Source organism: Neisseria sp. HMSC061B04, assembly GCF_001836705.1.
GTDB lineage: Bacteria > Pseudomonadota > Gammaproteobacteria > Burkholderiales > Neisseriaceae > Neisseria.
The window spans coordinates 1-55,033 of sequence record NZ_KV830175.1; the positions used below are offsets into that span (position 1 = coordinate 1).

Below are 55,033 nucleotides of genomic sequence, written 5' to 3' on the forward strand. Positions count from 1 at the left end.
GGAATTTAGGGCTAATCTACGTCAGCCCCTTTGTTTTAGCCTAAACCTTTACAGCGGCCATTTCAATGCAGGATTGCTTTCAATGACTGCTTTGAATTGGTTTTGAATACGTTCAATCGCTTCTTGCGTATCCGCTTCAAAACGCAATACCAAAATCGGCGTGGTATTGGAAGCACGCATCAGGCCGAAGCCGTCGGGGAATTCAACGCGCAAGCCGTCGATGGTGATGATTTCGGTCGCACCTTCAAACTTGGCATTGGCAGCCAGCTCTTCAATCACTTTGTGGCCGTTGCTGCCTTCAGGCAGGTCGATGTTGAGTTCCGGAGTGGAAATGCTTTGCGGCAGCTTGTTCAATACTTCGGACGGATTGTCGAAGGCAGACAGGATTTCCAAGAGGCGTGCGCCGGCATACATACCGTCGTCGAAGCCGAACCAGCGTTCTTTAAAGAAGATGTGTCCGCTCATTTCGCCGGCAACCAGTGCGCCGGTTTTTTTCATGGTGGATTTGATGAAGCTGTGGCCGGTTTTTTCCATCACAGGATCACCGCCGTGTTCTTTAATCCAAGGCGCGAGCAGGCGGGTGGATTTGACGTCGAAAATCACTTTGGCTTTAGGATTGCGGCTCAATACGTCTTGTGCAAAAAGCATCAGTTGGCGGTCCGGATAGATGATGTTGCCGTCTTTGGTGACCACGCCCAAGCGGTCGGCATCGCCGTCAAATGCCAAGCCGATTTCGGCATCGCCGTTTTTGAGCTCGACGATGAGGTCTTGCAGGTTTTTCGGTTTGGAAGGGTCGGGGTGGTGATTAGGGAAATTGCCGTCCACTTCGCAGAAAAGTTCGGTTACTTCGTTGCCCAAGCCTTTGTAGAGTTTGCCCGCGAATGCGCCGCCGACACCGTTGCCCGCGTCGATGGCGATTTTCATCGGGCGTTTGAGCTTGATGTGGCCGACGATGTTGTTGTGGTATTCGCCGGAGATGTCTTTTTCGGTTACGCTGCCTTGTTTGTCGGCGGCAACAAAACCGTCTTTTTCAACAATGGCTAAAAGTTCTTGAATGGCTTCGCCTGCGAGCGTGTCGCCGCCGAGCATCATTTTGAAACCGTTGTAATCAGGCGGATTGTGGCTGCCGGTAATCATCACACCGCTGCCGCCGCATTCGTTGATGGCCGCGAAGTAGAGCATAGGGGTGGCAACCATGCCAACATTGAGGACGTCGATGCCGCTGTCTGTGAAACCGCGTTGAATCTGCGCCATCAGGCCGGGGCCGCTCAAGCGGCCGTCGCGGCCGAGTGCGATACGGGTAATGCCTTTTTCGGAGGCTTTGGTGGCAATGGCTTTGCCGATTAAATAGGCAGCTTCGTCGGTCAGGGTTTTGCCGACGATGCCTCGGATGTCGTAGGCTTTGAAAATGTCGCGGGCGATATTTGCCATGTGGATTTCCTTTAAATTTAAGTGGAAATAATGGGGCTTATTCTAACACGGCTAAAAGGCCGTCTGAAAAAATCAGACGGCCTTTTGTTGTTACATCAAAGAACAGTGTTGTTTGGACGAATCAATTGTTGAAAGTGTTGCACTGGTTGATGTCGCCGCTTTCCAAACCGCGCTTGAGCCAAGTCATGCGCGCTTCTGAAGAGCCATGGGTAAAGCTGTCGGGAACGACATAGCCCTGCGCCTGTTTTTGCAAGCGGTCGTCGCCGACGGATTCGGCCGCCAGCATGGCTTTTTGAATGTCTTCGGCTTTGAAGATATTGTTGTTGATAGCGTAGTGTCCCCAAATACCGGCAAAACAGTCGGCCTGCAATTCGAGTTTGACGGAAAGGGCATTGGCCTCTTTTTTGCCGACTTGCTGTTGCATTTTGTGGACTTTAGGCAGAATGCCGAGTAGGTTTTGAACGTGATGGCCGACTTCATGGGCAATAACGTAGGCAAACGCGGCATCGCTGGCCGATTCGAGCTTGGTGCGCATGTCTTCGTAGAAGCTCAAGTCCAAATAAACTTTTTGGTCGCCCGGGCAGTAAAACGGCCCCATGGCAGATTGACCCGTACCGCAGGCGGTGGACGTACCGCCTTCATACAACACCATGGTTGTCGGTGTGTAGCGTTGGCCGTGTTGTTGGAAATATTTGCTCCATGCTTTTTCCGTATCGGCAAGGACGACACGGGACAGTTCGTTCAATTCGGCTTCTTGTTGGCTGTCGAGTCGGGAGGCTTGCTGGGTAGGGATTCCCATCGAAGATGAGCCGCCGACCAAACCGCTCAAATCCACGCCGTAATATGCGCCGACCAAAACCACGATAATGCCGAGTATGCCCGGCGTTTTGCCGCCGCCACCACCACGGCTTCCACGGCGATCTTCGACGTTTTGGCTTTGTTCACGGCCTTTCCAATCCATAATGCGTATCCTGTGTAGTTTTCATGCGGCGGATTATACTATGGAATGTCAAATGTGTTTGATCGAATTGTGAATATTGCTGGAGGCCGTCTGAAAATGCGACATCGGGAAAGTGAAAACGGCAGTATCTTTCAGACGGCCTTGGGGTTTGTTAGAATGAGCCAACCTACTATTGGGAGATATAAGATGAAAGTCAGCAGTAAAGCTATTGTCAACGGCGAATTTGAAGACAAATACGGCAAGCGCGGCAGCCAGTTCAGCCCGAACGGTATGCCTACTTATTCGATTCCTTTTGAGATCGAAGATGCGCCGGAGGGAACAAAATCGTTTGCCGTGGTGTTGGAAGACAAAGATGCCATTTCAGCATCGGGTTTCGTATGGACGCATTGGTTGATTTCGGATTTGAAACGTACTTCCGTGGCAGAAAATGAAAGTATTTCTGCAACGGATTTCACGCAAGGCGCGAACACTTGGGCGAGCGCGTTGGGTAAATTTGAAATCGAAGAGGCTTCGTTTTACGGAGGTATGGCGCCACCGAACAACCGCCATCGTTATGAACTGATTGTGTACGCGCTGGATACCGTTTTGGATTTGCCGCGCGGTTTCCGCTTTAATGAGCTGCATTTTGCCATGCAGGGCCATGTGTTGGATTCGGCATGCGTGGTCGGTACTTATGATGTGTGACGGTATGCGTCATTATTGAAAAACAGCCTGTCCGTTTTTAATTCGGACAGGCTGTTTTTATGGGAAATCAAATCAATTAAACCACTTCGGCTTTAGTGATGATGACAGGTTCGGTCGGTACGTCGTCGTGGTAGCCGTGACGTTTGGTAGAAACGCCTTCGATAGCATCGACAACGTCAAAACCGTCAACGACTTTACCGAATACGGCATAGCCCCAGTCTTGGACTACGGTTTTGCCGTACAGCTCTTTAGAACGGAAGTTCAGGAAAGCGTTGTCGGCAGTGTTGATGAAGAATTGCGCGCTGGCAGAGTGCGGATCGGAAGTACGCGCCATGGCGATGGTGTATTTTTCGTTAGGCAAACCGTTGGACGCTTCGTTTTGAATCGGATCGCGGGTTTCTTTTTCGTTCATGTTTTCATCCATACCGCCGCCTTGAATCATAAAGCCTTTGATGACGCGGTGGAAGATTACGCCGTCGTAGAAGCCATCTTTAACGTATTGCTCGAAGTTTTTAGCAGTAACGGGGGCTTTGTCGAAATCCAGTTCGATTTTGATGTCGCCTTTGTTGGTGTGCAGGATAATCATGGGTTTCCTTTCGTTAGAATCCGGTTTTGAATCATTCGTTAAATTGTGTCTGAACGAGAAACTTCAAGGCCGTCTGAAAAATATTCTTTCAGACGGCCTGGACTATGTTTACGGGTTTACGGCATCAGGACGAAATAAGCCCACAGCGCAACCAATACGATACAGAGGACATTCAGCAATAAGCCGACATTCATCATTTCGCGTTGCTTAATCAAGCCTGTACCGAACACAATCGCGTTAGGCGGTGTGGCAACCGGCAACATGAAGGCACAAGATGCACCAATGCCGATGACGAATACCAAGACTTGTTCCGGCAGGCCCATTTGCGCGGCGATGCTGGCGAAAATAGGCACAAGCAAGGCGGCGGAAGCCGTGTTACTGGTGAACTCGGTCAGGAAGATGATGAAGGCGGCAACCACGAAAATCACCAGCAATGCAGGAGAATGGGAGAACGTGGAAGCAACTTGCTGACCCAGAGCTTCAGATGCGCCGGAAGATTGCAGCAATGCGCTCAAGCTGATACCGCCACCGAAGAGCATCAATACACCCCAGTCGGTATTGCGGGCAACTTCTTTCCATTGCGCCACGCCGAATACGACGACGGCAACGGCGGCAATCAGGGCAATAACGGTATCAGGGTTGGAAATATCGAATGCGGCTTTGATTTTGGAGCTGAATACCCAAGCGATGGCTGCGGCCAAGAAAATCAACAGCGCAATCACGCGGTGCAAAGTCCAAGGGATAGATTCAGCTTTAACTTCCACGCGCTCATTCAAATTAGGTTTGAGGATGACGTACATGGAGAACAGCATCAGCGGCAGAATCAACAGCATCATCGGCAGGCCGAGCTTCATCCAGCCGACGAAGTCCAAGTTCAGCGCTTTGGCGGCAATCATGTTCGGCGGAGAACCGACCACGGTGCCCAAGCCGCCGATACTGGCGCAGTAGGCGATACCGAGCAGGACGAAAACGTAGGTTTTGCGTTCTTTTTCTTGGTCGAGGTGGCTCATCATACCCATTGCCAAAGGCAACATCATCGCGGCAGTCGCAGTGTTACTGATCCACATAGACAGGAAGGCGGTAACGGCAAACAGCATCAGCACGGCAACTTTCATATTGCCGCGGGACAGGCGCAACAGGCTGACGGCGATTTTACGGTCGAGACGTTGCATGTGCAGTGCGGTGGCAAGTGCGAAACCGCCGAAGAAGATGTAAATCGTCGGGTCGGAGAAACCGGCCATCGCTTTTTTGATGTCCATATCCGGGAAGCCGAGTACAACGGCAAGGATAGGGATCATCAGTGCGGTAACGGTAATATGTACGGCTTCGGTAAACCAAAGTGCCGCAACAAAAATCAACAGCGCGATACCTTTGTTGGCATCGGGGCTGTAGGGAAGGATGTAATAAATGCCGAAGCAGACAACAGCAGAGATAATGGTCGTCAGCAGTCCTTTAAAGTCGGTAATCGGCTTCTGTGCACTGAGAAGCTCGACGTTCTCAGGATGCTGAGTCTTATCCTTGGCGTTTAAGTCCATGATGTATTCCTCTGAAACATGATTGGTTTTTCTTTTCAGCCGTACGTTCAGACGGCCTAATAGGCGACAGTATATTTGTAATTTGATGTAGTGTAAACAAATTGTAAATTATTTTTTAAAAATGAAATGAAAACCGGATAAGCAGCAAGAAAACTGCTTATCCGGCGAAATGAAGACCCATCGTGGGTTAATAAGCATCAGGACAAATCGGTAAAACTGCCAAAATTACGGCCGGGTCAGTAATACCATCCTGATTTATATGGATTTAAACGTTTTGCGTCAGATTGTCTTGTTCCTTAAACAACAAGCCGCAAACGGCCAGACCTGCCGCCGCCAGCAAAGCTCCGGCAATGCCGATATTGGAAAGGCCGAACCAGACGGTTACATAATGTCCCAAAAGCGCACCGCCGCCGATACCGACGTTGTACAAACCTGAATAAATCGAGTTGGCCACATCAGTTGCATCCGAGGCAAATGCCAAGACTTTCGACACCATGCCCAAGCTGACAATGACGATGGCCACGCCCCAAATAAACACCAGCGCGTACACCGCATACGGGAAAGAGGCAAACGGCAGAAGCAGCAGGGCAGAGAGCAGGATGACTGCCACTGCGCCGAGCATAAACAAACGTTGCGATTTGGCAAACCATTTGCCAAACAGATAAGAAGCGGCGAAGCCTGCCAAACCGTACAGGCTCAAAACGATGGTGACTTGTTCAGCCTTAAATCCGCCAACTTGCAACACAAAAGGCTCGATATAGCTGTATGCCGTGAAATGTGCCGTAATAATCAACACCGTCATGGCATAAAGCAACATCAGGTTGCGGCGTTTGAACAAACTCGGCAGGCTGCTTAAAGAGCCGGTATTTTGGCTGGGTAAAGCAGGCAGGTTTTTGGCCAACACCAGCATTACGCCGGCAGCGCAAACCCCGATCAGCAGGAAGCTGAGCTGCCAGCCGAAGTATTGCCCGACCACGCGCCCCAGCGGAATGCCCAAAACCATGGCCAAAACCGTACCCGTACTGAGCAGGCCCAAAGCCTGATTGGTTTTGCCGGTGGGCGCAAGCCGTACCGCCAAAGAAGCCGTAATCGACCAAAAGACCGCGTGTGTCAGCGCAATCCCGATACGGCTGACCAAGAGGATGTTGAAGTTCCAAGAAAAGAACGACAGCGCGTGAAACAGCGCAAACAGTGCAAACAGCATCAGCAATAATTTGCGCCGTTCGATGTTTTTCGTCATCAGCATCAGCGGCAGCGATAGGAGCGCAACAATCCACGCATACACCGTAATCATCATGCCCACTTCCGTTGCCGCTTTGCCAAAGCTTTGACCGATGTCGCTCAAAAGCGCAATCGGAATGTATTCGGTAGTATTGAAAATAAACGCACCCACCGCCAGCGCGCATACGCTAACCCATTGTTTGAATGTTGAAGTCATTATTATGTCCGTTTGATGAAGCAAAAGGCGTTATTGTACGCCTATCTGCATTTTTCAGACGGCCTTAATGAAGAATTTGCAAGCTGTTTGCGTAAGGAGTAAAGTATTTGGCAACCATATTTGTTTGAATGAAAGGAAATACAAATGCAAACTGTTACCCTCAATATCGACGGCATGACCTGCGGCGGCTGCGTGAAAAGCGTAACCCGTCTTTTGGAAGGCGTAGAAGGCGTGGAAAAAGCAGAAGTCAGCTTGGAAAACAAAAATGCAGTGATTACTTTTGATGAAAGCAAGACAGATACCGACGCGCTGATTGATGCCGTAGAAGACGGCGGCTACGATGTGGCTTTGTAACCGATAAGCGTATTTTTGAATAAAGGCCGTCTGAAACGCTTCAGACGGCCTCTGTCTCTTGATAACTTACTTTTTGCCATTATTTGGATTACACCGCCACACGGGTAAACAAAAGTTTTCGCGCATATCTGAAGCAAAGCGGCGGCAAGTGGCTGCCGTATTACGACGAGGCCTGTACCAAACCGTTAGCGGCCGACTAAGGCTACCTGAAACTTTTCAGGTAGCCTGTTTCTATTCTGCCCAAGCCGCCTAACGCTCCTCCAGCCCGGCCAAAATCGCACAATCCGGGCAGTCGTCTCCCGCGCAGGCATCGTGCCAACGTTGCAGCTCGGCCACCATGCCCTGCAAGCGTTCGATTTTGGCTTCCAGCTCGGCGATGTGCCGCGCGGTGAGCGTTTTCACTTCGCGGCTGGTACGCTGCGGGTTGTGTTGCAGGCTCAAAAGCTGCCCGATCTGCGGCAGCGAAAAGCCCACTTCCCGCGCATGGCGGATAAAGCGCAGCCGGACAAGGTCAGCCTGTCCGTAGCGGCGGTAGCCCGCTTCGCCGCGCGCGGCCGGGGCGATTAGGCCGTGCTTTTCGTAGTCGCGGATTTGTTTGGCGGAAAGGCCGCTCTCGGCCGCGGCCTGGCTGATGTTCATCATGATGCTTGACCTTTACTTCGGGTAAAGCTTTATAGTGGCGGCACTTAGCGGGAAAGCAAGAGCAGACCCATCATTTCAGGTTACCTGAAAGCTTTGGCTGCAACGGGCTTTAAAACCTCAGCCTCATTCCAACAGAAAGGAAACCCTATGCAAACAATCACATTAAACATCGAAGGCATGACCTGTGGCGGCTGCGTGAAAAGCGTTACCAGCATCCTCGAAGGCGTAAACGGCGTGGACAAGGCCGAAGTGAGCCTGGAAAACAAGAATGCCGTCGTGGAATTCGACCCCGCCCAAACCAGCCCCGCCGCGCTGATAGAAGCGGTGGAAGACGGCGGCTTTGATGCGGCTTTGTAAATCGAATCGCAACAAATCGACTGCAACACCCCAAAGGCTACCTGAAAACCCTGCTCCGCTTTTTTCAGGTAGCCCAACCACATTCAGAAGGAAGAAACCATGCAACAAAAAGTCCGTTTTCAAATCGAAGGCATGACCTGTCAGGCATGCGCTTCGCGTATTGAAAAAGTGTTGAACAAAAAAGATTTTGTCGAATCGGCAGGGGTGAACTTTGCCAGCGAGGAAGCGCAGGTTACGTTTGACGACAGCAAAACCTCCGCCGCAGACATTGCCAAAATCATTGAGAAAACCGGTTACGGCGCGAAGGAAAAAACGGAAGACGCGCTGCCGCAGCCCGAAGAAACAGCGCATGTAAGCTGGAGGCTGTGGCTTTTGCTGGTCATCAATATTCCGTTCTTAATCGGCATGGCAGGCATGATGATCGGGCGGCACGATTGGATGATTCCGCCTGTATGGCAATTTGTGCTGGCAAGCGTGGTGCAGCTTTGGCTGGCGGTGCCGTTTTACAAAAGCGCGTGGGCAAGCATTAAGGGCGGGTTGGCGAACATGGACGTGCTGGTTACCATCGGCACGGTATCGATTTACCTGTATTCCGTTTATATGCTGTTTTTCAGCCCTCACGCGGCGCACGGCATGGCACACGTGTATTTTGAAGTAGGCGTGATGGTGATCGGTTTTGTGTCGCTGGGCAAATTTTTGGAACACCGCACCAAAAAATCCAGCCTGAACAGCTTGGGCTTGCTGCTCAAACTCACACCAACCCAAGTCAACGTGCAACGCGATGGCGAATGGAAACAACTGCCCATCGACCAAGTGCAAATCGGCGACCTTATCCGCGCCAACCACGGCGAACGCATTGCCGCCGACGGCATCATCGAAAGCGGCAGCGGTTGGGCGGACGAGAGCCACCTTACCGGCGAATCTAATCCCGAAGAGAAAAAGGCGGGCGGCAAAGTGTTGGCAGGCGCGCTGATGACCGAAGGCAGCGTGGTTTACCGCGCCACGCAGCTCGGCAGCCAAACCCTGCTCGGCGACATGATGAATGCGCTCTCTGAAGCACAAGGCAGTAAAGCACCGATTGCGCGCGTAGCCGATAAAGCGGCGGCGGTATTCGTGCCTGCCGTCGTGGGCATTGCGCTTTTGACTTTTATCGCCACTTGGCTGGTGAAAGGCGATTGGACGGTTGCTCTGATGCACGCCGTTGCCGTTTTGGTAATTGCCTGCCCGTGCGCGCTCGGTCTGGCAACCCCTGCCGCGATTATGGTCGGCATGGGCAAAGCGGTGAAACACGGTATTTGGTTTAAAGACGCGGCGGCAATGGAAGAAGCCGCCCACGTCGATGCCGTCGTGTTGGACAAAACCGGCACGCTGACCGAAGGCAAGCCGCAGGTTGCCGCCGTCTATTGCGTTCCCGACAGCGGCTTTGACGAAGACGCTTTGTACCGCATCGCCGCCGCCGTTGAACAAAACGCCGCCCACCCGCTCGCCCGCGCCATCGTCTCCACCGCCCAAGCGCGCGGTTTGGAGATTCCCGCCGCACAAAATGCGCAAACTGTCGTCGGCGCAGGCATTGCCGCCGAAGTTGAAGGCGTGGGATTGGTGAAAGCGGGCAAAGCCGAATTTGCCGAACTGATCTTGCCGAAGTTTTCAGACGGCGTTTGGGATATTGCAAGCATTGTTGCAGTCTCAGTCGATAACAAACCTATCGGCGCATTCGCACTTGCAGACGCGTTGAAAGCCGATACCGCCGAAGCCATAGGCCGTCTGAAAAAACACAATATCGATGTCTATATTATGAGCGGCGACAACCAAGGCACGGTCGAATACGTTGCCAAACAACTGGGTATAGCGCACGCCTTCGGTAATATGAGTCCGCGCGACAAAGCCGCCGAAGTGCAGAAACTCAAAGCCGCCGGCAAAACCGTAGCGATGGTCGGTGACGGCATCAACGACGCGCCTGCACTCGCCGCCGCCAACGTCAGCTTCGCCATGAAAGGCGGTGCAGACGTTGCTGAACACACCGCATCTGCGACGTTGATGCAGCATTCGGTCAACCAACTCGCCGATGCCCTGTTGGTGTCGCAGGCAACTTTGAAAAACATCAAGCAAAACCTGTTTTTCGCCTTCTTCTACAATATTTTGGGCATTCCGCTCGCCGCGCTCGGCTTTTTAAACCCCGTCATCGCAGGCGCGGCAATGGCGGCAAGCTCGGTTTCGGTATTGGGTAATGCCTTGCGCCTGAAACGGGTGAATATTGAGTGATAATATAAAGGCCGTCTGAAGACTGTTTTTTCAGACGGCCTGTCATCAAATATTTTTGGAGAAATAATCAGATGAAAACACTTCGTTTATTGTTTGGTTTAGCATTGGTTGCCACTGCATTTAGCGTGCAGGCTGAGGATTACAGCGAGAAGCAGCACGATAAGCTGATACGAGAATGCAATCGGAACAATCTGGAGAGTTGTGTCACTGCGGCCATTTGGACGCGCGATTATCTTGAAGCGCCTGCTCATGCTTATCCGTTTCTGAAAAAAGCCTGCGATGGCGGCAATATGCGCGGCTGCAATGTTTTGGGTAATCTGTATCTCAATCCGTCCAGCGGTTTGGGCATGGATTATGTCGCCGCGGTCAAGCTCTACGAACGGGCCTGTAAAGGCGGTTATGAAAATGCCTGTACCAATCTTGAAGAAACTAAAGCAGAGATGGCGCAAGGCACTACATCAGACCGCGACAGCCGTTTAAACCAACTGAGCGAATCTTGTACTTTAGAAAACGAATCCGCTTGTCAGGCATTAATGCTGGAAATGCAACGTTGAGCGTCATACTGGGGCCGTCTGAAACATTGTTTTTTCAGACGGCCTTTAATCCATATTTTCTGATTTCGAGACTCAAGCAGGAGTATGTTGTATGGACATGATGTTGTTTACCAATATTGTATTGATTGTTTTATGTATTTTTACCATGTTGCTGGTGTGGTCGCGCAACTGGAAACGCAAGCAGGCTTATTTTGAGAAAATCAAAAGCAATCCGGAAAACCTCAAATGGGTCGGGCGGAATCTGACCGGTCAGGAATGGAAGGATTGGAAAGCCGTGAGCGACCGTTTTGGGCTGCCCATGTTGCAGGCCAAGCAATTAATTGATTTTTATAAAAACAGTCAGCGTTAATTGATGATTTAACGATAGAACTTGACTGAAGTTAAGGCCGTCTGAAATAGCACTCTTATAATAATATAAGTGATATTTCAGACGGCCTTGGTGTTGGTTCAAATAAAGGGAGGAGAACAAAAATGACTGTTTACTTAATCGGCGATTCCGTTCGGCTTGCATCGGAGCCTTACACGCGCGCCGCTTTGCCTGAGGCGGAAATTGTTTCTCCATCGGAAAACTGCCGTTCGTCGCATGATGTGTTAGAGCATATCGGGCAATGGACAGAGGGCGTGACTGCGGGAGACATTATCCACATCAACTGCGGTTTGCACGACATCCGCCACAATCAAGGCTGTAATGAGCCGGTGGCCGATATAGAAATCTACCGCAACAACCTGACCCAAATTTTCGATTATCTGAAACAGACAGGGGCAAAAATTATTTGGGCGAGCAGTACGCCCTTTTTGGAAAGCGTACACAATATCGTCAAACCCTCGCGCCGCTATCTGGCTGATTTGAAGGCCTATAACCGTGTGGCGGAGGATTTGGCAAGGCAATATGGTTTTGCCGTCAATGATTTATACAGCCTGATGTTTGAGCAGGATTTGACCGATGTGATGCTGTGTGACGGGCTTCATTTCAATGAGTTCGGCAGTAAGATGATAGGCGAGGCAGTAGCCGAAGCGATATTGAAACAGTTGTGCTAACTTGACGTAATCCATTTTTATTATGTTTTTAATATTGAGACAGACTTTAAGTTGCAACCCAATATCTATTGGGATATAGTGATTACTCTTATCAACATGAAACTAAGAAGGAATAAATGATGACTGGCAAATTAGATCAAATCAGCGGTGAAGTAAAAGAGAAAGCCGGCGAAGTTCTTGACGATTCCAAACTCAAAGCTGAAGGCGTAGTTCAACAAGGCGTCGGTAAGACAAAAGAAGTTGCTGCGGATGCTAAAGAAAAAGCAGAAAACTTTGCAGGTGAAGCCAAAGAAAAAGCGGCGCACTTCGCAGGCGAGGCTAAAGAAAAAGCAGAAAATTTTGCAAGTGAAGCCAAAGAAAAAGCGGCGCACTTTGCAGGCGAGGCTAAAGAAAAAGTAGAAAACTTTGCAGGTGAAGCTAAAGAAAAAGCAGCTCATTTAGCCGGTGAAGCCAAAGAGAAAGTAGCACACTTGGCTGAAGAAGCCAAAGAAAAAGCTGAAGGCTTGATTAATGATATTAAAAGCAAATTTTAATATTTAAAGAATAAAAGGCCGTCTGAAAGATTTTCAGACGGCCTTTGTTTCATGGATTTAAAGTTTAGGCAAACTGTTTGCCAAATTCGATAAACTCGTCTTTTTTGGCTTTGGCTTTGCCGGAGTCGATGGCTTCTTGCGCGGCTTTGACACCGTCTGCCAGCGAAGCAACCACATTTCCTGCGTAGAGCGCGGCGGCGGCATTGAGGACGACGATGTCGCGTGCGGCACCGGCTTTGCCGTCCAGCACTTCGTTCATTTTTTGCAGGGATTCTTGCGCGTTTTCGACTTTGATTTCGTCCAAATTGCGGCGGATTTCCATGCCGAAATCGGCCGGGCTGATGTCGTATTCGGTGATTTTGCCGTCTTTCAGTTCGGCAACGCGGGTTTTGCCGGTCAGCGTGATTTCATCCAAACCGCCTTCGCCGCACACAACCAAAACATGCTTGGAACCAAGCTGTTGCAATACGCGGGAAAGAATGCCACACAAGTCGATGTGGAACACGCCCAAGAGTTGGTTTGCCGCGCCGGCCGGATTGGTCAGCGGGCCCAAGATATTGAAGATGCTGCGGAAGCCGAGCGAACGGCGGACAGGGGCGACATAGCGCATGGCGCTGTGATGGTTGGGCGCGAACATAAAGCCGATGCCGGTTTGCTGGATGCTTTGGGCGACCTGTTCGGGGTTGAGGTTGAGGTTGGCGCCCATTTGTTCCATGACATCGGCGGCGCCGCTGGATGAAGAAACGGAGCGGCCGCCGTGTTTGGCGACTTTTGCGCCAGCCGCAGCCGCGACAAACATGGAAGTCGTGGAAATATTGAAGGTTTTGGCACCGTCGCCGCCTGTGCCGACAATATCGACCAAGTCATCGGCGTTTTCCAGCGGCACTTTTGTGGCAAATTCGCGCATCACGCTGGCTGCGGCGGTAATCTCGGAAACGGTTTCAACTTTAATCCGCAGGCCGGTCAGGATGGCGGCGATTTGCTCGGGCGGAACTTGGCCGCTCATGATTTGGCGCATGAGGTCGGTCATTTCATCGTAGAAAAGTTCGTTGTTGCTGATGAGGCGTTCAATCGCTTGTTGAGGGGTAATCATGATTGTTCCTTTGTTCGTGTCCGATGTGATTCAGGCCGTCTGAAAATGCGGTTTGAACACTGTCAAACCCATTTCAGACGGCCTTTCATTAAGATTTTTGCGGGCTGTAGTCTTTGAATTCTTCCAAGAAGTTTTTCAGCATGTCGTGGCCGTGTTCGGTCAGCAGGGCTTCGGGGTGGAACTGTACGCCTTCGACGGCATATTCTTTGTGGCGTACACCCATGATTTCGCCGTCTTCCGTCCATGCGGTAATTTCGAGGCAGTCGGGCAGGGTGGCGCGGTCGATGGCCAGGCTGTGGTAGCGCGTGCAGTTGACCGGATTGGGCAGGTCTTTAAACATGCCTGTGCCGTGATGGAAAACGGGGGAGACTTTGCCGTGCATCATCGTTTGCGCGCGCACGATATTGCCGCCGAACGCTTCGCCCATGGTTTGATGGCCGAGGCACACGCCCATGACGGGCAGCCTGCCGGCAAAGTGCTGCATGGCCGCAACAGAAATGCCTGCTTCTTTCGGTGAGCAAGGGCCCGGGCCGATGACCAGATATTGCGGTTTCAGGGCTTCGATTTCTTCGAGGGTGATTTCATCGTTGCAGCGTACCAAAACTTCCTGCCCCAATTCGGCAAAGTATTGAACGATGTTGTAGGTGAAGCTGTCGTAATTGTCGATAAATAAAAGCATTTGCAAACCTTTAATGACATTTCGGCAGACAGGGTAAGGCCTGCCAAAAGTGTAAAAACCGTTTATATTTGCATAATATCACAATCTTCCCCTAAAGGCCGTCTGAAACGGCGGATAAGACAAAACAGCTAAAAAATGCTATGCTTTACGCTTTGAACCTAATCTGTTTGAAGTGATGAAAAAGTATCTTATCCCGACTGCCGCCGTCGTTATCGCCGCTGCGCTCGGCACGCCTTACTATCTCGGTGTCAAAGCGGAAGAAAGCCTGACCGAGCAACAAAAGCTGTTGCAGGAATCCGGTTTCCTGACCGTTGAATCCCACCAATACGATCGCGGCTGGTTCAGTTCAACCGAGACGACCGTCATCCGCCTCAAGCCGACCCTGCTTCAAAATACGCAAAAATACCTGCCGGACAATTTGAAAACTGTCCTGCAAGAGCCGATTACGGTTATCAACCACGTAACACACGGCCCGTTTGCCGGCGGCTTCGGTACGCGCGCCCACGTGGAAACCGAGTTCCAATACCATCCGGAAACCAAAAAGGTTTTGGACCGCTTCTTCGGCCAGCAAACGCCGTTGACCATGACCAATACGGTTTACCTTTCCGGCGACGGCAAACTCAGCCTCAATATCCCCGCCTTCGACTACGAAGAGCTTTCCGGCATCAAGCTCAACTGGAAAGGCTTTAGCGGCAATACCGATTACAGCCAAGGCTTCAAAAGCTATCGCCACGATTACCTTGCGCCGTCTTTGCAAGTCAAATTGGCCGACAAAGGCGATGTGTCTTTGGAAAACCTGCGCTTCCAATCCGAAACGGAAGACGGCCTGACCAAACTTTCTTTGGGCAAGAGCAGCATTACGCTGGATAAATTCCTGCTGCAATGGAAAGAAAACATCGATTACAACGTTAAGTTGAACGAGTTGGTCAACCTCGTAACCAATCTGCAAATTGGTGCATTCATCAATCCGACCGGCACGATTGCTCCGTCTAAAATCGAAGTCAACAAACTGCGTTTCGATACCCAGACCGGCGCAGTCGATAAATTCATCAACAGCGAAGGCCGCTTCCAATTTGAAAGTCTGACCTATGGCGAAGACAAATACGGCCCTCTGGACATCAATGTTGCCGCCGAGCATTTGGACGCCGCATCACTTTTGGCGTTGAAAAACAAAATTGCCGAAGTGTCCGTGAAAAAAATGAGCGAAGAAGAAATTCAGGCTTCTTTGCTTCAGACGGCCAAAAACGAGGCTTCGGGCCTGTTTACCAACAATCCGGTTTTAAACATCAAAACCTTCAAATTTACCATGCCTAATGGTGATGTCGATGTCAGCGGCAAGCTTGCCTTTAAAGGTTTGACAGCCAAAGACCTCAACAGCCTGGGCGATATGCTGAAGAAAACCGAAGCCGACTTCAACATGAGCGTACCGCAAAAATTGTTGGAGCAGCTCGCCGTCAACCAAGCAAGCAGCCTGTTTAGCGTCAATGCCGAAGATGAAGCCGCAGGCCGCGCCAGCATCGACGATATCAACGAGACCTTGCGCCTGATGGTGGACAGCACCATTAAAAGCATGGCAAGCGAGAAATATCTGACCTTAGAAGACAATAATGTCAAAACCCATCTGACTCTGCAAAACAGCGAGTTGAAATTAAACGGAAAAGTCCTTCAAAGCGACCCGGAACCCGAGTTTGACGAAGCAGACTTTCCCAATAACTAATCCTCAATCACACAAACAGCGGTTTTAACTTCTCTGAAGTTAAAACCGTAAATCAACCCACAATCAAAAAGGAAACCCATGTTCCGTACCATGCTCGGCGGCAAAATCCACCGTGCCACCGTTACCGAAGCCGACCTCAACTACGTCGGCAGCATTACCGTTGACCAAGACCTGCTGGATGCGGCAGGTATTTGTGTTAACGAAAAAGTCGCCATCGTCAACAATAACAACGGCGAACGTCTTGAAACCTACACCATCCCCGGTGAACGCGGCAGCGGTGTCGTTTGCCTTAATGGCGCAGCCGCGCGTTTGGTTCAAAAAGGCGACATCGTAATTATCATGTCTTACGTTATGTTGTCCGAACCCGAAATTGCAGCGCATGAGCCGAAAGTCGTCCTCGTCGATGAGAACAATAAAATCCGCGACGTGATTTCTTATGAGCCGCCGCACACCGTGTTGTAATATTCAAACAAAGGCCGTCTGAAACGTTTCAGACGGCCTGTTTCCCAAATTCAACTTATCTGAAAGGCTTTGCCGTGAATATCCAAATCAACAACATCACCGTCAGCAACGATGCGCCCTTTACCCTTTTCGGCGGCATCAATGTCCTTGAAGACCTCGACTCTACGCTGAAAGCCTGTGAGCAATACGTTAAAGTCACCGATAAACTCGGCATTCCTTATGTGTTCAAAGCCTCTTTCGACAAGGCAAACCGCTCTTCCATCCACTCTTTCCGCGGTGTGGGTTTGGACGAAGGCATGAAGATTTTTCAAGCGGTGAAACGCGAGTTTAACGTTCCCGTAATTACTGACGTTCACGAGCCTTACCAATGCCAGCCGGTCGCCGAAGTCTGCGATGTCATTCAGTTGCCAGCATTCTTGGCGCGCCAAACCGATTTGGTGGTGGCAATGGCGAAAACCGGCAATGTCATCAACATCAAAAAGCCGCAATTCCTCAGCCCGTCTCAAATGAAAAACATTGTGGAGAAATTCCAAGAAGCAGGCAACGAGCAAATCATTTTGTGCGAACGCGGCGCAAACTTCGGCTACGATAACTTGGTGGTCGATATGCTCGGCTTTGGCGTGATGAAAAAAACGTGTCACAACCTGCCCGTTATTTTTGACGTTACCCATTCCCTGCAAACGCGTGAATCCGGCGCTGCTGCGTCAGGCGGCCGTCGCGCCCAAGTATTGGACTTGGCGCTTGCCGGTATGGCAACCCGATTGGCCGGTTTGTTTCTCGAATCCCATGCCAATCCCGACCAAGCCAAATGCGATGGCCCAAGCGCATTGCCGCTTGCCCAATTGGAAGATTTCCTGACCCGTGTTAAAGCAATCGATGAAACCGTGAAATCGTTTGCGCCTATGGATATTCGTTAAGGGCAAATAAGTTAAAAGGCCGTCTGAAAGCATTTTCAGACGGCCTTTTTATCGGCGTTACTGTCCGCGTAAAAACAACGCATCCAATTCTTTTAAAGTCAGTTTGACCCAAGTCGGACGGCCGTGGTTGCACTGGTTGCTGCGCGGTGTGTTTTCCATATCGCGCAGGAGTGCGTTCATTTCGGGCAAAGTCAGTTGGCGGCCGGCGCGGACTGAGCCGTGGCAGGACATGGTGGCGAGGATGTGGTTTTCGTGTTCTTCGATGGTTTGGCTGCTGCCGACTTGGGCGAGTTCGCCCAAAACGTCTTTGGCGAGCGAAACGACGTCGGCTTTGCCGAGCATGGCGGGAACTGCGCGGACGGCAAGGGTATTGCCGCCCATGTCGGACAGTTCCAGCCCGAAGCCTGCCAGCGTTTCGGCATGATCGGCAAGGGCGGCGCATTCTTCGTGGGACGCGGCAAAGGTTACGGGAATAAGCAGGCGTTGGCTTTGCAGGTTGCCGTTTTCCTGACGTTGGCGTTTCATTTTTTCGTAGTTGACACGTTCGGCAGCGGCGTGCATATCGATGAGCAACAGGCTGTCTTCGGCTTGGGCAAGGATATAGATGCCTAATAATTGGGCAATGGCGAAGCCGAGCGGCGGCAGTTCGGATTGTGATGGAAGGCCGTCTGAAAGCGGCGTATCTGTTTTTTGGGTAGGGATTTCAGACGGCATATTGCCGAAACGTGCCTGCTCGAATTGGCTCAACTCAAGGTCGATATCGTCGGTTTTTTTGTAGAGTTCGGCGTAAGTATTCATGGCTGCGCGGCTTTCGCACAGGGACAGGCTGCGTTGTTGTGGCGCACGCGCGGCTTGGTAAGGCATGGGCGCGGTTTTGCCTGATGAACCAAAGGCATTGCGTGTATCGGGTTTGTTGCCTGTCGGGTAGTTGGATGCGCCATCAAACAGATTTTTGCTGTCGTTTTCAGACGGCATTGGGGTGGAAAAAACGCCGGTAATGTCATGCAACACTTCGCCTACATTGCTGACGCTTTCGGTCAAGTTGGCACGCGTGTCGGCAAGGGCTTTGTTGAGCGTGTGGAACACGAGTTGGTGTACTTGCTGACTGTCGCGGAAGCGGATTTCGGTTTTGGTCGGATGGACGTTGACATCCACGGCTTCGGGCGGCAGGTCGAGAAAGAGGACGAAAGCAGGCGTCAGCGCGTTGTGTAATACGTCGCGGTATGCCTGTTTGACGGCGTGGAGCATGACTTTGTCGCGGACAAAACGATGGTTGACGAAGCAGTATTGTTTGTCGGTTTTGCCTTTGGCGAAAGTCGGCTTGGCAATCGCGCCATAAAGCCGCAGCGCGCCATTGCCGCTGTCAATTTCCAATGAGGCCGTCTGAAAATCATCGCCGACAATGGCGGCTATGCGTTCATGCAGGCTTTGTGCAGGAAGTTTGAATACTGGTTTGCCGTCGCGTTTGAGTGAGAAGGCGATGTGCGGATGCGCCAGCGCGAGGCGCTCGAGCATGGTGGCGCAGTGGGCGTATTCGGTGTTTTCGGATTTGAGGAACTTGCGCCGCGCGGGGGTGTTGAAGAAGAGTTCGGCGGCTTCGATGGTGGTGCCGATGGGGTGGGCGGCGGCGGTTGGGCTGCTGAGTTTGCCGTCTTCTGCTTTGACTTGGGTCGCGTGCGTGCTGCCGTCTTGACGGCTGGTCAGGGTCAGGCGGCTGACGGAGGCGATACTGGCCAAGCCTTCGCCGCGAAAGCCCATGCTGGCAACGTGTTCCAAATCGTTTAAGGTTTTGATTTTGCTGGTGGCGTGGCGGTGGAGCGCAAGCTCGATGTCGTCGGGGTGGATACCGCTGCCGTTGTCGCTGACGCGGATCAGGCGGATGCCGCCGCCGGCCAGCTCGACATCAATCGCTGTCGCGCCTGCATCGATACTGTTTTCAACAATTTCTTTCAAGGCGTTGGCAGGGCGTTCGACCACTTCGCCGGCGGCGATTTGGTTGACGAGATGGTCGGGCAGGGCGGCAATTCGGGACATCGGTTTCTTTCAAAAAAGCAACGGCGGAAGGGGAAATTACAGGTATTTGCGCATCAATTCGCATTCGACGCGGACGGTTTTGTTCAGCTGCAATACGGCAGTACCGAGCGATTCATAACGGTTGAGCCGATAGAAAGGCACGGAATTGAGCGAGGCATACAGTTTGAGAAAGCTGAGGCCTGCATTTCGGGCCATTTCTTCGGCGCGGCTGAGCAGGGCCGTGCCCAAGCCGAGATTGTGGAAGAGCGGATGGACGTATAAGGCGTCCAGTTGCGCTTCTTTGAAATCGACTTGGAAGAAGCCTTGAATCAGCCCTTTGTATTCGACCACCCACAAGGCTTTGTTTTTATCGGAGATGGTTTCCAAATAGCTGTTGATGTCGAGCAGACTTTCCCATGCGTGCATAATGGTTTCGTCGTAACTGCGGATGCAGGCGTATTGAACGGCATGCAGATGGGCATTGTGTATGGCTTGGCAGTCTTTTTCGGTTGCCGGACGGAGGATGGTCAGAAGGCTCATGGCGGATGGTCGGAAAAATTGATTTCAGACGGCCTTTGGCAATCAAAGGCCGTCTGAAAAAAGTGGGTAAGGTTACAGGCTTTGATGTAAGGTTTGTGCAGTTTGGAACGCGTTGTCCGCATCATTGGCCAAAACGGTAAAGTGGCCCATTTTTCGGCCTTTGCGCGCGGCTTTTTTACCGTAAAGATGCAGATGCGCATTCGGGTTGCTTTGCAATGGCAGCCAGTCGGGTTCGCCACCGTCTTCCTTCCAAACGTCTCCCAAAATATTCGCCATACAGCAAGAGCTCAGCAATTTGGTGTCAGCCGGAGGCAGGTTGCACATCAGGCGGACCTGTTGCTGGAATTGGTCTGCCGCGCAGGCGTCGATGGTGTGGTGGCCGGAATTGTGCGGACGCGGCGCGATTTCGTTGACGACCAATTCATGTGTATCGCCGACAACAAACATTTCTACCGCCAATACGCCGACGTAGTTCAATTCATCGGCCAAACGCTGCGCCATCTGCCGCGCCTGTTGCTGAATGTCGGCACTCAGTCGTGCTGGGACGATGGAATAGGCGAGGATGCCGTTTTCGTGAATGTTTTCGGCAGGATCGAAGGTTTGCACGTTGTCATTGTTCAGACGGCATACGATAACGGAAATTTCACCGCGCAAGTCCACCATTTTTTCCAAAACGCAATCCACGCCGCCGTGTTCGGCAAATGCGGCTTTGAGTTCATCCAATGTTTTTACGCGGATTTGGCCTTTGCCGTCGTAGCCCAAAGTGGCAGTTTTCAAGATGCCGGGCAGAAATTGTACGCTTTCTTCAGTAATGTCTTCGGCCTTGCAAACTGCTTGATACGGTGCGGTTTGCAGGCCTGCTTTTCGTATCCATGCCTTTTCCTGAATGCGGTTTTGCGCGATGGCAACGCAGTCGCCGCTGGGGGAAACATTGGTATGTTTGGCGAGAAAACGCATCGCGTCGGCATTGACGTTTTCAAACTCGGTCGTAACCGCCGCGCATTTTGCCAATTCTTCCAAAGCGGCCGGATCATCAAACGGCGCGCACAAATGGCGGTCGGCAAATTCCGCTGCCGGCGCATTCGGGTCGGGATCGAGTACGGTTACTTTGTAGCCCATGGTTTTGGCAGCAACAGTAAACATTCTGCCTAATTGTCCGCCGCCGAGGATGCCGAGCATGGCAGGAGGGAGGATGGGGGATGTGTTCATGGATAATCGCTTTATGAATAAATTGGGTAGGGTGTTTGCAGGCCGTCTGAACATGGTTTACGGCTTCAGACGGCCTGATGTTTTAAAGCTTGCCGATAAATTGCGGCGGAACGTTTTCAGTTAACCATACGCCGTTGTCCGCTAAATAAAATTGATGTCCTGCCGCAAGCATGGCGACAGTGTCGATGGTCAATACAACCGGCTTGCCGTGTCGGGAACCGACTTTGACGGCTGTTTCGGCATCGGCAGACAGATGGACAAAATGGCGCGAGGCAGAATGCAGGCCTTGCTCCAAAATAGACGGAACAGAGTGCTCAGCCGTACCGTGATACAAAATCTGAGGAGGCGTCGCTACTTTGTGTTCGACCTGAACTTGTGCCGTCGAATGACCTTGCGCTGCGCGGATGCGTTTGCCGTCTTCTGATACGGTAAACCGTTTTTTATCGTTGTTTTCGACCACTTCCAGCAATACTTCGTAGGTCAGCGGATTACCCGTAAAGCCGCGCTCGGGATGATTTACCTGCGTCAGCAGGGTATCAATATCCACCCAGCCGTCTTTATCCAAAGTAATGCCGATTTGCTCGGGATGATGACGTAAGATAAAGCTGAGGAATTTGCTGATGGATTTTAGTTGTTTTTCTTTTAGTATCATAATCTTGTTGTTTAGTCATTTCAGAGCGCAGGCCGTCTGAAAATTATTTATCCAATCCTTCTTGCACCATTTGCGCTGCACGGATTACTGCCCGGGCTTTGTTTTGGGTTTCCTGCCATTCGGATGTTGGGTCGGAATCGGCAACTACGCCTGCGCCGCTTTGGACGAAGAGGGTATTGTTTTTAATCACGGCAGTGCGGATGGCAATGGCCAGGTCCATGTCGTTGTTGAAACTCCATACGCCGACTGCGCCGCCGTAGATGCCGCGTTTGCTCGGTTCGACTTCTTCGATGATTTCCATGGCGCGGACTTTAGGCGCGCCGGAAAGTGTGCCTGCCGGGAAGGTAGCGGCGAGGATGTCCATGTTGGTCATGCCGTCTTTCAGACGGCCTTCGACGTTAGAGACGATGTGCATCACATGGGAATATTTTTCAATCACCATTTTGTCGGTAACTTTGACTTCGCCGGTTTTACTGATGCGGCCGACATCGTTGCGTCCTAAGTCAATCAACATGACGTGTTCGGCAATTTCTTTGGCATCGCTCAGCAGGTCTTGTTCGTTGGCAAGGTCTTCGGCTGGTGTTTTGCCGCGCAGGCGTGTACCGGCGATAGGACGGACGATAACATCGTCGCGTTCGCGGCGGACGAGGATTTCGGGCGAAGAGCCGACAATATGGAAATCGCCGAAATCGTAGTAGAACATATACGGCGATGGGTTCAGCGTACGCAGGGCGCGGTAGAGGGCAAGCGGATTGTCGGTAAATTCCATGCTCATGCGTTGGCTGGGGACAACCTGCATACAGTCGCCTGCAAAGATGTAGTCTTTGATTTTGTTGACGCAGGCTTTGAAAGGTTCTTCTCCAAATTCGCTGACTGCTTGCGTCTGCTTGCTGCCAAGGGAAAGCGGGATGGCACAACTTTGGCGTAACTGGGTACGGATGTCTTCAAGACGTTCGCGCGCGCGTTCATAGCCGTTGGCTTGAGACGGATCGGCATAAACAATCAGGTAGATTTTGCCGCTTAGGTTATCCACTACCGCAAGCTCTTGCGAGAGCATCAGGAGGATGTCGGGCGTACCGAGCGGATCGGCTTTGGCCGTATGTTTCAGGCGGTGGGCAAAATGTTCGAAATTGTAGATGGTTTCATAACCGAAGTAGCCGACCAGGCCGCCGGTAAAGCGCGGCAGGCTTGGGATTTCGGGCGTTTTGAAGCGGTTGTGGAAGGCTTCGATAAAGGGCAGGGGATTGCCGTCGTGTTGTTCGACGATTTCGCCGTTTTGATACACGTCGACATGTTTGCCGCTGGTTTTGAGATAGTGGCTGCAAGGCAGGCCGATAAAGGAATAGCGGCCGAAGCGTTCGCCACCGACAACGGATTCGAGCAGGTAGGTGAAAGGCTTGTTGGCTAGTTTGAGGTAGATTGAGAGCGGTGTGTCCAAGTCGGCAAGCAGCTCTTGAACGAGTGGAATGCGGTTGTAACCTTGTGCGGCTTGGGCTTGGTATTCTTGTTTGCTGATCATCTTGATAAGTCTTTCAGACGGCCTGTTTCAGGGTGTTAAATCGTGTGAAGAGTATAGCATTTTATTGGAATTGTTGACAGTCTGAGCGCTATGTCAGATATGGAAAACGCCGTCTGAAAAGACGGCGCGAGGTATCAGGCAAGGGTATCGGAAATTTTGTTTTTCCGGCTTCGTTTCCACTTGAAGACATAAGCGGCTACAACGGGAATCAGAGCGATAATGGATTTGAATGTCCAGCCCGAATACCATGTGCCTTCGGGAACGTCGCTTGCAAGCCAAGTGAAGTACGGCCACCAGCAGGCAACCAGGCTGCCGAGAAATAGCGGCCAAATATGACGGCTTAAGTTGCGTTGCCACAAGAGGAAGCATGCAATCGCCCAAATAAAGGTCAATACGGTAATCAGGAGGATGGTGTAGGCATCTGAAATCAGGATGGCGGCGAAGTAGTAGCTGAGTGCGACCCATAATAGGGCAAGTACCAAAACAATAATTTCTTCCGGGCGTTTAAACATGATTTTTCTCTTTGTAAGACTGACAAGGCGACAATACTATACCCTAAACAAGGTGCGATGATAAGAGTCTTTCAGACGGCCTTGTAATCGGGTTTGCTATAATGTGTGCAATCAATTTTTTGGAAAGGACAAACCATGACGGCAAACTTTCAAGAAACGCTGAAGGCTTTGGGCAAACAGGCGAAAAAGGAAGCTGCGGAGCGGGAGGCGGAAGCGAAGGCTAAAAAGCAGGCGGAAGATGTGGATTTCAGCAAGGCGGTTGGCAAGGTTACACCTTTGAAAAATGCCGGCAACTATTATGAACAGCCCCGCGATAAATCGCCTATCAAACCGCGACCTAAAGAAATGGCGACTTTGGAGCAGGAAGATTATTTTTATGTGGGCAGCGGCGGCTGGGAAGAACCGCCGGCTTCGTTCAGTAAAAACGGACAGGGTAAAAATGATTTGATGCGTTTGCGAAACGGCCATTATCCTGTTGTGGCTGATGTAGATTTGCACGGCTATACGCAGGAAGAGGCGCAGCAGGTATTGAACGAATTTATTGAATTTACGAAAAAACGCGGTGTTTGCGGCGAGATTGTCCACGGCAGTGGCTTGGGTTCTGCAGGTTATAAACCGGTTTTGAAAAATATGACGCGCCGCTGGTTGATGCAGCATCCTGACGTGTTGGCTTATGTCGAGCCTCGACAAGGCAATGATGGCGCAGTCAGGATTTTGTTGAAACGCCAACGCCGAGACGATGATTGGAAGCAGTAAAATATAAAAAGCAGTGTCGATACATGACACTGCTTTTTATGTTTGTCAGACTAAGAAGATTTCTTTTTGGAAACCGATTCGCAACCTTTGCCATTGGTCATTGTAGTTTTGGAATCTTTGGCAGAATCAATATCAGTACATTTGTAAGCATTGCCCAAACTATCCATCCAAACAGAAAGGGTATAGCCTGTTTTTGTGGGAATGGCTTTCAAACGATAGGCCCGGCTTTTACTGGCATCAATCATTTTGGCAGAGTATTGGTATTTGTCTGCCAAATCTTTATGGCCTTTATATGAGGAAATAAAGCCATTCAATTCCTTTTCAATCCTATTAGTTTCCCACTTTGGATTTTTAACCATCTGGTTTTTAAAAGCAGAATTGATGGCGACTAACTCGGCATGCGCTTGTGATTGGTAGCCGCGTTCAATGTAGCGGTTGTAAGAGGGAATGGCAATGACGCTCAGGATGGCTAAGATGGCGACGGCAATCATCATCTCAACCAGCGTAAAGCCTAGTTGTTGGGTAGAGGTGGTATTCATTTTATTATTCGCTGGCAACGTAAGACTGAAGAACGACTTGGGTATTGGCATTCTTACCCCATGCTTTGGCAGTAACGCGGTAGGTAATTCGACCCTCAGTGGTTTTACCTAAATATTCAATGATGTAGCGAGGATTTTTTGCAATGCCGCTATTTTTACCTAGAGAGTATTCTTTACCGTTGGCATCGATGCAAAGATTTTGATTTTTATCACATTTTCTTTTCCAGGCATCTTCCGTAGCGGTTTCTTCAATGGCTTCGCTGTCAGATTTTACGTTAGGTGTGGCGCAAAAACCATCTTTACACTCTTTGGTAAAATTAGTCTTTTTTCCTTCAATATCAAAAATTTGATTTTCACCTTCACGCAATGCGGCTTCGGCCAAGGTGGTTGCCAGTTTGCGGTCAGCATCGTTGGTGCTGATACGCTGTTCAGTATTGTAGGACTGGGTGGCTGTGACCACGAGCAGGGCGATGACGATCATCATCATTAAGACGATAAACAAAGCATAGCCTTGTTGCCGGTCAGGTTTTATTAGAGTGATCGGTCGGCGCATACGTTTCCTCCGCGGATGGTGGCATTAATATTGTAGATATCGACTTTATTGTCTTGTTCTTTCGATGAGTCGATACTGCCGTTATTCAGTACGATTTGGATTGAGGCAGGAGACTTGGCTTCAGCTGAGTTATCCAATGCGGTTTTGTAATCAAAGGATTCTGTATTTACTCCGCTGGCAGAGGCATTTTCAGAATGAGGACATTCTGCATAGATATAGTGGATATCCATAGCAGTGATGCCTTTAATCAGTAGCTGCGGATTACCCCATGAGCCATCATCTGATAATTGGAAACGGAATAAGCCACTCTCTTCACCAAGTTTACCGACGGCATAGGCAATCATTTCATGCTTCATAATGGCGATACTGCCGTTTTGATCAGAGTCGTTAATTTTCAAAGCCGTTTTTGCCGCATCCAAATCTTTAATTTCTGTTTGAGGTTTGGCAATACCGAAACAGCTGCTGACAATGGCAGTTTTTGCAGCAGGGTTTGCTTTGTCGATTCCATATTGAAACAGCAGGGCTTTGCCGGTTTGAGCAAAGCCTGCATAGCCTAATTTATTGATTTCTTTAATCGGTAACAGATTATTCACACCTGTTGTTTTCAATGTATATTCATCCGAGCTTTTGTCTTCTGTTACTGCAGAGGCAGGAAAATTCGACATATTGAAGCAGCCGAAATTGCCTGCCATACGCGCATCACGGACGATCATATTGGCGGCGTTGCGCAAATCTTGTTGGATACCGATACGGGTGTTGGCAGATTTGTTCAATCCGCGTGCAGTAAAGTAGGTGGAGCTGACAGCCATTAAGACGATCATGCTGAGCAGGCTGGCAACCAGAAATTCAAGGATGCTGAAACCGCGCATAGCGGTTTTATTGGGAATATGGTTGAGTAAGCGTTTATTGTTCATTGTTAGTCTCTTACGCGTGATTGGTAGGTATAGACAACGTGATGTCCCGATGTGTTGAGGTTTTTTGAAGTATTTTCTTCTTCGACATCTTGCAACCATAAAACTTTCACGATGGTCGTGTCGCCTTTGCCATCGCATTTTGCGTTAAACCCATTTTCGTAAGTCGGCTCTGTACCGGAAGAATCTTTGCAGATAGCGAAACAGACGTCTTTAGATTCAGGAAGGGCTTTGGCTAAATCGTGTTGAAACTGGTCAATTTGGGCTTGTGCAAGTTTCTCTTTTGATATATTCAGTATATCTTTATCTTTAAACTCCGGTTCTTTGCTATTTATGCTATTTAGTTTACAGCTTCTTCGTTTGGTGTAATAAGCATCATAGGATTTTTTATAACGCGAGGTTTTTTCACCTGCAGTATCGGTTTCTGGAGAGAGCTTCGGATTAATGAGCATACCTTCAATCAGATTTTGCGTAATTTGGGCGACTGTAGTCTGATTTTCAGACTCACGAACGTTGGATACGGTACGTAGTTGGACAGCCAGAAGGGCGAGCACACCGATGGCAAGAACAAACATGGCAATCAAAACTTCAATCAGGGTCATGCCTGATTGAAGTTTTGGAGTAAAGCTTGTTGGGCTCGTTTTCAGACGGCCTTTAAATGATCTGAGATGAGTAGGATTAGTAATGTTCATAAGATACCGTTGTTATTATTTGGAAGTGTATTCGCATATTTTGCGCTCATCGTTTTTAGCACAGATTTCGACATGCCCATTGCCATTGACTAAAAGTACGGTAGCACGGGCTTTCTTGGTTTCAGCATCGGCGGCGGATTTATCCGTCAGGCTGATTTTGATGTAGCCGTCTGAAAATTGATAATTCTTGCCATCGGTTGAATGGCCAAATGTACCATTGGGCAGGAATCTCCACCAGACTTCGTTTGAAGCTGAGGTCGAGAGGGTGGAACGGTCATTGCCGATAGGGATATAGTTGAAGCTATATTCCACTTTGTCGGTATCCCCATTAAGGATAATGGAGCGGACGGATAAATCGACTGTATCGTTTTTATAGTTGGAATCTCCGTTTTTATCGGCGTAGGCCAACATACCATTACCGGCATATTTGGAATCGCAACCATTATTGGGCGAGCCATCGGATTTGATTTTGACCGGGCAGATGTAAACGGGAAGATTGAGACGGACGGCCTCATTTCGCGCGAAACGCAACAGGTTGGCAATTTGCTCTGCTTGCGATGCCGCACGTCTGGAGGCAATCCATTGATTCATATTAGGAAGTGCGATGACGGCCATTACTGCTGCAATAGTAATGACGATCAGCAACTCAATTAGGGTGAAGCCTTTTTGTGTCTGATACATGAGTGATTTTTGGGTAGTAATGTGTTGGGTAACTGACGTTTTCTCTTTTTGCATTTGCTTGTGGCAATGCTTTTGCTTTTATTGGATTTATTCTAAACGATTTTGGAATGCGTGACTAATAAAATATGAAATTCGGTTAGTTTTTCGGACAATCTGTCTCAATCTTCCATCAACATGGATTCTGGAACATAGGCAGCATTATCAAATTTGGTAAATTGGCCCATCCAAGTGAGGAATACTTTCCCGACGGGACCGTTACGGTGTTTGCCGATAATACATTCCGCCAAGCCTTTTGCGGGTGATTCTGAGTTGTAGTATTCATCACGATACATGAACATAATCAAGTCGGCATCCTGTTCGATGGCACCGGATTCACGCAAGTCGGACATCATCGGGCGTTTGTCGGTACGCTGTTCAACGGTACGGCTCAACTGCGACAGGGCAATGACGGGAACTTGCAACTCTTTAGCCAATGCTTTGAGGGAGCGGGAAATTTCACCAAGCTCGGAAGCGCGGTTGTCAGAACGGCCGGAGCCTGACATTAATTGCAAGTAGTCGATGACGATTAAGCCCAATTTGCCGTTGAACTGGCGCGCAAGACGACGGGCGCGGGCACGCAGTTCGAGCGCGGTCAAACCCGGAGTTTCATCGATATACATGGGCGCATCGGAAAGTTTAACGACCGCTTCGTTCAGACGGCCCCAGTGTTCGTCTTGCAATCTGCCGGTTTTTAAAACGCTTTGATCCAAACGTCCGACTGAACCCAGCATACGCATAACCAGCTGCGCACCGCCCATCTCCATCGAGAATACGGCGACAGGCAGCTTGCCCTCTACGGCAACGTGTTCGGCAATATTGATCGAAAAGGCGGTTTTACCCATAGACGGACGGCCTGCGACGATGATCAAATCGCCCGGTTGAAGGCCTGATGTTTTTTTGTCGAGGTCGATAAAACCAGTTGATATGCCGGTTACTTCGTCAGGATTGTCGCGCGAATAAAGCATATCGATGCGCTCGACCACTTCTTTCAGCAGGTCGGGCATCTCAAGAAAGCCTTGTTTGGATTTGGCGGTACTTTCGGCAATTTGGAATACTTTGTTTTCTGCCTCGTCCAAAAGCTGGCCTGCATCGCGCCCTTGCGGATTGTAGGCGCTGCGTGCAATTTCCGTGCCGACTTCGGCAAGCTGGCGCATGATGGAGCGTTCGCGCACGATTTCGGCGTAGCGACGGATATTGGCAGCGGATGGCGTGTTTTGCGCCAGCGTAATCAGATAGTTGAATCCGCCTGCCGCTTCCAATTCTTCATTGCGTTCCAAACTTTCTTGAACGGTAATGACGTCGGCAGGGCGGCTTTCGTTAATCAGATTGGCAATGGCACGAAAAATCAGGCGGTGTTCGTGGCGGTAGAAATCTTCGCCGGAAACGACATCGGCAATACGGTCCCAAGCAGAATTTTCCAGCATCAGGCCGCCCAAAACGGATTGCTCCGCTTCTGTGGAATGCGGCGGCAAGGATAATGCGCTGATTTCACGGTCTTCAGACGGCATGTCGGAATAATTGCTCATGACGGGCATCTCTGGCTGGAAAATTGTAATCCGCTATTATAACGCAGTGTAAGTTCAATTGGTTTGTTTAGGCTAAAGCAGGTAAAATAGCTATGTTGTCAATATGACGACGCACACTACCAAAATATAAATATCAACAATCAGGAGCACAAAAATGGAACATAAGCTGCCACAACTGCCTTATGAACTGGACGCATTGTCCCCACATCTGACCAAAGAAACTTTGGAGTTCCACTACGGCAAACACCATCAAACCTACATCACCAACTTGAACAATCAAATCAAAGGCACTGAGTTTGAAGAAATGCCTTTGGAAGAAATCGTGAAAAAATCTTCCGGCGGTATGTTCAACAATGCTGCCCAAACTTGGAACCATACTTTCTACTGGCTGGGCTTTACCCCTAAAGGCCAAGGCAAACCTGCCGGTGAATTGGCTGCGGCCATCGACGCCAAATGGGGCAGCTTCGAGAAATTCCAAGAAGCGTTCAATGCCTGCGCGGCCGGTACTTTCGGTTCCGGTTGGGCATGGTTGGTAAAAACGCCTGCCGGTGAATTGGATCTGGTTTCTACTTCCAATGCAGGTACTCCGCTGACTACTGAAAACACTCCGCTGTTGACTTGCGACGTATGGGAACACGCCTACTATATCGACTACCGCAACAGCCGTCCTAACTACCTGAAAGGTTTTTGGGAAATCGTTAACTGGGATGAAGTTGCCAAACGCTTTGCCGCATAAAACGATATGAATGAAAAGGCCGTCTGAAGAATTTTCAGACGGCCTTTTTGTCGATATTGGCGTGATGAAATAGTTTAGATGAATGTTTTTTCTGTTTGATGCGCAAAATTATCATGGAGCAGAAAAAAGGATAAACGGGAGATTATGCTAAAATATTGTCAACAATTTTTCGATTCCACATGATATGGAATCAGCGTTTGACACATATCACACAAGAGGATTTTATGAAATTTCTAGACCGTGAGGCGACCATTGCCAAACCCGGCTTTAATCGTTGGCTGGTACCGCCTGCCGCTTTGGCCGTGCATCTTGCCATCGGGCAGATATACGCTTATTCCGTGTTCAATGCGCCGCTGACCAAGCTTATCGGTATTACTGAGTCGGCTGCAGGAGATTGGAAGCTGACCACGGTTGGCTGGATTTTCAGTATTGCCTTGGCGATGTTGGGCGCGTCAGCAGCCATGTTCGGTACATGGATGGAGCGCGTTGGGCCGCGTAAAGCAATGTTTGTTGCTGCCTGCTGCTTTAGCTTGGGCTTTTTTGTGTCGGCGATCGGCGTCCATACGCACAATCTGTTTTTGCTTTATTTGGGTAACGGCGTGATTGGCGGGATTGGTTTGGGCTTGGGCTATATCGGGCCTGTATCGACACTGATGAAATGGTTTCCAGATAAACCGGGCATGGCGACAGGCTTGGCGATTATGGGTTTTGGCGGCGGCGCGATGTTGGCTTCGCCTTTGTCGGTATCGCTGATGAGTTTTTTCTCCAGTGAAACTTCGGTTGGCGTTGCGCAGACTTTTGTGGTTTTAGGGTTGTTTTATTTGGTGTTGATGATGTTCGGCGCGTTTACGATCCGTGTACCTGCCGATGGCTGGAAACCTAAAGGTTATGTTGCGCCGAAAAACAAAAGCAAATTGGTCAGCAGCAATCATGTCAATGTCTCACAAGCCATGAAAACGCCGCAATTCTGGCTCTTGTTTTGGGTGTTGTGCTTGAATGTGACGGCCGGTATTGGTGTGTTGGGACAGGCTTCCGTCATGATTCAGGAGCTGTTTTCCGAGGCATCTGTAGGAAAACAAGCGGCCATTGGTGCGGGCGCGGCGGCAGGTTTTGTGAGCCTGTTGAGCCTGTTTAATATGGGCGGCCGCTTTTTGTGGTCCAGCGTGTCCGATAAAATCGGCCGTAAAAACACTTATACCATTTTCTTCGTGCTCGGCTCGCTGTTGTATTTTGCCATTCCGTCTATTGGCGGGAGCGGTAACAAAGCTTTGTTTGTCATTGGTTTCTGCGTCATTATTTCCATGTATGGCGGCGGTTTCGCAGCGATTCCGGCGTATTTGAAGGATTTGTTCGGCACTTATCAAGTCGGCGCAATCCACGGCAGGATTTTGCTGGCATGGTCAACTGCGGCCGTTATTGGTCCGGTGTTGGTCAACTATATCCGCCAAAGCCAAATTGAAAGCGGCGTTCCGGCTGCCGAGGCTTATAGCATTACCATGTACATCATGGCGGGTTTGTTGATTGTCGGTTTGCTGTGTAACTTGAGTGTCCGCTCGGTTCATGAAAAGCATCACGAGAAAGACATTAAAGTAGCGGCCCATAGCCGTAATCCCGATGATGAAACCGCTGTATCCGATGCCTATCTGATTAGCAAAAAAGTCTCAGCGGGCGGTATCGGCGTATGGTGGCGCTGGGCTTTGGTCTGCATTCCTTTGGGCTACGGCGTCATTATGGTGTTTGTTAAAGCCTTAAGTTTGTTTAATTGATTGTTGAAAATGAAAGGCCGTCTGAAAGTTTCAGACGGCCTTTTTAAATGTTAAACAACTAATCTTTCGATACGCTGATGGTATGTTTAATGTGTTTTAAATTCGCAACGATGGTAAAAGTCATCATCACCAGTAAAGCCCATGAGCTCCATTTGCTGATGTGTACCGATGCCCACGCGCCGATTTGGTTGGGATAGCGCCAAACCCCGAATAAAGTTCCTAAATTTTCCGCCAGCCAAATGAAAAATCTAATCAGGACGAAAGCGAGCAGGAGCGGCATTTTGCGAGTGGTGTCATAGGGCGTGTACAAGACTGTCGTCCGGGCGTATAGGCCGAGAGCAAAAGCAGCAAGATACCAGCGATAGTCGCCGATGTAGTGATGGGTGAAAAAATTGATATAAATCGCCAGCGCGCACAAAGTGCCCAACCAATATGGCGGATGGCTTTTGATTTTGAGATCAAACAGCCTCCATGCTTGGATAATATAGCTACCGACCGCGGCATACATAAAGCCCGCAAACAGCGGTACGCCGCCGATTTTGGTATATGCTTCTTCCGGATAGCTCCAGGATTGGATACCGCCTGATGTCTTGAACCACTCTAAAGCAAAGCCGACCAAGTGAAACAGCGTAATCGATTTTACCTCGTCCCAAGTTTCCAGCTTGAAATACAGCATGGCTGCTTGTACGGAGACGGCAAAAATCAGCAGCAGGTCATAGCGCGAAATTCCCAACCAACCTGTTTTCGGAATAAGAAACATGGCAATGAAAAACAAGCCTGCAAATAAGCAGGCTCGTGCTTCTTTCAAACCGAAAAACCAGAATTCAACGATAAAGCGTCGCCAACCATGCAAATCCTTGTGTTTAGGATGCTCAGTCAGCCAAATATCCAGTTTGCCCAACATATTTTCAGACGGCCTCTTTAGCTTGATAATGTTTTAGGCAGACTGAATCGGAATGACACGGTTTTGCTTACGTTTTGCGCCACCTTCGCAGTAGTTGGTTTTGACATAATCTTCAACGATTTGCAAAAACTCGGCAGCGATATTGTCGCCTTTGAGGGTCACTTTGCGTTCGCCGTCTACATAAACCGGCGCAACCGGTGTTTCTCCAGTGCCTGGCAGACTGATACCGATATCGGCAAGCTTGCTTTCGCCCGGGCCATTGACTACGCAACCCATTACGGCAACGTTCAATGATTCAACGCCTGGATACTCAGTGCGCCAAATAGTCATTTTTTGACGTAAATAGTTTTGTACGTCTTGCGCCAATTCTTGGAATACGGTACTGGTGGTACGGCCACAGCCTGGGCAGGCTGTAACCATTGGTGTGAAGGAACGCAAGCCCATGGTTTGCAGGATTTCCTGACCGACAATGACTTCCTGAGTGCGTGAACTGCCGGGCTCGGGGGTTAGGGAGATTCGAATGGTGTCGCCGATGCCTTCTTGCAGCAATACAGCCAAGGCAGCGGTAGATGCCACAATACCTTTGCTGCCCATGCCGGCCTCGGTCAGACCGAGATGGAGCGGATAGCGGCAACGGCTGCCCAATTCGCGGTAAACCTGAATCAAGTCTTGTACGGCGCTGACCTTGCACGACAAAATGATTTTATCTTCAGGCAAGCCCAAAGCCACGGCTTTTTCTGCCGACTCCAGCGCCGAAACAATCAAAGCTTCTTTCATGATTTCTTCAGGCGGTTTTGGTGTGGCAGAGGCCAAGTTGGCATCCATCATGCGCTTGGCAAGGCTTTGATCAAGCGAACCCCAGTTCACACCGATGCGTACGGCTTTATTGTTTTCTGCCGCCGTACGAATCATAAAGGCAAATTTCTCATCACCTTTTGCGCCTTTGCCGACATTGCCCGGGTTGATGCGGTATTTAGACAGGGCTTTGCCGCACTCGGGAAATTCAGCCAATAAGCGTTCGCCATTGAAATGGAAGTCGCCGATCAGGGGCGTGGTGTAACCCATATCGTCTAAGCGGCTGCGGATTTCGGCGACTTTGGAAGCCGCTTCCGGAGTATTGACCGTGATGCGTACCATTTCCGAGCCGGCATCGCTCAACTCTTTGACCTGTCGGGCGGTTGCTTCTGCATCTGCGGTGTCGGTATTGGTCATAGATTGCACAACGACGGGCGCATCCGAACCGACAATGAGATGATCGATTTGTACTTGATGTGTCAGACGGCGTTTAGGTGTGGTCATTTTAGTTTTTTCCTGCAACAAAAGAGGCGGATTTTTCACCGGCAACACGGTGTTTTAAAGGTTCGATTGGTGTGCCGCCGTAATTGGCTTCCGAACCGGCTGCAATACCGATCCAAACATTATAAGGCGCGCCACCTCTCAGACGATGTTCGCTTCCGGCCGGAACAATGCGGCTGAATACTACTTTTCCATCTTTGTCTGTAATAATCAGATTGCTTCGGTATTGGACTTTAATCCACAGTTCGTCTTTCTCGACTTTGACGGCAGGTTTTTCTTCTACAACGGCAGAAGCTGCTGAAGCTGCTTGTTCATTGACGGCTTCAGGCTTATTGGTAATTTCTTTTTTACCGTCTTCGGTCATTTCGCTAACGGCAACATTATCCGTTTTCAAAGCAGGCGTTTTCATCGTATCGGCAACATCTTTGCTGTTTTGAATATTTGCCTGTTCGTTTTCATAGCTGGATTTACTTTGCCAAAAGTAAACACCGCCTATTGCTAAAGCCAATGCGGCTGCCCCCAATATCCATTTAGGGAAACCCTGTTTTTCAGCATCTTCATAGCTCAAGCCGCTGTTGGTGCTGCGTGTTACTGCATATACATGGTCTTCAAGTTGCGGAGTAATCGAGTGCAAATGTTTGGTGATGGTTTGTTCATCGATTTTGAGGAATCGTGCATATGAACGAAGATAGCCTGAGACGAAGACCAGACCCGGAAAATTTGAATATTCCCCTTTTTCCAAGGCATCAATTTGTTCGGCAGACAGTTTTAAACGTGAAGCAACATCTTCAATATCGATTTTGGCATCAGTTCTGTGCTTGCGTAATTCATCCCCCAGTGTTTTGGCGGCTTGTGTGTCGTAGTTGATTTTATCGTTATTTTCCATTTAGTGGCCTGTTGTAACAGTTTGTAGTTCGTCAGAATAAGGGAAGTTTGCCCTAAGTTGGGCTTCATATTCGTATGCAGCGTGTTTATTGCCCAAGGCAGTGGCCAAGCGCCAGCCTAAAAGCAAATCGTCAGCCTGCAGGACATCGACTTTGCTTTGGTATTGACGGAAATAATAGTCGGCATCGTTCAGATTGCCTGCCATCATTTTGGTTCGGGCAAGCTCTTTGAAAGCAGGGAAGAATTGTGGATTGGCTGCCAAAGACCTTTCCAAATAGGCTTGAGCCAAAGAGTATTGGCCTAACCTTGCGCTGCAAATGCCTTTATTCATATTGGCAATAAAGGGGCTTGGGTAGGTCGGGTCGGCCAGTGCTTTATCAAAATAAGCCATAGATTCGGCAGGTGCATTCATTTGATTGCATAAGAACCAACCGTAATTGTTGTTAACTTCCGCACTATCCGGTTTTAAAGACAATGCTTTAAGAAAGCTTTCCTGAGCTTTATCGCGGACTTTCAGATATTGATAAATTTCAGCGCGTACCAGCCAAGCAATATCGTTTTTTGAATTGAATTTAAGCGCCTCTTCGATACTTTCGGTAGCTTGGCGGTAGTTTTGGCCGCGCATATATTCCACGGCAAGCTGGGTTTTGATATTGGAAACCTGAATGGCACGTTCTTTGGGGCTTGGTCCGGAAGAGGAAGCGCAGGCAGAAAGAGTCAGTGCGGTAAGTAAAGCGAATCCGAACTTGATTTTCATAATTAACCTTATTGTTCGACCAAAATCTGTTGCCATTTTTGTTGGCGGCGTGTTTTATCTTGTACTTGTCCGGCCAATTGTCCGCAAGCGGCATCGATATCGTCGCCGCGGGTTTTGCGGACAGTAACGACAAAGCCGGCTTGTTGCAGAATATCGCGGAAGACACGGATATTTTCATTGGTAGAACGTTCGTAGCCGGAATTTGGGAAAGGATTGAACGGAATCAGATTGAATTTACATGGTACGTCTTTAACCAATTCAATCAATTCACGCGCATGTTGTGCTTTATCATTGATACCGTCGAGCATAACGTATTCAAAGGTAATAAAGTCGCGGGGGGCTTTGACCAGATAACGTTGACAAGCCGCCATCAATTCTTTGAGTGGGTATTTTTTGTTGAGTGGAACAATTTGATCGCGCACTTCATCGTTGGATGCGTGTAAAGATACGGCCAAAGCAACAGGCATTGCATCACGCAGTCTGTCCATTTGTGGAACCATGCCCGAAGTGGAAACAGTTACACGACGGCGGCTCAAGCCGTAGCCGTGATCATCCAACATAATGCTCAAAGCGGTAACAACATTGTCAAAGTTTGCCATGGGTTCGCCCATGCCCATCATCACCACGTTGGAGATAACGCGTTCATTTTTAGGGGTAACGCCCATGGCTTTATTGGCCCACCAAAGCTGGCCGATAATTTCTGCGGCAGTCAGATTGCGGTTGAAACCTTGTCGTCCGGTAGAGCAGAAGGTGCATTCCAATGCGCAACCTACCTGGGAAGAGATGCACAAAGTGCCGCGTTCGGCTTCGGGAATGAAGACGGTTTCTACACCATTGCCCGTGCCGACATCCAGCAACCATTTGCGTGTGCCATCCGTAGATTCTTGTGCCATCATTAATTTAGGCACTTCGATTGTGGCTTGTTCATTCAGCTTGGCGCGCAATGATTTGGCCAAGTCAGTCATTTCTTCAAAGTTTTGTGCACCGGCTTGATGCATCCAACGCATTACCTGCTTGGCGCGGAAAGGTTTTTCACCCATTTCGGCAAAGTGTTGCGTCAGTCCGTTTAAATCGTAATTCAGTAGATTGGTTTTCATGTATTTTTATGTTTCTCAATAAAGCTTTTAAAGTAAAGAGGCTTATCGGTCAGCTTTGCTTTAAAAGCCTTTAGGGGTTTCAGACGGCCTGTCATTTGCAGGGCATACAAAGCAGTTTTGCCGTCCGATATGGAATCGGACGGCCGTAAAGCGGCTACAGGCTTTTTGCTTTTATCGTGGGCAGATTTCGCTTTGGCTGAAAAAGTAGGCAATTTCAATCGCAGCGTTTTCCACGCTGTCAGAACCGTGTACAGCATTGACGCTGACAGATTCTGCAAAGTCGGCGCGGATTGTACCTGGAGCGGCATCAGCCGGATTGGTTGCGCCCATCAATTCACGATTTTTAGCAACGGCGTTTTCACCTTCCAATACTTGAATCATGACGGGATTGCGTGTCATGAATTTAACTAAGTCTTCGTAAAAAGGGCGGCCTTTATGTACGGCATAAAACTCTTTTGCTTCGCGCTCAGACAGCTGTTTCATTTTTGCCGCAATAATGCGCAGGCCGTTTTCTTCAAAGCGGCTGTAAATCTTGCCGATGACGTTTTTTTCTACCGCATCGGGTTTGATGATGGAAATCGTACGTTCGATGGCCATATTATGTCCTTGTTTTTATTGAAAGGTAAGTTGTCGTAACCCAAAGGCAAGGGGAGTGTATTTTACCAAATTTCGCCCTTTTTTGGGAAAGGCATTATTTGCTTAAAGTCAGGTGCGGTTGCTCCAAATAGACTTCGGACTGCATTTCGACCATACGGCTGGCTGTACGGGTAAATTCTTCGGCAAAATCGCCTTCAACATAAATATCGTTTACGCCAACGGCACTGGTGGCGCACAATTTCACGCGGAAGTCATATAAAACGTCAATCAACCATGTCAGACGGCGTGCTTCTGCTTTTTCTTGAGGGGTCAGGCGTTCCAATCCTGATAGAAAAACCATCTCGTAATGTTCGGCCAAATAAAGATAGTCGGCTTGTGATCGCGGGCCGAAACACAATGCACGGAAATCAAACCAGATGGCGCGTTCCGACTGGGCTTTATGAGGAATTTCCCGTCCATGAATAATGCTGATTCCCGGATTCAATTCAGAGATTCCGCTCATTTCTTTAAATAAAGCGGCCAGTTTTTGTTCGTTTTCTTCATTATTGGGTACAAAGAAAATTTCGGCAGGGCGTAATGTGCGCAATCGGTAATCTTCGCCGCCATCTACATTTAAAACGGTTAGGTTAGATTCGATAAGGGCGATGGTTGGCAGAAAGCTGCTGCGGTTTTGGCCTTGAGGATAGAGTTCTGATGGAGCGTAGTTGGAAGTGGCCACCAAAACAACACCTTCGCTCAGCAGGTTTTCCAATAGACGGCCTAAAATCATCGCATCGGCAATGTCGCTGACGTGAAATTCATCAAAGCATAATACGCGTGTTTCTTTGGCAATTTCTGCTGCAACGGCTTTTAAAGGATTTGCTTCGCTCTTTAAAGTTTTCAGCCGTTGATGAATTTCGGCCATAAAGGCATGGAAATGCACGCGGCGCTTACGGCGATAAGGGAGGCAGCCAAAAAAAGCGTCCATCAGGAAACTTTTACCGCGTCCTACGCCGCCATAAAAATAGAGTCCTTTAGGCACTTGAGGGGAACGCAGGCTGCGGCCGAGAAAACGGTTGCGTTTGCGTTTGAACATCATCAGCTCGGTCCACAAGCGATCCAAATACTCAATGGCTCGTGCTTGTGCTTCGTCACGGATGAAGTTGGGTTGTTCGGCGGCGGCCTGATACCAAGTCAATGGGCTGTGGTTTTCAAATGGCGGTGGCGTAAATAGTTGGTCTCTATTGCTCATGTATAACCTTTATTATGTTTTGCTGGCGATAGTCGAAACATCATCCGCAATAATATGGACAGTAGTCGGAATGATGTTCTCATTATGGAATAGTCGGTCTATTATAAATGATTTCAGACGGCCTGCGTTTTTTGCAAAGGCTTTGTTGTCAATATAGTTGGAAAAGTGTGCGATTAAAGTGCAAGTAAAAAGGGCTGGCTTTAGTATTTTTTGAAAAAACAAAAAACGCCGCATTTCTGCGGCGTTTTGCTACTAAGTATTAATGAGCACTTTCTTGCAATGCCAAGTCTACACGCTCACGCAACTCTTTACCCGGTTTGAAGTGGGGAACATGTTTTTCAGGTACTTCCACACGTTCGCCGGTTTTAGGGTTGCGCCCGATACGGGCAGGGCGGTGGTTCAAGTCGAAGCTGCCGAAGCCGCGGATTTCGATACGTTGTCCACGAGCCAGTGAGCGGGTCATGGTATCAACCAAGACTTTTACACTGTATTCGACATCTTTAGCCAGCAGTTGGTTGCCATTTTTTTCGGCAAACACTTCTGCGAGGCGAACCATCAATTCAGACTTCGTCATGTCTGCAACCTTATTCTTGGTCGCCGGACAGTTTGGCTTTCAGCAAGTCGCCCAAGCTGGTAGTACCGGCATTGGCAGTTGCAGCGGCGTTAACTGAATTCAGCGCTTCGCGGTTTTCTTTAGCGTCTTTCGCTTTAACAGACAGACGGATGCTGCGGTTTTTGCGGTCAACGGTAACGATAACGGCTTCAACTTCGTCGCCTTCTTTCAGTTTGGTAGTCAGGTCTTCAACGCGATCAGCGGCGAATTCAGAAGCAGGCAGGTAGCCTTCAACTTCTTCAGACAGAGCAACTACGGCACCTTTGGCGTCAACAGATTTCACAGAACCTTTAACCAAAGAACCTTTGTCGTTTACGCTGATGAAGTTGCCGAACGGATCACCTTCCAGTTGTTTGATACCCAAAGAGATGCGTTCTTTTTCAACGTCGATGGCCAATACAACGGCTTCAACTTCTTCGCCTTTTTTGTATTTGCGTACAGCTTCTTCGCCGGCTTCAGTCCAAGACAGGTCAGACAAGTGAACCAGGCCGTCGATGCCGCCAGGCAGACCTACGAATACACCGAAGTCAGTAATAGATTTAACTGCGCCGGAGATTTTGTCGCCTTTGTTGTGGTTGGCGGCAAACTCTTCCCAAGGGTTAGCTTGGCATTGTTTCATGCCCAAAGAGATACGGCGGCGGTCTTCGTCGATTTCCAGGATCATGACTTCAACTTCGTCACCCAGTTGAACAACTTTGCTTGGGTGTACGTTTTTGTTGGTCCAATCCATTTCGGAAACGTGTACCAAACCTTCGATGCCTTGTTCGATTTCAACGAATGCACCGTAGTCAGTCAGGTTGGATACTTTACCGAACAGGCGGGTACCTTGTGGGTAACGACGGGTCAGGCCGCTCCAAGGATCTTGCCCAGTTGTTTCATACCCAGGGAAACGCGTTGTTTGTCTTGGTCGAATTTCAGAACTTTGGCTTCTACTTCTTGACCAACTTCCAAAACTTCGCTTGGGTGTTTCACACGACGCCATGCCAAGTCGGTAATGTGCAACAGACCGTCGATGCCGCCCAAGTCAACGAATGCACCGTAATCGGTGATGTTTTTAACGATACCTTTGATAACTGAACCTTCTTGCAGGTTTTCCAGCAAGGCTTTGCGTTCTTCGCCCAAAGTAGCTTCCAGAACAGCGCGGCGGGACACAACAACGTTGTTGCGTTTTTTGTCCAGTTTGATCACTTTGAATTCAATTTCTTTGCCTTCGAAGTGAGAAGTGTCTTTTACAGGACGTACGTCAACCAAAGAACCCGGCAGGAATGCGCGGATGCTGTTGATCATAACAGTCAGACCACCTTTGACTTTGCCATTGATAACGCCGGACAGGATGTCGCCGTTTTCCATAGCTTCTTCCAAAGCGATCCAGTCGGCAGCGCGTTTGGCTTTTTCGCGGGACAATTTGGTTTCGCCGAAGCCGTTTTCAACAGATTCGATGGTAACGGTAACGAAATCGCCAACTTTAACTTCAATCTCGCCCTGAGCGTTTTTGAATTCAGCAACATCAATCAGAGATTCTGATTTCAGACCTGCGTTAACGGTAACGAAGTTTTGATCGATGCCGACTACTTCGGCAGTAATCACTTCACCTGGGTTCATCTCTTGCAGGGTAAAGCTTTCTTCCAGCAGCTGGGCAAAATTTTCCATAGTCATATATACTCTTTTCGGTACACCGCCAAGGGGTGCGGGTTAGGTTTGAAATGACCTGCCGTCCTTGGCGCGGCAGGTTGGGAAATGTTTTCAGACGGCCTTGTTATAGGGCTAACAGGCCGTCTGAAATGAAAACTTCGCGATTATACTCCAAATTTTAAACTTTATGATACCAATCAAGCACTTTTTTTACAGCTTCTTCGATAGAAAGGTTATCAGTATCTAAAAGCAGGGCGTCGGGAAGCTGTTTCAACGGAGCAACAGGGCGGCGGCGGTCTGCTTCGTCGCGCGCTTCAATGTCCGACAAAATACGCTCGAATGCAACGCCTTCGCATGGGATACCGAGTTGTTTGGCACGACGTTGGGCGCGGACATTGGCACTTGCGGTCAGGAAAATTTTTAATGCGGCATCAGGGAAAATAACCGAGCCGATATCGCGGCCGTCGGCGACCAAGCCTTTTTCGGTTAGGAAGTCGCGTTGGCGTTGCAAAAGGGCGGCACGCACTTTAGGCAACTGCGCGACGGCAGATGCGCCCATGCCAATCGCTTCGGTACGGATTTGCTCGGATACATCTTCGCCGTTTAATAATACGGCGCTGCCTTCAAATTGTGCGGGTAAAGTTTCTGCCAGTGTGCTGACGGCATCTTCATCTGTCCAAGCGACATTTTGTTTTTGTGCGTAAAGCGCGGTCAGGCGGTAAAGCGCACCGGAGTCGAGGTAAAGAAAACCCAAGGCTTCGGCTACGCGTGAGGCAACTGTCCCTTTACCGGATGCGCTGGGGCCGTCGATGGCGATGACTTTTTGCTTGAGGCTCATGTGTTCTCCTGAATGCGATAGGTATTTGAATTAACCGTTTATTATACGTTGCTTTGGCCGTCTGAAAACGAAAATTTTTGTGTGATTTAGATTTGAGAGGAAAGCGGTTCGGCCTTATCAGGTATAATGGCCAAAATCATAATTTAACCGCTTTGTCTGATTGTTCGGGCCGTCTGAAACAACGGGTCGGGAACGGTCTTAGAATTTAGAAACATTATGTTACAAACCGATAATCTTACTTCTGCACAACCTCAGCGCATTATCACTGCTCAAAATATTTCCGCTCAGGAAGAATTGCTTGAACGCGCTTTACGTCCGAAAACTTTAGATGACTATATCGGGCAGGATAAAGCAAAAGAGCAGTTGGCTATTTTTATCCAGGCGGCGAAAAAACGTGGCGAAGCGCTTGACCACACTTTGTTGTTTGGCCCTCCGGGTTTGGGCAAAACTACTTTGGCACACATTATCGCCAAAGAGTTAGGCGTTAATTTGCGCCAAACCAGCGGCCCGGTTTTGGAACGTGCTGGCGACCTTGCAGCCTTGTTGACCAACCTCGAGCCGCATGATGTGCTGTTTATTGATGAAATCCACCGTTTAAGCCCCGTGGTTGAAGAAATCCTTTATCCTGCGCTTGAAGATTATCAGTTGGACATCATGATAGGCGAAGGACCGGCCGCGCGTTCGGTCAAAATCGATTTGCCGCCGTTTACATTGGTAGGCGCGACGACCCGTGCCGGCATGCTGACCAATCCGTTGCGCGACCGTTTCGGTATTGTGTCCCGATTGGAGTTTTATCAAAACAAAGACTTGGCGACTATTGTTGCCCGTTCAGCCCAATTGTTGCAGTTGGAAATGGGTGAAGAGGGTGCGATGGAAGTGGCCAAGCGCAGCCGCGGTACGCCGCGTATTGCCAACCGCCTTTTGCGACGTGTACGCGATTACGCTGATGTGAAAAACAACGGCGTGATTGATGCGGAAATTGCCGATGCGGCCTTGAGTATGCTGGATGTGGACGGGCAAGGTTTGGATGTGATGGATAGGAAATTCCTTGAGGCGATTCTGCACAAATTCAGCGGCGGTCCTGTCGGTTTGGAAAACGTGGCTGCTGCGATTGGCGAATCGACCGATACCATCGAAGATGTGATTGAGCCTTATCTGATTCAGCAGGGCTTTTTGCAGCGTACACCGCGCGGACGCGTAGCAACCGAACGAGCCTATCTGCATTTCGGTTTGAAGGTTCAAGAATAATAATGAAGGCCGTCTGAAAACCGCTTTCAGACGGCCTGATACTTTCAATTTCATATGATTGTCGGCAAATATCTGCCGATAATCGGTTAAAATGTCCCCCTTTTCTTTTTTGAAGTTTCCCCATGAATATCTTATCCGTAGAAAATGCTTCTTTTGCCGTCGGCCACGTCGCCTTGCTCGACAAAACTTCTTTTCAACTCGACAGCGGCGAGAAAATCGGTTTAATCGGCCGCAACGGTGCGGGTAAGTCTTCGTTTTTAAAAATCCTTGCAGGCGTACAAAAGCTCGATGACGGGCAGATTATTGTTCAAAACAACCTTAAAATCGTTTATGTGCCGCAGGAATCCTTTTTTGATAAGGACGCAACCGTATTTGATACCGTCGCCGAAGGTTTGGGCGAAATTCGCGATTTATTGCGCCGTTATCATCATGTCAGCCATGAGTTGGAAAATGGTTCGAGTGAGGCTTTGTTGAAAGAACTCAACGAATTGCAACTTGAAATCGAAGCGAAGGACGGCTGGAAACTGGATGCGGCGGTGAAGCAGACTTTGGGCGAACTCGGTTTGCCGGAAAACGAAAAAATCGGCAACCTTTCCGGCGGACAGAAAAAGCGTGTTGCCTTGGCGCAGGCTTGGGTGCAGAAGCCCGACGTATTGCTGCTGGACGAACCGACCAACCATTTGGACATCGACGCGATTATCTGGCTGGAAAACCTGCTCAAGGCGTTTGAAGGCAGTTTGGTTGTGATTACCCACGACCGCCGTTTTCTGGACAACATCGCCACGCGCATCGTCGAACTCGACCGCGGCATTCTACGATCCTATCCCGGCTCGTTCTCCAAATACAGCGAGAAAAAAGCGCAGGAATTGGCGGTTGAAGCGGAACACAACCGCCTCTTCGATAAATTCCATGCTCAGGAAGAGGCATGGATACGCAAAGGCATAGAAGCGCGCCGCACCCGCAACGAAGGCCGCGTGCGCCGTTTGGAAGAATTGCGCCGCCAACGCGCCGAACGCCGCAACGTACAAGGGCAGGTCAACTTCAAGCTCGACAGCGGCGAAAAAAGCGGCAAAATCATTGCCGAACTGGAACACGCTTCGTTTGCCTATGGCGACAAAGTCATCATGGACAAATTCTTCGCCATCTTGCAGCGCGGCGACAAAATCGGTTTAATCGGCCCCAACGGCATCGGCAAAACCACCTTCCTCAAGCTGATTCTGGGCGAATTGCAGCCGACCTACGGCAGAATCCGTATTGGCAGTAAGCAGGAAGTTGCCTATTTTGACCAGTTCCGCAGCGCGTTGAACGAAAACGACACCGTGTTTTACACGCTCGGACAGGGCAATGATTACGTTGAAGTCGGCGGTAAGAAAAAGCATGTAATGAGCTATTTGGAAGATTTTCTGTTCCACCCCGCCCGTGCGCAAAGTCCTGTTTCATCGCTCTCCGGTGGCGAACGCAACCGCCTTCTGCTGGCAAAACTCTTCACCCGTCCTGCCAATATCCTGGTTTTGGACGAACCGACCAACGACTTGGACATCGATACCCAAGAGCTGCTCGAAGACTTGCTGCGCGATTACCAAGGCACGGTATTCCTTGTTTCGCATGACCGTATGTTCTTGGATAATGTGATTACCCAAAGCATTGTTTTCGAAGGACAAGGCCGTCTGAAAGAATACATCGGCGGCTATCAGGATTATATCGACGCAAAATCGCGCGAAGAGAAAATTCAGACGGCCTCTGCGCCTAAAGCGGTTACCGAGCCTGAGAAAGTCAAACCCAAAGCCAACCGCACAGTCAAACTTTCCTATAAAGAACAGCGCGAACTTGACGCCCTGCCTGATGAAATCGCCGTTTTGGAAACCGAGCAGGCTGAAATCAATACCCAGCTTTCCGATCCAGAAATTTTCAAAGATTACGAAAAAGCAGGCGCATTGCAAAGCAGGGCGGAAGAAATCGAAATGCTGCTTTTGGAAAAGCTCGAACGCTGGGAATGGCTGGAAGCGAAACAAAACGGAGAAGCGGTTTAAATTGGGAATTTTGTCCCAAAGTTGGGCGGATATTTTTCTAAATCATGCCGTCTGAACCCCGAATATTCAAAAACAAGGTCTACAACCACATGAAAAAAGTCGAGAAAAACGTATTGGTACTGCATAGCGCTGAGGAAATGTTTGAGCTGGTGGACAAGGTCGAGGACTATCCAAAATTTTTGCCGTGGTACAGCAAGACCGAAGTCATCGAACGCAAAGGCAATGAGCTCAAAGCGCGCCTGTTTATGGACTATATGCGCGTCAAACAGTCGTTTGCAACGCACAACCACAATATCCCGGGTCAGGAAATCCGCATGGATTTACTCGAAGGGCCGTTTAAAACCCTGCGCGGCACTTGGAAATTTATCGATTTGGGCGATGATATGTGTAAAGTCGAATTCAGATTAGAATACGATTTCTCCAATGCCGTACTCTCTGCCATGATTTCCCCGGTGTTCGGCCACCTCGCCGGCACGCTGGTGGATGCTTTTATTAAAGAGGCCGACCGCCGCTATGCTTGAGATTGAAATTGTTTACGGACTGGCCGATAGGCAAGTGTTGAAGAACATGACCGTTGCCGAAGGGACAACCGTACGCGAAGCTGCTCAGCAAAGCGGTTTGGAGGTAGAGTTCCCAGAGTTGGATTTGCAACAAGCGCCTTTGGGTATTTTCGGCAAGGCGGTGAAAGACGAGACTGTTTTGCGCGATGGCGATCGGATTGAGGTTTATCGTCCATTATTGATTGATCCGAAAGAAGCGCGACGTAAACGCGCCGGGCAAGAATAAATCCAAGGCCGTCTGAAACTTTTTCAGACGGCCTGTCAAACTGAAAGAACAGTAATGAGCTTGAAAATTAAATTAATCGTCGGTTTGGGGAATCCAGGCCAAGAATACGAACAAACGCGCCACAATGTCGGCTTTTGGCTGTTGGACGAACTGGCATGGAAATGGAAAGTCAATTTTAAAGACGAGAAGAAATTTTACGGCGAAGTAGCACGCGCCATTACGCCTGATGGTGATGTTTGGCTGCTCAAACCCATGACTTTTATGAACCGCTCCGGTCAGGCTGTTGCCGCTTTGGCTCAGTTTTACAAAATCAAGCCGGAGGAAATCTTGGTGGTTCATGACGAACTGGATATTCCATGCGGCCGTATCAAATTCAAACTTGGCGGCGGCAACGGCGGACACAACGGCCTCAAAGATATTCAGGCTCGTTTGGGTACGCCTAATTTCTACCGCCTGCGCTTAGGTATTGATCATCCGGGCGACCGTAATCTGGTTGTCGGTTATGTGTTGAATAAACCGTCGGCGGAACACAGACAGCAAATTGATGATTCCATCGCCAAATCCCTGCAAGGATTGTCGGCCGTGTTGAATGGCGAATGGGAAGAGGCAACACGTTTTTTACACAGTAAGTAAGCGTGCCCAAATCAAACGGACAGCCTTGCACATTAGTTCAGACGGCCCGAAAACAGACGGCGCAGTCTGGCTAGCGATAAACCAATTAAAGAAACAGTAAATATGAACGAACTGACCAGCCTGATGCAGACCGAAGCCCCAGGCATTGTTGGCGAAACATTAGACTTCTGCCTTTACGAATGCAGTATTGAAGATGCCCCGGATGCAGAAGAAGTAGCACAATGGCGTGATATTTTGAAGGCGCGGGGTGGGAAATTTGTCCGCTTGGCAGACATCTGCCAAACATGGCTGGATGAAGAGGCCGACAAATGAAAGCCTTGCCGTTAAACAAATTTACTGCCGCTGCCTTTATCTGGTTTGCCGCCGCCATTTATGCCTTACTTTTCAAAGAGGGCGGTAATAGCGCTCCACCATTTCCCCATTTTGATAAAGTCGGCCATTTCGGACTGTTTTTTGGTCAGGCATGGTTGTGTGCAAAAATATTTATTCAAGACAATAGGAATATTCCCTATAAAGGCATTCTGTTTGCCGCTTTATTGTTTGCAGTAGGAAGCGAGCTGGCTCAGGCATTTCTGACTACTACGCGCCAAGGTTCGATCGCGGACGGCATTGCCGATATGGCGGGTACGGCTGTGGCGTTGTGGTTTGCAGCAAAAGTAAAAGCAGCAAAAAGTTAGATATATTTAAAGAAGTTAAAAGGCCGTCTGAAATCCTGAGAAACAGGTTTCAGACGGCCTTTTGTTACTTGATGCATGAAGCAATCGTTGCTTCATGCCAAGTATTTAAAAATTAGAATTTTACGCGTACACCGGCAGAAAGTTCGTGGGATTGTAATTTGGTTTCTTCAAATTTACCCCAGTAGTTGTATCGGTAACCAGCATCCAAGTCAACATTAGGTGTTACTTCGTAGCTTACGCCAGCCATTGCACCAATACCGGTTTTAGTTTTACGATAATTTTCTTCGTAGTAGTAACCTGGAGCTGTATCAGTAAAATCAGCTGATACGCGGTTGATACCTAAACGAGCACCAACATAAGGCTTAACAGGTGTATTTGTATTGAAGTCATAGATTGCTGAAACGCCAACACTTTGGAATTTAGCTTTATTTTTTGAATGGAAAGAGCCTTTTGAGAAGTTTTCTTCTAAAGATTTGTAGTGAGTGTAATCAGCACCAAGACGGAAATCACCAAAGTCATAACCTACAGACAAACGTGGGCTAAAACCTTTAACTTTTTCGTCGAATGTAGCACTACCAGAGTTGTCTTTTAAGTTAACAGAAGCATAACCAGCATCTGCTTGAACATAAAAACCTTTGGTTGCATCAGCCAATGCAAATGTAGGCAGGGAAAGAGCAATCAGTGTTACCAGAACTTTTTTCATGATTTTGTCCTTAATGTAGGATGAGAAGTAGTCGATAATCGCCGGGGTTGGTCGTTCCCAACAATTATTCTGATTGTATTTTCTTGTCGTAAATTAAGCAAATCTAAAAATGTTTCAACTGTTGTAAAACCGCACTTATAAAAAACACTGTAACAAGTCGTTTAAGAACAAACGGCCTTGTTCGGTCGGGCGGAACACGGTCGGGTCTGATTCAAGCAGGCCTTTTTGTCTGGCGGTTTCGATTTGAGCCATGATTTTTGCAGTGGGTACGCCGGTACGTTCCTGCAACATTGCGGCAGGTACGCCGTCGGTCAGGCGTAGGGCGTTCATCATGAATTCGAATGGAAGGTCTTCGGCAGCAACGGTTTTGCGCTCAACTGCTTCATGCGGATTACTCTGCATAGCCGCAAGATAGTCGTTGGGATGACGGCGGCGGACAGTTCGCTCGATACGGTCGGGATAGGAAATTTTGCCGTGTGCGCCTGCTCCTATGCCTAAGTAATCGCCAAACTGCCAGTAGTTCAAATTATGGCGGCACTGCATACCAGATTTTGCAAAAGCCGATGTTTCGTAGTGGATAAAGTCTGCGCTTTCCAATGCGCCATGTACGGCATCTTCAATATCCAATGCTGCTTCATCTTGCGGCAAACCTTTTGGTGGCGTATGACCGAAAGGCGTGTTCGGCTCCATGGTCAGATGATATGCGCTGATATGCGATACGCCTGTTGCGATAGCGGTTTGCACATCGTTTGAGGCCGTCTGAACCGTTTGGTTTGGCAGGGCGTACATCAAATCGATATTGACTTTTTCAAATAATTTCAAGGCAGTATCAATGGCTGTCAGGGCTTCTTTGCCATTGTGAACGCGTCCCAATCGGGCAAGCATATCGTCGTTAAAACTTTGTACGCCGATAGACAGACGCGTAATGCCTGCGTCTTTAAATCCTTGAAACTTCTCAATTTCAAATGTGCCTGGATTGGCTTCCAAAGTAATTTCCGCTTCGGGTTGCAAGCGCAACAGCGAACGTACGCCGCTTAACAAACGGTCAATCGATTTCGCTTGAAACAGGCTGGGTGTACCGCCGCCGAAGAATATGGTTTCCACCGGTCTGCCCCAAATATTCGGCAACTCAAGCTGCAAGTCGGTTAATAGGGCATCAATATAGACTTCTTCCGGCAGGCCGTTTTTCAGGCTGTGGGAATTAAAGTCGCAATACGGGCATTTTTTGATGCACCAAGGAATATGGATGTAGAGTGATAAAGGAGGTAGGGCGGTTAGCTGGCCGGGGCGTTGGAAGGTGATTTGGGTCATGATATGTGTTGAGGCTCGAGGCCGTCTGAAATTTTTAGGGCCGTTATTTTAACTGAAATGTCGGCCGGGAAAGTAATCAGTAGGAAATTTGCGCAGTCTAAGCACTCAAAAAAGCTTCAATTTCTTCTTCTGATAATTTGGAATTGCAGACAAATTTTATTTTGCCTTGTGAGATGTTGAGTAATGCGGGAACAGTTTTGATGCCGTGTTGTTCACGAAAATCTTTCAAAGCCGCTTTGTTGCTGCTGTCTGTAAAGCGGATGGTAAGCTGCTTGTTTAAGGAAACGGTAGACAGTTTTGCAACAAAACGGCGACAGTATGAACAGCTTGGTTTGCCTAAAAAGACGATAGCAGTTTTTTGACTGTCAATGAGTTGCAGAAGTTCGTCAGGTGTGGTTGGGATGAAGGCAGCAACGTGTTTTGCAAAGGCTGCCAATTCTTCAGATGTGGGCTTGGGCATGGGAATGAATGTGAGGTAGGCCGTCTGAAGGTTTCAGACGGCCTGTTGTTTTTATGTAGTTAAAGTCTTTTGCGCATCCAAGATGAGAGTTTGGGTGCACCGAATAGCAGGAAAATGCCGATAAAAAGCTGCGCGATGTTGGCAAGTATACCGGCTTGGTTTTGTGCGCCGAGGTCCGCCCAAACGGATGTATGTGTGTCGATAGCAATAGACTGTACAAAAAGATAGAGAGAGAACTGGTAAATTAGGTCGGGGATAGCTTGGAAAACAGTATATATGCCTATTAATACAATACCGGTCGTCAGCCATGGTGCAGGGTGTTTTGGGGCTTCCTGTACGGTTTGCAGATGTTCGGGCAACAGGCGGTTGGCAATGGCGGCAGGGAAACACCATAGCAGCAGCCATGCGGCCAAATAAAAGCCGTAGATGGATAGCGGCAACAGGAGTTGTGCGCTGTTATATTCGCTTCCAGACTGGGTAAATATGGTAACGATGCTGCTGAGCGTTTGTACGATACCGATTAAAACGATCAAACGGACGGCGACGATCAGGATTTGTTTGGGGGACATGAGTTTCTTTCGTGATGTGGTGGGTTTGGGTCGTCTGAAAAAGCGTTTCGGGGTTTTTAGACGACCTATCATCGATTTATAAGGCTTCGATTTTTTCAACAATTCCCGCAACGCCTGCCCTCTGAGGCTTTTGGGAATAATGGGTTGCGGGTTGTTTTCGTGGCAGGCGGGAACGCAGGCATCATAACAGCTTTTGTCGGAGAGGTCGTCTGAAATTTTCAGACGACCTCTCAAGCATTGCCCCGTCAGAATTTACCTGTAAACCCAACGGTAACCGCCCGTCCCGGTGCGGGGATGGGAACGTTGGACATCGGGTCGAGATAATAGCGGTTGGTCAGGTTGCTGACGCTGAAGCTCATACTCAAGTTTTTGCCGAAGTTGTAGCGTCCGTAGGCATCCAATACCAAGGCGGAACGCCAGTGGTAGGGGCGGCCTGATGCCTGCATAATCCGCGCCAAGCCTTGACGTGCCAGTTCGTTCTGCTGGCCGGTATCGACGGTGCTGTGGTAGATGCCGCGCATGCCCAGTTCCAGCCTGTTATTGAAGCGGCGGGTGCCGATATCGAGGTTGAGCGAGTATTTCGGCTGCATGGTTTGATAGAAACGGGTAGCGCCGAAGCCACCGTCGATACATTCGGGGATACGGTTGTTATAGACGTCGTAATTGAAAGCGGTCGATTTGTCGCAGGTGCGCTGCTTCAGGCGGTAGTTTGCGCCGAATGAGGCAAACCATTTGCCGCTGTCGATACGGCTTTGCAGCTCGATGCCGCTGGTCTGTTTCTTGTCGTATTGGGTCAGGTTTTTGTTTTCGGTAATATCGATGGCGTTTTTGATGGTGTTGTTGTAGTAGGTCAGGCGGATGTTGCCGTGTTTCAGCCGTTGCCAGTAGGGGGCGAAATTGAAGGAATAGCCTGCTTCCCAGTTGGTACTGCGTTCGGGCTTCAGGTTGAATTCGGTATTGTAGGCTTCCAGCAGGTTGACGTTGGTGGTGGTTGCTTCGTAAATGCTGGGGAAGCGGGTCGCCTGCGCGAAGCGGGTGAACAGGCGGCTGTTGTCGGTCAAATCGTAGCTGACGGCGATGACAGGCGACCATGCGCTGGCTTTCAGGTGTTTAGGCATGGGCCATACTTCGTCTTCGTTGGTAGGTTTTTTATAGAGGCGGTGGCCGCCGGTACTGCCCATCGTAGTCGCCCGCTCTTTTTTTTGCAGATAGGGTGTTTTAACATCATCTATTGTCGCATTGCTTAAATATTTGAAATAGCTGCCTTGCAATCCCTGAGGATTGTTTACTTTTTCGTTAAATTGCCCTTGCGCGAAAACCGGCCCTTGATATTTGCCGTCGATATAGGGTGTATAGACTTCTTTCTGCCGGTAAACGGCTTCGTCGTGGTTGAAGGACGGGTTATCTACCTGTGGATTGTCGCCGTTTGCGTTGGCATAGATGACTTCGCCGGTCTGCCTTTCTCCGTTAATCGAATATCCTTTATCGTTATAGTCATAACCGTATTTGTTGCGGAATTCGTTTATCAGACGATTTGACTCGTCAACATCTTCTGTCCTCAGGATTTTCCGCACATCTTCCGCTTCTTCTTTATTTGCAATCAGTTCGTAATAGGGGATATAGCTGCCGAGGATATAGCCGTCCGAGCTTTTCCCTCCTTGCAAATCGACGGAATAAAACGGATCTTTCCTCACCCGCCTTGCTTTTGCCAAGGCATCGTCGTAAGCCCAGAATTTGTCGTAGCGTATGCCTGCCTGAATGTTCAGGCGGTCGGTCGCCTGCCAGTCGAAAGCGACTCCCGCACCCCATTCGTGGCGGCGTCCCGCCCTCGGGCCGGCAACGGCTGTGGCGGCTGTGGCGGCACCGATGATGTCGAAGATATCTTTGTCGTTGCTGGTGATTCGGTTGGATTCGTCCAGTTTTTCATATTGGACGTTGGCGGAGAGGGTCATGGCGATCTTGTCGGTCAGGTGCATGCGGTTGCTGATGTCGGCGCCGGTACGGGTGGCGCGGGTGCGCTGTTCTACGCCTGATTTGACACGGTATGCACCGGGTACAGGAGGCGGATCTTTCGGCTCTTCGGCAGGAACCAAACCTTCGGCAACCAGCTCGCGGCAACCTATACCTTCGCTGATGTGCCTGCCGATAAATTCATTGGGAATTTTATTGTGGACAAAGCAGTTCGCCCACTTGTCGTATTCCTGATCGCCGTAGGTAACGGCCAAATCCGGCCCGCCACTTTGATGGCGGGAACCGGTGGTTTGGGTGCGCCAGATATTGGCCTGCAAATCTATCCAGCGGCTGCCTTCGGGCTTCCATTCGTAGCCGATTTTATGGCTTTTGGTGTCAATGGTGGAATTGAGCGTTTGCGTAGGTATGACCAGCGGCGGCCTACCGGTGAAGTTGAACTCGTTGCTGAAGCCCAGCAGTATAGCGTTGTAAAAGGGGTTGTTTTCACCAAAACGGACGCGGGTGCGCATATGGCCGAGGCTGATTTTCTGGTTGTTAGGCAGATACCAGTTGTTTTTCAGCAGCAGGCTTTTGCTCGCCACGTTACTGTTGAACACTTCTTCGCCGGGGCGATAGAGCTTCTCCATGTTCGGTATCATGGTCGCGCCCGTATTGCCGAAATCCGCATTGTCGGGGTCGTATTCCGGATTGTTCAGATAGCCGCCCGCCCCGTGTTTGCCGCTGAAGTAATTGCCTTTTTTACGGTCGCTGTAAGCAATCAGGCCATCTGAAATATCGGTTTTAAACGCCGCCGAAACCATGCCTGAGCGGTCGTCTCTGAAATTGCCGATTTTGCTGCTGCGGCTGCGCGGTGGGTTTTTCTCTTGGAAATCGAGTGCCTGATAAGGTTCCAACGTTCCGGCGACTGCGCCAGCCGCCCCGTCTGCCGTCGGCCTGCCCGGAATGGTGCGGTAGTCTTCAACACCGAGGTATTGCAAATTATCAACGCGGGGTTTGGCCGTATTGCCCGAAAAACTGCCTTTTATCTGAATCCCATTTTTTCCCTTCGGGAACAATGTCTTCCGGCTCAATGGTTTGAATGGCGACCGAACCGCCTACTCCCGATTTGACACCTTGGGTCATCGACGGCCCTTTTTCTACCGCAATACTGCGGAACAGGGCGGGATCGACATAGTTTCTGTCGGCAACGCCGTAATTGTTCATCCACACATCGACGGTCTGTTCCGTTCCGTCAATGGTAACGGGGATACGGCCTTTTCCGGCGATGCCGCGGATGCTGGGCGTAATCGCGCTGCCCGCATTGCGCGTATTCATGTTGTACACGCCGTTGAGTCCTTTGAGGATGTCGCCGGCGGCATCGGGGCGGTAGCGTTCGAGGTATTCTTTGCCGAGGTAGGCGTTGGAGACGTTTTTGCTGTATTGCTGCGCTTCGCCTTTCTGGTCTTTGGTCAGGCGTTTGCCGCGGACTTCAATAGTGTCGAGGACGGCGGTGTTGGGGGTAGCCGCATCTGCTGCCCACAGGTGCGGGCTGTGCCACAAAATACTGAGGCAGGCGACGATGGTTTTGAAGGGGTAGTTTCTCATGTGATGACTCCTTGTATTATCTTTATAACAGGCGCTCCGTCGGGGGAGGACGGTAATCAATTTTCAAGGAGTGGTTTGTAGAATGTGTTTTATGTTTTTATGATGGGGATTTTTGAGTAAGGATATTTGCTGTTTTTTGGATATTATAAGTTTTTGAAAAAATTTTATAAGTTTTGTTCCTTTGATGGTGCGTTTTACGGATAAACGGGATGAAAAACGTCGTCTGAAAACGGTGTGGCGGGTTTTCAGACGACGTTTTTATTGTTCAGAGGGCTTCGATTTTTCTTAACAATTCACGCAATGCTTGGGCGCGGTGGCTTTCGGCATTTTTGATTTCAGGGTCAAGCTCGGCGGCGGTGCAACCGTGTTCGGCCAGATAGAAATGAGGGTCGTAGCCGAAGCCGTTTGTGCCGGCTGCTTCGGACTGCCATTGGCCGCGCCAGATGCCTTCGGCGATGATGGGTTGCGGGTCGTTTTCGTGGCGGACGAGTACGAGTACGCAGACGTAGTAGCAGCTTTTGTCGTCTTTATCGGCAAGATCTGCAGACAGTTTGGCGTTGTTTGCGGCATCGGATTTGGGGTTTTCGCCTGCATAACGTGCGGAGAAAATGCCGGGTGCGCCGTTTAAGGCGTTGGTGCAGATGCCGGAATCGTCGGCAAGTGCCGGTAAGCCGCTGTATTTGGCGGCATGGCGTGCTTTAGCCAGGGCATTTTCAACAAAGGTATGGTACGGCTCGGGACATTCGGGCGTATTGAACTGCGATTGCGGCAGGACTTCGATGTTTAAGTCGGCAAAGAGGCGGGCAAATTCTTTGAGTTTGCCTGCGTTGCCACTGGCAAGGACGATTTTTTCAAACATGGTTTTTCCTTAATGGGTTTCGGTTTGCTGCATACGGGCCATTTGCGCGCGTGCTTTGTGGCGGATGTAAAGTGCAAGGCTGCCGATTTGGGCAAAAACGGCAGCAAAGGCAAACAGAAAGGCGGCAACGGCGAATTGTTTGCTGTGAATGCTCAGAAGATAAGCGCCCAACAGAATCAGTACGATAAACATCAGGGTAAACAGGGCAGTCAGGATCAGATAGGCTTTTTGTCGGGTCATGGCAGCTTGGGTAAAGGGAAAAAATGTTTTGATTATAACGTCAGATTGGGAATTTGAAACCATGCCGGATTCGTTAAAAAGGCCGTCTGAATATTTCAGACGGCCTTAAGTCGAATAACGGATTAACGCAATTCTGTGTGCAGGCGGCTCAACAATGTGGAGGCATCGCTGCCTTTGTATGGGCTGCCGTCTTTGTTCAACAGATGGAGGCGTGCGCCATTGTTG

58 protein-coding genes and 2 pseudogenes (1 of these 60 cut by a window edge) are annotated in these 55,033 nt (G+C 49.4%); 21 read left to right on the top strand and 39 right to left on the bottom strand.

All coding sequences use genetic code 11. The features are described 5' to 3' along the window. Positions 1 to 48: 48 nt before the first annotated feature. Together HMPREF2661_RS01405 and HMPREF2661_RS01410 are read right to left on the bottom strand one after the other, a co-directional pair. Positions 49 to 1,431 (bottom strand): phosphomannomutase/phosphoglucomutase, encoded by a 1,383-nt coding sequence (locus HMPREF2661_RS01405; protein ID WP_049322427.1) that lies wholly within the window; start codon positions 1,429 to 1,431, stop codon positions 49 to 51. A gap of 121 nt (positions 1,432 to 1,552) precedes the next feature. Then, entirely contained in the window at positions 1,553 to 2,392 is an 840-nt protein-coding gene (locus tag HMPREF2661_RS01410) for a KPN_02809 family neutral zinc metallopeptidase (RefSeq protein WP_049322428.1), read from the bottom strand. A gap of 186 nt (positions 2,393 to 2,578) precedes the next feature. Between HMPREF2661_RS01410 and HMPREF2661_RS01415 the strand changes: the two genes are divergently transcribed. Further along, positions 2,579 to 3,076 carry a YbhB/YbcL family Raf kinase inhibitor-like protein gene (locus tag HMPREF2661_RS01415; protein ID WP_049322429.1) on the top strand — a complete coding sequence of 166 codons (498 nt, stop codon included), beginning with the start codon at positions 2,579 to 2,581 and terminating at the stop codon, positions 3,074 to 3,076. Between the two features lie 76 nt (positions 3,077 to 3,152). Here the strand turns inward: HMPREF2661_RS01415 and HMPREF2661_RS01420 are convergent, their stop codons facing one another. The 3 genes from HMPREF2661_RS01420 to HMPREF2661_RS01430 all read right to left on the bottom strand — a co-directional run bounded on the left by HMPREF2661_RS01420 (position 3,153) and on the right by HMPREF2661_RS01430 (position 6,635). Next, complete coding sequence (locus HMPREF2661_RS01420; RefSeq protein WP_003747093.1) at positions 3,153 to 3,662, bottom strand: peptidylprolyl isomerase; 510 nt, start codon at positions 3,660 to 3,662, stop codon at positions 3,153 to 3,155. 116 nt (positions 3,663 to 3,778) lie between these two features. Then, positions 3,779 to 5,197, bottom strand: a complete 1,419-nt coding sequence (locus HMPREF2661_RS01425; protein WP_070822157.1) for an SLC13 family permease — start codon at positions 5,195 to 5,197, stop codon at positions 3,779 to 3,781. A 265-nt stretch (positions 5,198 to 5,462) separates the two neighbouring features. Then, the gene (locus HMPREF2661_RS01430; protein ID WP_070822158.1) at positions 5,463 to 6,635 is read right to left on the bottom strand and encodes a sugar transporter; all 1,173 of its coding nucleotides are present in this window, start codon (positions 6,633 to 6,635) and stop codon (positions 5,463 to 5,465) included. A 144-nt stretch (positions 6,636 to 6,779) separates the two neighbouring features. Here HMPREF2661_RS01430 and HMPREF2661_RS01435 point away from each other — a divergent pair, with 144 nt between their 5' ends. Then, complete coding sequence (locus HMPREF2661_RS01435) at positions 6,780 to 6,989, top strand: heavy-metal-associated domain-containing protein (protein ID WP_004519826.1); 210 nt, start codon at positions 6,780 to 6,782, stop codon at positions 6,987 to 6,989. A 249-nt stretch (positions 6,990 to 7,238) separates the two neighbouring features. Here the strand turns inward: HMPREF2661_RS01435 and cueR are convergent, their stop codons facing one another. Next, positions 7,239 to 7,631 (bottom strand): Cu(I)-responsive transcriptional regulator, encoded by a 393-nt coding sequence (gene cueR, locus HMPREF2661_RS01440; protein ID WP_070822159.1) that lies wholly within the window; start codon positions 7,629 to 7,631, stop codon positions 7,239 to 7,241. 147 nt (positions 7,632 to 7,778) lie between these two features. Here cueR and HMPREF2661_RS01445 point away from each other — a divergent pair, with 147 nt between their 5' ends. The 6 genes and pseudogenes from HMPREF2661_RS01445 to HMPREF2661_RS11820 all read left to right on the top strand — a co-directional run. Next, entirely contained in the window at positions 7,779 to 7,988 is a 210-nt protein-coding gene (locus HMPREF2661_RS01445) for a heavy-metal-associated domain-containing protein (RefSeq protein ID WP_070822160.1), read from the top strand. Positions 7,989 to 8,087: 99 nt separating this feature from the next. Next, positions 8,088 to 10,250, top strand: coding sequence for a heavy metal translocating P-type ATPase (locus HMPREF2661_RS01450; protein WP_070822161.1), 2,163 nt, complete (start codon positions 8,088 to 8,090; stop codon positions 10,248 to 10,250). A 71-nt stretch (positions 10,251 to 10,321) separates the two neighbouring features. Next, positions 10,322 to 10,804 (top strand): SEL1-like repeat protein, encoded by a 483-nt coding sequence (locus HMPREF2661_RS01455; protein ID WP_070822162.1) that lies wholly within the window; start codon positions 10,322 to 10,324, stop codon positions 10,802 to 10,804. Positions 10,805 to 10,895: 91 nt separating this feature from the next. Beyond that, entirely contained in the window at positions 10,896 to 11,153 is a 258-nt protein-coding gene (locus HMPREF2661_RS01460) for a thiol-activated cytolysin C-terminal domain-containing protein (protein WP_049322434.1), read from the top strand. A 122-nt stretch (positions 11,154 to 11,275) separates the two neighbouring features. After that, a complete protein-coding gene (locus tag HMPREF2661_RS01465) occupies positions 11,276 to 11,842 on the top strand; it encodes an SGNH/GDSL hydrolase family protein (RefSeq protein WP_049322435.1) in 567 nt (188 codons plus the stop codon). A 119-nt stretch (positions 11,843 to 11,961) separates the two neighbouring features. Then, positions 11,962 to 12,180 (top strand): annotated as a pseudogene (locus HMPREF2661_RS11820) (CsbD family protein); the annotation flags it as partial. A 259-nt stretch (positions 12,181 to 12,439) separates the two neighbouring features. Here HMPREF2661_RS11820 and trpD read toward each other — a convergent pair. Together trpD and HMPREF2661_RS01480 are read right to left on the bottom strand one after the other, a co-directional pair. Then, entirely contained in the window at positions 12,440 to 13,468 is a 1,029-nt protein-coding gene (gene trpD, locus HMPREF2661_RS01475; RefSeq protein ID WP_049322694.1) for an anthranilate phosphoribosyltransferase, read from the bottom strand. An 88-nt stretch (positions 13,469 to 13,556) separates the two neighbouring features. Beyond that, positions 13,557 to 14,147, bottom strand: a complete 591-nt coding sequence (locus HMPREF2661_RS01480; protein ID WP_070822164.1) for an aminodeoxychorismate/anthranilate synthase component II — start codon at positions 14,145 to 14,147, stop codon at positions 13,557 to 13,559. Between the two features lie 175 nt (positions 14,148 to 14,322). Here HMPREF2661_RS01480 and HMPREF2661_RS01485 point away from each other — a divergent pair, with 175 nt between their 5' ends. From HMPREF2661_RS01485 to kdsA, 3 genes are all read left to right on the top strand, one after another. Continuing rightward, positions 14,323 to 15,864: a YdgA family protein gene (locus HMPREF2661_RS01485; protein ID WP_070822165.1), complete on the top strand. Its 1,542-nt coding sequence runs from the start codon at positions 14,323 to 14,325 to the stop codon at positions 15,862 to 15,864. 78 nt (positions 15,865 to 15,942) lie between these two features. Continuing rightward, a complete protein-coding gene (panD, locus tag HMPREF2661_RS01490) occupies positions 15,943 to 16,326 on the top strand; it encodes an aspartate 1-decarboxylase (RefSeq protein ID WP_003678944.1) in 384 nt (127 codons plus the stop codon). Positions 16,327 to 16,400: 74 nt separating this feature from the next. Then, positions 16,401 to 17,243 carry a 3-deoxy-8-phosphooctulonate synthase gene (kdsA, locus tag HMPREF2661_RS01495; RefSeq protein ID WP_003747068.1) on the top strand — a complete coding sequence of 281 codons (843 nt, stop codon included), beginning with the start codon at positions 16,401 to 16,403 and terminating at the stop codon, positions 17,241 to 17,243. A gap of 57 nt (positions 17,244 to 17,300) precedes the next feature. Here the strand turns inward: kdsA and mutL are convergent, their stop codons facing one another. From mutL to HMPREF2661_RS01525, 6 genes are all read right to left on the bottom strand, one after another. Beyond that, positions 17,301 to 19,277 (bottom strand): DNA mismatch repair endonuclease MutL, encoded by a 1,977-nt coding sequence (gene mutL / locus HMPREF2661_RS01500; protein ID WP_070822166.1) that lies wholly within the window; start codon positions 19,275 to 19,277, stop codon positions 17,301 to 17,303. A 36-nt stretch (positions 19,278 to 19,313) separates the two neighbouring features. Further along, positions 19,314 to 19,796 (bottom strand): GNAT family N-acetyltransferase, encoded by a 483-nt coding sequence (locus HMPREF2661_RS01505; RefSeq protein ID WP_003747064.1) that lies wholly within the window; start codon positions 19,794 to 19,796, stop codon positions 19,314 to 19,316. 72 nt (positions 19,797 to 19,868) lie between these two features. Further along, positions 19,869 to 21,005 (bottom strand): 5-(carboxyamino)imidazole ribonucleotide synthase, encoded by a 1,137-nt coding sequence (locus HMPREF2661_RS01510; RefSeq protein WP_070822167.1) that lies wholly within the window; start codon positions 21,003 to 21,005, stop codon positions 19,869 to 19,871. A gap of 82 nt (positions 21,006 to 21,087) precedes the next feature. Next, positions 21,088 to 21,657, bottom strand: a complete 570-nt coding sequence (locus HMPREF2661_RS01515) for an RNA 2'-phosphotransferase (protein WP_070822168.1) — start codon at positions 21,655 to 21,657, stop codon at positions 21,088 to 21,090. Between the two features lie 43 nt (positions 21,658 to 21,700). Continuing rightward, positions 21,701 to 23,176, bottom strand: a complete 1,476-nt coding sequence (gene trpE / locus HMPREF2661_RS01520) for an anthranilate synthase component I (RefSeq protein WP_070589778.1) — start codon at positions 23,174 to 23,176, stop codon at positions 21,701 to 21,703. Between the two features lie 134 nt (positions 23,177 to 23,310). Further along, entirely contained in the window at positions 23,311 to 23,688 is a 378-nt protein-coding gene (locus HMPREF2661_RS01525) for a hypothetical protein (RefSeq protein ID WP_070822169.1), read from the bottom strand. 135 nt (positions 23,689 to 23,823) lie between these two features. On the opposite strand from HMPREF2661_RS01525, the gene HMPREF2661_RS01530 reads away from it, so the two are divergent. Further along, complete coding sequence (locus HMPREF2661_RS01530; protein WP_036490614.1) at positions 23,824 to 24,444, top strand: Smr/MutS family protein; 621 nt, start codon at positions 23,824 to 23,826, stop codon at positions 24,442 to 24,444. Positions 24,445 to 24,494: 50 nt separating this feature from the next. Here HMPREF2661_RS01530 and HMPREF2661_RS01535 read toward each other — a convergent pair whose 3' ends face one another. From HMPREF2661_RS01535 to dnaB, 6 genes are all read right to left on the bottom strand, one after another. Continuing rightward, on the bottom strand, positions 24,495 to 24,983 hold the full coding sequence (locus HMPREF2661_RS01535) for a PilX family type IV pilin (RefSeq protein ID WP_070822170.1): 489 nt from the start codon (positions 24,981 to 24,983) through the stop codon (positions 24,495 to 24,497). A gap of 4 nt (positions 24,984 to 24,987) precedes the next feature. Continuing rightward, positions 24,988 to 25,536, bottom strand: coding sequence for a pilus assembly PilX family protein (locus HMPREF2661_RS01540; protein WP_036490618.1), 549 nt, complete (start codon positions 25,534 to 25,536; stop codon positions 24,988 to 24,990). Next, positions 25,515 to 26,450: a PilW family protein gene (locus HMPREF2661_RS01545; RefSeq protein WP_070822171.1), complete on the bottom strand. Its 936-nt coding sequence runs from the start codon at positions 26,448 to 26,450 to the stop codon at positions 25,515 to 25,517. Before HMPREF2661_RS01545 ends, HMPREF2661_RS01540 begins: the two co-directional genes overlap by 22 nt. A 2-nt stretch (positions 26,451 to 26,452) precedes the next feature. Then, positions 26,453 to 27,139, bottom strand: a complete 687-nt coding sequence (pilV, locus tag HMPREF2661_RS01550) for a type IV pilus modification protein PilV (RefSeq protein ID WP_199900470.1) — start codon at positions 27,137 to 27,139, stop codon at positions 26,453 to 26,455. 15 nt (positions 27,140 to 27,154) lie between these two features. Next, a complete protein-coding gene (locus HMPREF2661_RS01555) occupies positions 27,155 to 27,820 on the bottom strand; it encodes a GspH/FimT family pseudopilin (protein ID WP_070822193.1) in 666 nt (221 codons plus the stop codon). 158 nt (positions 27,821 to 27,978) lie between these two features. After that, positions 27,979 to 29,385, bottom strand: a complete 1,407-nt coding sequence (dnaB, locus tag HMPREF2661_RS01560; RefSeq protein WP_036490624.1) for a replicative DNA helicase — start codon at positions 29,383 to 29,385, stop codon at positions 27,979 to 27,981. A gap of 154 nt (positions 29,386 to 29,539) precedes the next feature. On the opposite strand from dnaB, the gene HMPREF2661_RS01565 reads away from it, so the two are divergent. Both HMPREF2661_RS01565 and HMPREF2661_RS01570 read left to right on the top strand, forming a co-directional pair. Further along, a complete protein-coding gene (locus HMPREF2661_RS01565) occupies positions 29,540 to 30,121 on the top strand; it encodes a superoxide dismutase (RefSeq protein WP_003683473.1) in 582 nt (193 codons plus the stop codon). 224 nt (positions 30,122 to 30,345) lie between these two features. Then, entirely contained in the window at positions 30,346 to 31,887 is a 1,542-nt protein-coding gene (locus HMPREF2661_RS01570; RefSeq protein ID WP_003747033.1) for an L-lactate MFS transporter, read from the top strand. A gap of 58 nt (positions 31,888 to 31,945) precedes the next feature. Here the strand turns inward: HMPREF2661_RS01570 and HMPREF2661_RS01575 are convergent, their stop codons facing one another. The 10 genes and pseudogenes from HMPREF2661_RS01575 to cmk all read right to left on the bottom strand — a co-directional run bounded on the left by HMPREF2661_RS01575 (position 31,946) and on the right by cmk (position 41,737). Continuing rightward, complete coding sequence (locus HMPREF2661_RS01575) at positions 31,946 to 32,791, bottom strand: DUF817 domain-containing protein (RefSeq protein ID WP_070822173.1); 846 nt, start codon at positions 32,789 to 32,791, stop codon at positions 31,946 to 31,948. Between the two features lie 33 nt (positions 32,792 to 32,824). Beyond that, positions 32,825 to 34,090, bottom strand: a complete 1,266-nt coding sequence (gene ispG, locus HMPREF2661_RS01580; RefSeq protein ID WP_036493699.1) for a flavodoxin-dependent (E)-4-hydroxy-3-methylbut-2-enyl-diphosphate synthase — start codon at positions 34,088 to 34,090, stop codon at positions 32,825 to 32,827. Position 34,091: 1 nt separating this feature from the next. Continuing rightward, positions 34,092 to 34,973, bottom strand: a complete 882-nt coding sequence (locus HMPREF2661_RS01585; protein WP_070822174.1) for a helix-turn-helix domain-containing protein — start codon at positions 34,971 to 34,973, stop codon at positions 34,092 to 34,094. Further along, positions 34,974 to 35,729, bottom strand: a complete 756-nt coding sequence (pilW, locus tag HMPREF2661_RS01590) for a type IV pilus biogenesis/stability protein PilW (RefSeq protein WP_003683469.1) — start codon at positions 35,727 to 35,729, stop codon at positions 34,974 to 34,976. Between the two features lie 8 nt (positions 35,730 to 35,737). Next, positions 35,738 to 36,826 carry a dual-specificity RNA methyltransferase RlmN gene (gene rlmN, locus HMPREF2661_RS01595; protein ID WP_003683577.1) on the bottom strand — a complete coding sequence of 363 codons (1,089 nt, stop codon included), beginning with the start codon at positions 36,824 to 36,826 and terminating at the stop codon, positions 35,738 to 35,740. A gap of 171 nt (positions 36,827 to 36,997) precedes the next feature. After that, complete coding sequence (gene ndk, locus HMPREF2661_RS01600; RefSeq protein ID WP_003747024.1) at positions 36,998 to 37,423, bottom strand: nucleoside-diphosphate kinase; 426 nt, start codon at positions 37,421 to 37,423, stop codon at positions 36,998 to 37,000. 94 nt (positions 37,424 to 37,517) lie between these two features. Beyond that, entirely contained in the window at positions 37,518 to 38,654 is a 1,137-nt protein-coding gene (gene zapE / locus HMPREF2661_RS01605) for a cell division protein ZapE (RefSeq protein ID WP_049322672.1), read from the bottom strand. A 259-nt stretch (positions 38,655 to 38,913) separates the two neighbouring features. After that, a complete protein-coding gene (locus HMPREF2661_RS01615; protein WP_003678992.1) occupies positions 38,914 to 39,228 on the bottom strand; it encodes an integration host factor subunit beta in 315 nt (104 codons plus the stop codon). A 10-nt stretch (positions 39,229 to 39,238) separates the two neighbouring features. Beyond that, a pseudogene (gene rpsA / locus HMPREF2661_RS01620) lies at positions 39,239 to 40,923 on the bottom strand (30S ribosomal protein S1). Positions 40,924 to 41,077: 154 nt separating this feature from the next. Beyond that, positions 41,078 to 41,737, bottom strand: coding sequence for a (d)CMP kinase (gene cmk / locus HMPREF2661_RS01625; protein WP_049344765.1), 660 nt, complete (start codon positions 41,735 to 41,737; stop codon positions 41,078 to 41,080). Positions 41,738 to 41,953: 216 nt separating this feature from the next. Here cmk and ruvB point away from each other — a divergent pair, with 216 nt between their 5' ends. The 7 genes from ruvB to HMPREF2661_RS01660 all read left to right on the top strand — a co-directional run bounded on the left by ruvB (position 41,954) and on the right by HMPREF2661_RS01660 (position 47,111). Then, positions 41,954 to 42,985: a Holliday junction branch migration DNA helicase RuvB gene (gene ruvB, locus HMPREF2661_RS01630; protein WP_070712754.1), complete on the top strand. Its 1,032-nt coding sequence runs from the start codon at positions 41,954 to 41,956 to the stop codon at positions 42,983 to 42,985. A 122-nt stretch (positions 42,986 to 43,107) separates the two neighbouring features. Further along, positions 43,108 to 45,015 (top strand): ATP-binding cassette domain-containing protein, encoded by a 1,908-nt coding sequence (locus HMPREF2661_RS01635; RefSeq protein WP_049322669.1) that lies wholly within the window; start codon positions 43,108 to 43,110, stop codon positions 45,013 to 45,015. An 89-nt stretch (positions 45,016 to 45,104) separates the two neighbouring features. Continuing rightward, positions 45,105 to 45,536 carry a type II toxin-antitoxin system RatA family toxin gene (locus HMPREF2661_RS01640; RefSeq protein WP_003747011.1) on the top strand — a complete coding sequence of 144 codons (432 nt, stop codon included), beginning with the start codon at positions 45,105 to 45,107 and terminating at the stop codon, positions 45,534 to 45,536. Beyond that, positions 45,529 to 45,801, top strand: coding sequence for an RnfH family protein (locus HMPREF2661_RS01645; RefSeq protein ID WP_049322668.1), 273 nt, complete (start codon positions 45,529 to 45,531; stop codon positions 45,799 to 45,801). The genes HMPREF2661_RS01640 and HMPREF2661_RS01645 overlap by 8 nt, the downstream gene beginning before the upstream one ends. A gap of 54 nt (positions 45,802 to 45,855) precedes the next feature. Beyond that, positions 45,856 to 46,434: an aminoacyl-tRNA hydrolase gene (pth, locus tag HMPREF2661_RS01650; protein ID WP_049322667.1), complete on the top strand. Its 579-nt coding sequence runs from the start codon at positions 45,856 to 45,858 to the stop codon at positions 46,432 to 46,434. A 102-nt stretch (positions 46,435 to 46,536) separates the two neighbouring features. Next, on the top strand, positions 46,537 to 46,746 hold the full coding sequence (locus HMPREF2661_RS01655; protein ID WP_039862142.1) for a hypothetical protein: 210 nt from the start codon (positions 46,537 to 46,539) through the stop codon (positions 46,744 to 46,746). Next, positions 46,743 to 47,111: a VanZ family protein gene (locus HMPREF2661_RS01660; RefSeq protein ID WP_070822175.1), complete on the top strand. Its 369-nt coding sequence runs from the start codon at positions 46,743 to 46,745 to the stop codon at positions 47,109 to 47,111. The genes HMPREF2661_RS01655 and HMPREF2661_RS01660 overlap by 4 nt, the downstream gene beginning before the upstream one ends. A gap of 112 nt (positions 47,112 to 47,223) precedes the next feature. Here the strand turns inward: HMPREF2661_RS01660 and HMPREF2661_RS01665 are convergent, their stop codons facing one another. The 9 genes from HMPREF2661_RS01665 to bamC all read right to left on the bottom strand — a co-directional run. After that, the gene (locus HMPREF2661_RS01665) at positions 47,224 to 47,814 is read right to left on the bottom strand and encodes an opacity family porin (protein ID WP_070822176.1); all 591 of its coding nucleotides are present in this window, start codon (positions 47,812 to 47,814) and stop codon (positions 47,224 to 47,226) included. 135 nt (positions 47,815 to 47,949) lie between these two features. Beyond that, a complete protein-coding gene (gene hemW, locus HMPREF2661_RS01670; RefSeq protein WP_070822177.1) occupies positions 47,950 to 49,125 on the bottom strand; it encodes a radical SAM family heme chaperone HemW in 1,176 nt (391 codons plus the stop codon). A gap of 97 nt (positions 49,126 to 49,222) precedes the next feature. Beyond that, on the bottom strand, positions 49,223 to 49,561 hold the full coding sequence (locus tag HMPREF2661_RS01675; RefSeq protein ID WP_283140433.1) for a thioredoxin family protein: 339 nt from the start codon (positions 49,559 to 49,561) through the stop codon (positions 49,223 to 49,225). Positions 49,562 to 49,644: 83 nt separating this feature from the next. After that, entirely contained in the window at positions 49,645 to 50,154 is a 510-nt protein-coding gene (locus HMPREF2661_RS01680; protein ID WP_070822179.1) for a hypothetical protein, read from the bottom strand. A gap of 245 nt (positions 50,155 to 50,399) precedes the next feature. After that, positions 50,400 to 53,102 (bottom strand): TonB-dependent receptor domain-containing protein, encoded by a 2,703-nt coding sequence (locus HMPREF2661_RS01685; RefSeq protein WP_283140434.1) that lies wholly within the window; start codon positions 53,100 to 53,102, stop codon positions 50,400 to 50,402. 4 nt (positions 53,103 to 53,106) lie between these two features. Continuing rightward, positions 53,107 to 53,709 carry a TonB-dependent receptor plug domain-containing protein gene (locus HMPREF2661_RS11725; protein ID WP_283140435.1) on the bottom strand — a complete coding sequence of 201 codons (603 nt, stop codon included), beginning with the start codon at positions 53,707 to 53,709 and terminating at the stop codon, positions 53,107 to 53,109. Between the two features lie 265 nt (positions 53,710 to 53,974). Beyond that, on the bottom strand, positions 53,975 to 54,568 hold the full coding sequence (rdgB, locus tag HMPREF2661_RS01690) for an RdgB/HAM1 family non-canonical purine NTP pyrophosphatase (RefSeq protein WP_049359772.1): 594 nt from the start codon (positions 54,566 to 54,568) through the stop codon (positions 53,975 to 53,977). A 9-nt stretch (positions 54,569 to 54,577) separates the two neighbouring features. Beyond that, positions 54,578 to 54,808, bottom strand: a complete 231-nt coding sequence (locus HMPREF2661_RS01695) for an NGO_0222 family membrane protein (RefSeq protein WP_003746993.1) — start codon at positions 54,806 to 54,808, stop codon at positions 54,578 to 54,580. Positions 54,809 to 54,930: 122 nt separating this feature from the next. Then, positions 54,931 to 55,033: the 3' portion of an outer membrane protein assembly factor BamC gene (gene bamC / locus HMPREF2661_RS01700; protein ID WP_049322660.1), read on the bottom strand. It continues 1,028 nt past the right edge of the window; only the last 103 of its 1,131 coding nucleotides appear in the window; the start codon falls outside the window, past its right edge; it ends in the stop codon at positions 54,931 to 54,933.

What these genes read in the sequence shown, in the direction of transcription:
- HMPREF2661_RS01405 (WP_049322427.1), bottom strand. Translation starts at nt 1,431, where the DNA reads ATGGCAAATATCGCCCGCGACATTTTCAAAGCCTACGACATCCGAGGC.
- HMPREF2661_RS01410 (WP_049322428.1), bottom strand. Translation starts at nt 2,392, where the DNA reads ATGGATTGGAAAGGCCGTGAACAAAGCCAAAACGTCGAAGATCGCCGT.
- HMPREF2661_RS01415 (WP_049322429.1), top strand. Translation starts at nt 2,579, where the DNA reads ATGAAAGTCAGCAGTAAAGCTATTGTCAACGGCGAATTTGAAGACAAA.
- HMPREF2661_RS01420 (WP_003747093.1), bottom strand. Translation starts at nt 3,662, where the DNA reads ATGATTATCCTGCACACCAACAAAGGCGACATCAAAATCGAACTGGAT.
- HMPREF2661_RS01425 (WP_070822157.1), bottom strand. Translation starts at nt 5,197, where the DNA reads ATGGACTTAAACGCCAAGGATAAGACTCAGCATCCTGAGAACGTCGAG.
- HMPREF2661_RS01430 (WP_070822158.1), bottom strand. Translation starts at nt 6,635, where the DNA reads ATGACTTCAACATTCAAACAATGGGTTAGCGTATGCGCGCTGGCGGTG.
- HMPREF2661_RS01435 (WP_004519826.1), top strand. Translation starts at nt 6,780, where the DNA reads ATGCAAACTGTTACCCTCAATATCGACGGCATGACCTGCGGCGGCTGC.
- cueR (WP_070822159.1), bottom strand. Translation starts at nt 7,631, where the DNA reads ATGATGAACATCAGCCAGGCCGCGGCCGAGAGCGGCCTTTCCGCCAAA.
- HMPREF2661_RS01445 (WP_070822160.1), top strand. Translation starts at nt 7,779, where the DNA reads ATGCAAACAATCACATTAAACATCGAAGGCATGACCTGTGGCGGCTGC.
- HMPREF2661_RS01450 (WP_070822161.1), top strand. Translation starts at nt 8,088, where the DNA reads ATGCAACAAAAAGTCCGTTTTCAAATCGAAGGCATGACCTGTCAGGCA.
- HMPREF2661_RS01455 (WP_070822162.1), top strand. Translation starts at nt 10,322, where the DNA reads ATGAAAACACTTCGTTTATTGTTTGGTTTAGCATTGGTTGCCACTGCA.
- HMPREF2661_RS01460 (WP_049322434.1), top strand. Translation starts at nt 10,896, where the DNA reads ATGGACATGATGTTGTTTACCAATATTGTATTGATTGTTTTATGTATT.
- HMPREF2661_RS01465 (WP_049322435.1), top strand. Translation starts at nt 11,276, where the DNA reads ATGACTGTTTACTTAATCGGCGATTCCGTTCGGCTTGCATCGGAGCCT.
- trpD (WP_049322694.1), bottom strand. Translation starts at nt 13,468, where the DNA reads ATGATTACCCCTCAACAAGCGATTGAACGCCTCATCAGCAACAACGAA.
- HMPREF2661_RS01480 (WP_070822164.1), bottom strand. Translation starts at nt 14,147, where the DNA reads ATGCTTTTATTTATCGACAATTACGACAGCTTCACCTACAACATCGTT.
- HMPREF2661_RS01485 (WP_070822165.1), top strand. Translation starts at nt 14,323, where the DNA reads ATGAAAAAGTATCTTATCCCGACTGCCGCCGTCGTTATCGCCGCTGCG.
- panD (WP_003678944.1), top strand. Translation starts at nt 15,943, where the DNA reads ATGTTCCGTACCATGCTCGGCGGCAAAATCCACCGTGCCACCGTTACC.
- mutL (WP_070822166.1), bottom strand. Translation starts at nt 19,277, where the DNA reads ATGTCCCGAATTGCCGCCCTGCCCGACCATCTCGTCAACCAAATCGCC.
- HMPREF2661_RS01505 (WP_003747064.1), bottom strand. Translation starts at nt 19,796, where the DNA reads ATGAGCCTTCTGACCATCCTCCGTCCGGCAACCGAAAAAGACTGCCAA.
- HMPREF2661_RS01510 (WP_070822167.1), bottom strand. Translation starts at nt 21,005, where the DNA reads ATGAACACATCCCCCATCCTCCCTCCTGCCATGCTCGGCATCCTCGGC.
- HMPREF2661_RS01515 (WP_070822168.1), bottom strand. Translation starts at nt 21,657, where the DNA reads ATGATACTAAAAGAAAAACAACTAAAATCCATCAGCAAATTCCTCAGC.
- trpE (WP_070589778.1), bottom strand. Translation starts at nt 23,176, where the DNA reads ATGATCAGCAAACAAGAATACCAAGCCCAAGCCGCACAAGGTTACAAC.
- HMPREF2661_RS01525 (WP_070822169.1), bottom strand. Translation starts at nt 23,688, where the DNA reads ATGTTTAAACGCCCGGAAGAAATTATTGTTTTGGTACTTGCCCTATTA.
- HMPREF2661_RS01530 (WP_036490614.1), top strand. Translation starts at nt 23,824, where the DNA reads ATGACGGCAAACTTTCAAGAAACGCTGAAGGCTTTGGGCAAACAGGCG.
- HMPREF2661_RS01535 (WP_070822170.1), bottom strand. Translation starts at nt 24,983, where the DNA reads ATGAATACCACCTCTACCCAACAACTAGGCTTTACGCTGGTTGAGATG.
- HMPREF2661_RS01540 (WP_036490618.1), bottom strand. Translation starts at nt 25,536, where the DNA reads ATGCGCCGACCGATCACTCTAATAAAACCTGACCGGCAACAAGGCTAT.
- HMPREF2661_RS01545 (WP_070822171.1), bottom strand. Translation starts at nt 26,450, where the DNA reads ATGAACAATAAACGCTTACTCAACCATATTCCCAATAAAACCGCTATG.
- pilV (WP_199900470.1), bottom strand. Translation starts at nt 27,139, where the DNA reads ATGAACATTACTAATCCTACTCATCTCAGATCATTTAAAGGCCGTCTG.
- HMPREF2661_RS01555 (WP_070822193.1), bottom strand. Translation starts at nt 27,820, where the DNA reads ATGTATCAGACACAAAAAGGCTTCACCCTAATTGAGTTGCTGATCGTC.
- dnaB (WP_036490624.1), bottom strand. Translation starts at nt 29,385, where the DNA reads ATGAGCAATTATTCCGACATGCCGTCTGAAGACCGTGAAATCAGCGCA.
- HMPREF2661_RS01565 (WP_003683473.1), top strand. Translation starts at nt 29,540, where the DNA reads ATGGAACATAAGCTGCCACAACTGCCTTATGAACTGGACGCATTGTCC.
- HMPREF2661_RS01570 (WP_003747033.1), top strand. Translation starts at nt 30,346, where the DNA reads ATGAAATTTCTAGACCGTGAGGCGACCATTGCCAAACCCGGCTTTAAT.
- HMPREF2661_RS01575 (WP_070822173.1), bottom strand. Translation starts at nt 32,791, where the DNA reads ATGTTGGGCAAACTGGATATTTGGCTGACTGAGCATCCTAAACACAAG.
- ispG (WP_036493699.1), bottom strand. Translation starts at nt 34,090, where the DNA reads ATGACCACACCTAAACGCCGTCTGACACATCAAGTACAAATCGATCAT.
- HMPREF2661_RS01585 (WP_070822174.1), bottom strand. Translation starts at nt 34,973, where the DNA reads ATGGAAAATAACGATAAAATCAACTACGACACACAAGCCGCCAAAACA.
- pilW (WP_003683469.1), bottom strand. Translation starts at nt 35,729, where the DNA reads ATGAAAATCAAGTTCGGATTCGCTTTACTTACCGCACTGACTCTTTCT.
- rlmN (WP_003683577.1), bottom strand. Translation starts at nt 36,826, where the DNA reads ATGAAAACCAATCTACTGAATTACGATTTAAACGGACTGACGCAACAC.
- ndk (WP_003747024.1), bottom strand. Translation starts at nt 37,423, where the DNA reads ATGGCCATCGAACGTACGATTTCCATCATCAAACCCGATGCGGTAGAA.
- zapE (WP_049322672.1), bottom strand. Translation starts at nt 38,654, where the DNA reads ATGAGCAATAGAGACCAACTATTTACGCCACCGCCATTTGAAAACCAC.
- HMPREF2661_RS01615 (WP_003678992.1), bottom strand. Translation starts at nt 39,228, where the DNA reads ATGACGAAGTCTGAATTGATGGTTCGCCTCGCAGAAGTGTTTGCCGAA.
- cmk (WP_049344765.1), bottom strand. Translation starts at nt 41,737, where the DNA reads ATGAGCCTCAAGCAAAAAGTCATCGCCATCGACGGCCCCAGCGCATCC.
- ruvB (WP_070712754.1), top strand. Translation starts at nt 41,954, where the DNA reads ATGTTACAAACCGATAATCTTACTTCTGCACAACCTCAGCGCATTATC.
- HMPREF2661_RS01635 (WP_049322669.1), top strand. Translation starts at nt 43,108, where the DNA reads ATGAATATCTTATCCGTAGAAAATGCTTCTTTTGCCGTCGGCCACGTC.
- HMPREF2661_RS01640 (WP_003747011.1), top strand. Translation starts at nt 45,105, where the DNA reads ATGAAAAAAGTCGAGAAAAACGTATTGGTACTGCATAGCGCTGAGGAA.
- HMPREF2661_RS01645 (WP_049322668.1), top strand. Translation starts at nt 45,529, where the DNA reads ATGCTTGAGATTGAAATTGTTTACGGACTGGCCGATAGGCAAGTGTTG.
- pth (WP_049322667.1), top strand. Translation starts at nt 45,856, where the DNA reads ATGAGCTTGAAAATTAAATTAATCGTCGGTTTGGGGAATCCAGGCCAA.
- HMPREF2661_RS01655 (WP_039862142.1), top strand. Translation starts at nt 46,537, where the DNA reads ATGAACGAACTGACCAGCCTGATGCAGACCGAAGCCCCAGGCATTGTT.
- HMPREF2661_RS01660 (WP_070822175.1), top strand. Translation starts at nt 46,743, where the DNA reads ATGAAAGCCTTGCCGTTAAACAAATTTACTGCCGCTGCCTTTATCTGG.
- HMPREF2661_RS01665 (WP_070822176.1), bottom strand. Translation starts at nt 47,814, where the DNA reads ATGAAAAAAGTTCTGGTAACACTGATTGCTCTTTCCCTGCCTACATTT.
- hemW (WP_070822177.1), bottom strand. Translation starts at nt 49,125, where the DNA reads ATGACCCAAATCACCTTCCAACGCCCCGGCCAGCTAACCGCCCTACCT.
- HMPREF2661_RS01680 (WP_070822179.1), bottom strand. Translation starts at nt 50,154, where the DNA reads ATGTCCCCCAAACAAATCCTGATCGTCGCCGTCCGTTTGATCGTTTTA.
- HMPREF2661_RS11725 (WP_283140435.1), bottom strand. Translation starts at nt 53,709, where the DNA reads ATGAGAAACTACCCCTTCAAAACCATCGTCGCCTGCCTCAGTATTTTG.
- rdgB (WP_049359772.1), bottom strand. Translation starts at nt 54,568, where the DNA reads ATGTTTGAAAAAATCGTCCTTGCCAGTGGCAACGCAGGCAAACTCAAA.
- HMPREF2661_RS01695 (WP_003746993.1), bottom strand. Translation starts at nt 54,808, where the DNA reads ATGACCCGACAAAAAGCCTATCTGATCCTGACTGCCCTGTTTACCCTG.